This is a genomic window from Paeniglutamicibacter sulfureus (assembly GCF_039535115.1).
In the GTDB taxonomy this organism is placed as follows: Bacteria; Actinomycetota; Actinomycetes; order Actinomycetales; family Micrococcaceae; genus Paeniglutamicibacter; species Paeniglutamicibacter sulfureus.
In genome coordinates this window covers 3,079,932-3,136,252 of the sequence record NZ_BAAAWO010000001.1, presented here as the reverse complement: position 1 = coordinate 3,136,252, position 56,321 = coordinate 3,079,932, and the positions used below count along the sequence as shown (strand labels likewise).

The following is a 56,321-nucleotide window of genomic DNA, read 5'->3' as shown; positions in this document are numbered from 1 at the left end:
AGGCGCAATACCTCCAGGGCACAGCGCTGGGCTACGCCCACACTGCCGTCGAGCGTTCCGGACACACCGGGGAACGGGTACCGCTGAGTGTCGTTGGCCCCGAGGCTTCCGTCGCCGCCGAAGCCGAGGCGGTGCTGCGACTGCTCGGACAGATTGTCAGCACCCGCAGCAGTGCCGAGTGGGCGGTGCTCGATTTGCTGACCCCGGGGGCTCGCGGCCAGCAAAAACATGTCGCGACGGAGCTGGGCATCACCGCCCAAGCAGTCTCCAAGGCCGTGGTCCGATCCGCATGGGTAGAGGAATGGGCGGCGCGCCCGGCGGCCGCCAGGCTGTTGCGCTGGCTTGATTCGCCCCACGCGGCCGCCGACCTCTAGACGACGTCAGATTTTTCCAGTTCCCTAGTCACCCTGCGGTTTTGGACGTAGTATCGGCGATATTGATGTCCCATACGAGGGGAGGGATTCCGCCCCCCACGATGACATGAGGAGCAAACGATGGTTCCCGAAATCAATTGGATTGCCGTAGTTCTTGCCACACTTTCGACCATGGTGGTTGGCAGCATCTGGTACACCCCGAAGGTGTTCGGGAATTACTGGATGAAGGCTGCCAAGGTAACCCCGGGTGAGGCCAAGGGCGCCGTTATCCCGATCGTGGTGACTCTCATCGTCAGCTTCATCAGCGCCTGGGTCCTGGCCGGTGCCACGTATCTGTCCTTCGACTTCTACGGCGGTTCCTACCTCACCAACGCCCTGTTGACTGCACTGATCCTGTGGGGCGGCTTCACAGCGACGCGTTTCATCACCCATGATGCTTTCGAGGGCCGACCCGTGGGACTCACCGCGCTGAACTGCCTCCACGAGCTGGTGACGTTCATGGTGATGGGCTTGATCATCGGGCTATTCGGCGTCTGATCGGAAGCCGTAGCCCGCGGGATTAGTTACTCGTGGTCGGCGAGGGCAGCGGTTCCTGCTCGAATTCGAGCCATCCGATCGTGTAGTTTCCGCCGCGCTCGAACACGTCAAAACGCTCGCCCTCGGGGTGGCTCGGGGTACTCAAGGTCAGTTGGGACCAGTGACCCATGGTCGAATTCGACACGGGTTCCACGCTATAGCCGGCGGCAACGCCGAGCCGCTCGAACTCTGCGCCCAGCCTGTCGAATTGTTCGCCGACGGTATCGGTCCCGCCCGTGGTGGTCACACTGCACGCCTCGATTTGGTCCCCTGCAAGGGTCGAGTCCACCAGATGGTCCATGGCCTGTTCAATATCGGGTTTTCCGGTGTTGCAGATGGCATCGGGAGAAGTGCATCCTGTCACCAAAACCCCGGCACCGAACAGGGACAGGGCAAGGATTCCGGCGCGTTTCATGGGTTTAAGCATAGCCAGTGAATCGGATGCACGTGCCAGCGGCCCATCACCTGCACCAGGGAACGGCCAGGGGAATCCATGTGATTGCTCCGGAACCTAAGGCGGCTTAAGTTGAACGTCCGCCACGGCAAGGTGCCATGGCGGACGTCCTGGGTCTCAGCCGAGACCTCAGGCTGCCTTGGGCATGAGGAAATCCTGCAGGACCTTCGCCAGTCCGTCATCGTCCACGCCGGCTGCGATTTCGTCTGCCACGGCCTTGACTTCGTCTGGGGCCTGGCCCATGGCCACGCCCCGACCTGCCCACGACAGCATCTCGATGTCGTTGCGGCCATCGCCCACGGCAATGGTCCGCTCGATGTCGAACCCGCGCGCCATGCGCAGCGCTTCGAGGCCACTGGCCTTGGTGACGCCCTCGGCGGCGATGTCCAGCCACGCCGTCCAGCCCACCGAATAGGTGACTCCTGAAAGTCCGAGCGTGCCGACTGCATCGCCGAATTCCTCGGCGGTGGCGTCGGTGGAGAAGACCACCAGGCGAACGGCCGTGGCTTCAAGCATCTTGTCCAGCGTCACCGGGGTTGCGACGACGCCAAAGCTGGCATCCTCGAAGCGCTCTGTGGAAAGGAACTGCCCCTTGTCGTCTTCTAGTGCGTACTTCGCTGTGGGCAGCGCCTTGAGCAGTGCACGCAATGCGGGAGCCGGGTCGAAGGTCTTGCGTTCGATGATTTCGTAGCCGTCTTCCAGCGTGGTGTCGATGCGCACAGTGACGCCGCCGTTGCAGCAGACGGCATAACCGTTCTCGATGCCGAGCATTTGAATGACCGGAAGTGTTGCGCCGAGGGAGCGCCCCGTGGAAATGACGACCTCGTGTCCGGCCGCGACGATGGCGCGGGCCGAATCCTTGACCGCCGGGCTCATCTCCCCGACGTGGTTGACGAGGGTGCCGTCGACATCAAGGCAGATCATGTAGGTTTCGGTTGCTTCTGACCGGTCTTCGATGCCGGTTCTTGTCATAACTGTCATTTATCCAGTGAAGCATCAAAATCACTTCCTGGGGATGAGCCAGCCCACAATGTGTCGTGAACGATGCATGAATGTCTTCCGAACCGCCGGGTTCCCTGCCAGCGTTTCCGGTGGTTAACGGCCGTTGGGAGGAGGCATGTGCCTCCTCCCAACGGGATGGTTCGCGCCTTCGTTCCTTGGCTTACAGGAGAGGAAGAACTTCCATTCCGCCCAGGTACGGGCGAAGCGCCACCGGCACGTTGACCGAGCCGTCGGCGTTCTGGTGGTGCTCAAGGATGGCCACGATCCATCGGGTGGTCGCCAGGGTGCCGTTGAGCGTCGACACAGCACGGGTCTTGCCCGGCTTGCCGTCGGCGCCAATTTCGCGTTCGCGGATGTTCAGGCGGCGGGCCTGGAAGGTGGTGCAGTTGGAGGTGGAGGTCAGCTCGCGGTAGGCGTCCTGGGTCGGGACCCATGCCTCGCAGTCGAACTTCCGTGCAGCGCTCATGCCCAGGTCCCCGGCCGCGGTATCGATGACGCGATAAGGCAGCTCGACCTTGGCGAGCATTTCCTCTTCCCAGGCCAGCAGCTTGGCGTGCTCGGCCTCGGACTGCTCCGGGGAGCAGTAGACAAACATTTCCAGCTTGTTGAACTGGTGGACGCGGATGATGCCGCGGGTGTCCTTGCCCGCCGAGCCCGCCTCGCGGCGGTAGCAGGAGGACCAACCTGCATAGCGCGTCGGACCGTCCGAAAGGTCGAGGATCTCGTTGGCGTGGTACCCGGCCAGGGCGACCTCGGAGGTGCCCACCAGGTACAGGTCGTCGCGCTCGAGCTTGTAGATCTCGTCGTCGTGCTCGACGTCGAAGCCGGTGCCCTGCATGGTTTCAGGGCGCACCAACGTCGGGGTGATCATGGGGATGAAGCCGTTCTGCACGGCCTGGTCCAGGGCCATGTTCATCAGTGCGATTTCCAGGCGGGCACCAATGCCCTTGAGGAAGTAGAAACGGGAACCGGAGACCTTCGCGCCGCGTTCCATGTCGATGGCACCGAGCAGCTCGCCGAGCTCGAGGTGGTCGCGTGGCTCAAAGCCCTCGGCGGCGAAGTCGCGGGGTGTTCCCACGTGCTTGACGACGGTGAAGTCGTCCTCGCCGCCGGAGGGCACACCGTCCAGGATCAGGTTGGGGATGGAGCGCTGCAGCTTCGTGTAGGTCTCTGCGGCAGCGTCCGAGGCGGCCTGTGCCTCCTTGACGTTCCTGGCCAGGTCCTTGACCTCGGCCAGTAGCGCCTGCTTTTCCTCGCCCTTGGCCGCGCCGACCCTCTTGCTGAAGGCGTTCTGTTGGGCACGCAGCGCCTCAAAGGATGCAATCGACTCGCGGCGCGCTGTATCTGCGGCCAAAATCGCATCAATCAGGGACTCATCCGCCCCGCGGGCGCGCTGCGATGCGCGGAAGGTATCTGGATTTTCACTGAGTACTTTTACGTCGATCACGTCCTAAGCCTAGCAATCCCCGTTAGTCTGGGGAGACTATGCAACGTAATCGACTCTTTGCCCTGATCAGCGCGGGTGCCGCGGGCACGGCGGCAACAATTAGTTGGCTCTCCGTGCGCCGGCTCGTGGACCGGAATCGGCCGGCATCCCTGGCCCCCGTCGCGGGCATCGCCACGTCCGCACTCAAGGTTGCGCTGGTGGTGAATCCAAGCAAGCTGGGAATGGACGAAGCGATAGCCGCCGTGCATCATGTGTGTGCCGAGGCCGGCCTCGTGGATCCCCTGGTCTATGAGACCACGGTTGACGATCCGGGACAGGGCGCCGCCCGAGAGGCCCTGGAAGCCGGCTGTGACGTTGTCATTGCGGCAGGAGGCGACGGCACCGTCCGCGCCGTGGCCGAGGTCCTGCGTGACACCGATGCCACCCTCGGGTTGATTCCGCTGGGGACGGGGAACCTGCTGGCCCGCAACGTGGACGTGCCGCTCGAGGACATTGACACCGCGGCGTTCGGGGCCGTTCGGGGACCCGTGCGCACCATTGACACCGGATCGATCACCTTGAACCACCTCGACGGAAGCGCCAGCGAGCATGCATTCCTGGTGATCGCGGGCGTTGGCACGGATGCCGATGTCATGGACGACACGAACGAGGAACTCAAGGCCAAGGTTGGCTGGCTGGCCTATTCGGAGGCCGGTTTCCGGCACCTCCCGGGCAAGCGCAAGAAGATCTCCATCGCCCTGGACGGTGGGTCCGAGCAAACCCGCAGCGTTCGTTCCGTGCTCTTTGCCAATTGCGGGAAGCTGCAGGGCCTGGACCTGGTTCCGGAGGCAAAGATCGACGACGGCGTCTTGGACGTGGTCGTTCTCAGCCCGCGCAGCGCCGCCGGGTGGGGCTGGATTTTCCTCAAGACGGCATTCCGTGCCCGCGGTGCAATCCCGGTGATGGGCTTCTATCCGACCGCAACGCTTAACGTCCGTTGCCACGAGCCCATGAACACCCAGATCGACGGTGACGCGACGGGGCTGGTGACCGGGCTCGAAGTCAAGGTGAAACCCGCGTCGCTGAAGATGCGCTTGGGCTAGCGATCCTTCCAAGGTTTCCGGGGCGGGCAGCGCCCGCGCCGGAAATCCTCGAAACTAGGTGGCCAGACGCGTTTTGAGGCCGTGAACCCACGCGTGCGCCTTGGAAAACGCGTTGTCGGAGTTGTGCGCATCCACCGAAGAGGAGAGCCCTTCGGCCGCCGGGTATGAACCCAGGAACCGCAGGTCCGGGCAGACCCGGTGCAGGCCGGCCAGTGCGTCGGCAACGCGTTCCTGCGCCAGATGCCCGTCGACGTCCACGGAGAAGAAATACTTTCCCATGCCCTCACCCGTGGGTCGGGACTCGATGCGGCTGAGGTTTACCCCGCGCACCACGAACTGTTCCAGGATGTCCATGAGGGCGCCGGGCCGGTCCTCGGCCAGCGGCAAGATGACGGTGCTCTTATCCACTCCGGTCGGCGCCGGGATCGGCCCCGGGCGGGCGACAAGGACGAACCGGGTGACGGCTCCCTGGTAGTCTTCGATGCCTTCGCGCAGGATCTTCAGTCCGCGTTCCCGGGCCACCAGGGGCGAGCAGATCGCCGCATCGTGTCCGGTTTCATCGTCCAGCAGTGCGAGCGCACCTGCTGCCGTGGAGGAGGCGGGAACGAATTCCGCTCCGGGAATATTCGCTTCGGCCCAGCCGCGGCATTGCGCCCAGGCATGGCCGTGCGTGGAAACGGAGCGGATCTGCTCGAGGGAATCGATGTTTTGGCGCACCGCCAGCACGAAGCTGATGGTCACCAGGGCCTCGCGCATGATCTGCAGGGCCTCCCCGGTGGCTATGGCATCCAGCGTGGCGGACACCCCGCCCTCCACCGAGTTCTCGATGGGCACCATGGCCGCGTCGGCTTCCCCGCTGCGGACCTTGTCAAGTGCCGCGTTGACGTTGGCCGACGGGATGCGTTCGGCGTCCCGGGCACCGGGAACCTGCAGCAGGGCGGCCTCGGTGAAGGTTCCCGCAGGACCCAAATAGGTGTAGATCATCGGACGGTGGGCTCCTGCCCGTTTTCGCTCTCCAGAGGCAGCCCGGCTTCGAGCCAGGCACCTGAACCGCCGGCAATGTTGAAGGCGCAGTATCCCTGGGAGACCAGCCACGCCGCGGCCTGTGCCGAACGGCCGCCGGTGCGGCAAATGATGTAGGCGTCGGTGTCCGGGTCAAGTTCCTCGAGGCGCAGCGGCAGGTCGGCGAGCGGGATGTGAACGGCGCCCGTGGCGTGTCCCTCGACCCATTCGTACTCTTCGCGGACGTCAAGGATCAACGCGTCGGCGGGAACCTGATCGACCGATACCGTTTCAAAATCACTCATGACTCTCCTTTGGCTCACCAGTTGTTGTGTTGCCCAACAGCCTAGCGCCCGGGCGTGATGGGCCATGGATTCGGTGAAGCGGATGTTGCGCCGCACCGCACCCGCGTTGGCGGGCATCGAGCCGTACTACGATCGGTGGTGGGGACCGCTGCCGGAAGGCATTGGTGCTCCATCACCACAGAAGGAGTCGTTGATGTCCGAGATTGCCGAAATGACCGCGTTGGAACTTCGCGATGCGCTGCGCCGCGGGGATCTGTCTGCACGCGATGCGGTCGGGCACTATCTGGGGCGGATCGAGGAACTCAACCCCGTCCTGGGATCGTTCGTCACCGTCACCGCGGAGCAGGCAATGACCGCGGCCGCTAACTCCGATGCGCTTTATGCCGCCGGGGAGCCCGTGGGGATGCTCAACGGGATGCCGCTGGCCTACAAGGACCTGCTGGACGTGGCGGGCGTGCCGACCGGCTTCGGAACCGCCGCATTCGGCCCCGCCGTTGCCACAAAGGACTCGCCCCTGGTGGCCACGCTGTCGCGGGCTGGCGCAATTTCGCTGGGCAAGACCCAGGTGCCCGAGTTCGGGTTGAGCTGCCATTCGGAAAACGATGTGGCGCCGCCTGCCCGGAACCCGATGAACCCGGCATTGTCCGCCGGTGGTTCCAGCGGCGGAGAAGCGGCGGCCGTGGCGGCCGGGATGCTGCCCTTTGGTCCAGGCAGCGACGGCGGGGGCTCGGTCCGCATCCCGGCCTCGGCCTGCGCCCTGATTGGGCTGAAGCCCGGCATGGGCACCATCCCCAGCGACGTCCTGGACGGCACCCTCGACGCCTTCGGTGCACCTCGGCTCACCGTTTCCGGACCCTTGGCCCGCACCGCCCTGGATGCGGCACTGCTCATGGATGCCATGGTCGACCCCACGCGCGAAACTTATCTGGATGCCCTGCGAGACGGTGCCGTCGATGCCCTGCGCGGCCTGCGGATCGGGGTCAGCACCGACAGCCCCTTTGCCTCGGCGTACGAAATCAAGCTCGCTCCCGACGCCCACGCGGCGCTCAACCATGGGATCAGGGCGCTCGGCGCCCGGGGCCACCATCTTGAGGAAGCCGAGATCTTCTACGATGCGGCCTACCCCGAGACGTTTTCCACGGTGTGGACCGGCGGCCTTGCGGCGGCTCCCATCCCGGCGGGCAGTGAAGCGAAACTGGGCACCCTGGCACGGTCGTTCCGCGAACGCGCCACGCACCGCGACCTGATGACCTCCGTGGCGGCGGCCCGCCGCCTGACGGAGATTGCCTCGGATTTCCGCACGCAGTGGGGCCGCTACGACGTGGTGCTGACTCCCGCCATGGCGTCCACTCCCCCGGCAATCGGCTTCTACACCTCGCAGGACGCAGACACCGACTACATGCGCCAATGCCAGTACACCCCCTACACATCCATGGTGAACGTCTCGGGCCTTCCGGCGATCACGGTACCGACGTTCACGACGGCCAACGGCCTGTCAATGGGCGTGCAACTGATTGGCCGGGCGGGGTCGGAAAGCCAGCTCCTGGCCCTGGCGCAACAACTGTCCGAAATGTGAGATTGATCTACAAAGTGGGCATGACGCGCATCACGGGCGAAAAATTGATGACATGTCTATATCCACCTCGCTGAAGGATCCGTCCTCGACCGGCTTCTTTGGCCACCCCAAAACGCTTTCGAATTTGTTCAGCATCGAGATGTGGGAACGCTTCTCGTTCTACGGGATGCAAGCGATCCTCGCGTACTACATGTACTTCTCCGTCACCGATGGCGGACTCGGGATCCCCCAGGACCTGGCGCTGTCGCTGGTCGGCGCGTATGGCGGAGCCGTCTACCTGAGCACCATTCTTGGCGCCTGGCTCGCGGACCGCCTGCTGGGATCCGAAAAGGTCCTGCTCTGCTCCGCCTTCCTGATCATGGGCGGACACATTGCGCTGGCAGCCCTTCCCGGCGCGACCGGGTTGGCCGTCGGCCTGGTCCTTGTTGCCGTGGGCTCGGGCGGGTTGAAGGCCAACGCCACCGCACTGGTCGGTTCCCTGTACTCCAAGGAAGACACCCGTCGCGATGCAGGGTTCTCGATCTTCTACATGGGAGTGAACATCGGCGGCCTGCTTGGCCCGCTGCTCACCGGATTCCTGCAGCAGCGCTGGGGCTTCCACTTCGGTTTCGCCGCAGCGGCCATCGGCATGGCCATTGGCGTTGCCATCTACCTCAGCGGCCGCAAGAACCTGCCCGATTCGGTCAAGCTGGTCGGCAACCCGCTGCCCGCCAACGAGCGCACGAAGTACCTGATCGGCTTCCTAGCCTTCGTCGTCGTCGTGGTGGCGGCATTCGCGTTGAAGATCGTCACCGCCGAGTCCCTGGCACGCACCATTGCGTACGCCGTCATCCTGGCTTCGGTCATCTACTTCACCCTGATGCTGCGTTCCAAGCGCGTCTCCGCGGTTGAGCGCAAGCACGTTCTCGCCTTCATCCCGCTATACATCGCCTCGGCCGCCTTCTGGGCGCTGTTCCAGCAGCAGTTCACGTTCATCGCCGTGTACTCGCAGGAACGCCTGGACCGCTCGCTCTTCGGCTGGGAGATGCCCGCCTCCTGGGTCCAATCCATCAATCCTGTCTTCATCATCGTGCTGGCCGGCATCTTCGCCGCCCTGTGGACCAAGATGGGCACCCGCCAGCCGGGAACCGTGGTCAAGTTCTCCCTGGCCCTGGTTCTCGTGGGCCTGGCATTCCTGGTCTTCATCCCGATGAATTCGCTGGAGAAGACGCCGCTGCCGGCGCTCGTCGGCATCCTCCTGCTCTGCACGCTGGCCGAGTTGCTGCTGAGCCCCATCGGCCAGTCCGTCACCACCAAGCTGGCCCCGGCGGCCTTCGGCACGCAGATGATCGCGCTGTTCTTCCTCTCTGTGTCACTGGGCACCACGCTGGCAGGCATCCTGGCCGGTTTCTACACCGAGGGCAACGAGATCACTTATTTCCTTGCCCTCGGAGGAACCGCCATCGTGCTGGGCGTTGGCCTGCTGCTGGCCACCCCGGCCCTCAAGAGGCTGATGGGCGAGGTCCGCTAGACCCTCGGCATCCCGCTCCCACGAGGTGGGCGGGCCACGAACGCAGAGAGCGGCCGCAGCCGGCATTCTTGCCGGTTGCGGCCGCTGTCTTTTTGCCCGCGGATCCTGACCTAGTAGGCGTACGCCCCCAGCGTGCTGCCCAGGAAGATGAGCACGACCATCCACAGCAGGAAGATCGCGGCTCCCAGGTAGCCTGTGACCAGGCCGGCAATGGCGACACCGCGCATGTGCGGTTCGCGGCGCAGGGCAAGGTGGCCGCAGATAATCGCCGCCAGTTGGGGGAAGAAGAACAGCCCGACGCTGACCAATCCGATGATTCCGGTCACCAGCGAAACAATGGCCAACACGCCGGCCGGGCGCTGGGCCTGCACCGGGTAGCCGGGCTGCGGATAACCGGCTTGCGGTGACCCCGTTTGGGCAGGTCCCTGCCGCGTGTAGCCGGGCTGCCCGTTACCGTTCTGGCCCGCCTGGCCCACATTGCCAGGACTGCCCGGACCGCGGTTCAGCCCAATCGGCGGGCCATCAAGCGGCTGGTCCAGATAGGGATTGCGCGGCGGAGCCGCATGCGGGTTGTGCGACCAGCGCGGGTCGCTGGGATCCCCAAACGACGGCCGGTTCTCTGGTTCGTGCGCTGCGTCCTCGGGATTCCCCATGGTTCCTGTTCCTCACTTGTGCCCGCCTGCCCATGCACCTTCATGCACCGGCCCGGCACCGTCTCTGGCCCCCAGTTTAGCCACGATTGCCCGGCACAGCATGCTCACATTCGCCGCTCAGGAACCGGTGGGAGGGTTGGCACCATGCACAAGGCAGCACAGCTTCCGGATCCGGACCCCCACCCCCGGCACCATGCCGTACCCCCGTACCTGCTGATGTCGATGGCGGCCTGCGACGGTGCTTGGGATGCATCCGAGGGCATGCGCGAGTTCATCGCCCCGCCCCCGGAACCCGGGGAAGCGGAAGGGCCCGGGGCCGAAACCCGTGCACGCATCGCCACCCGGGCACGCCGGACCCTGTTGCTGGACCAGGCCCTGCTGCACGACCGGGCCACCACAGCCACCGACCTTGATCGGCTGATAGAACCATCCGGGCGGCTGATCCGCGCCATCTGCGACGCACAGGGCGCCGAAACCACCCCCGGCACCGACGCCCGCACCGAGGGCCTGGGCCCCGTGGCGGATGAGGACGCGAACCGCGCCTTCGACGGGCTGGGCGCGGTCCACGCGTTCCTGGTCGAGATGCTCAAGCTCAACTCGCTGGACGGCGCCGGACTGGGCCTGGGACTGGGCGGCACCGTGCACTACGGCTTGCACTACGCCAACGCGTTCTGGGACGGCACCCAAATGGTGATGGGCGACGGGGACGGGGAGATCTTCGAGTCGTTGACGTCCTCCCTGTCGGTGATCGCCCACGAGCTGGGGCACGGCCTGCTGCAGCACACCACCAACCTGGCCTACCGGGGCCAATCCGGTGCGCTGAACGAGTCGATTGCCGATGTCCTGGGCGCACTCGTGGAGCAGTTCACCGCCGGCCAGGACGCGGCGAGCGCCAGCTGGCTGATCGGCGAGGGGCTGTTCACCGACAAGGTCCGGGGGCTCGGCTTGCGCTCCATGGCTGCCCCGGGAACCGCCTACGACGACCCGGTCCTGGGCAGGGACCCGCAGCCGGCGACCATGTCCGGCTACGTGGAGACCGCCGAAGACCACGGCGGGGTGCACCTGAACTCGGGCATCCCCAACCACGCGTTTTATCTCTTTGCCACGGCCCTGGGCGGCAAGGCCTGGGAAACCGCCGGTTCCCTGTGGTTCAACGTGGTCGCCATGCGCGCGCTGCCTGAGGATGCGGACTTCGGCACCTTTGCCGAACAGACCCTGCTCCAGGCCCGCCGCGACCACGGGGCCGGTTCCAAGGTGGAGCTTGCGCTGGCCGATGCCTGGGACACCGTCGGCGTGGTCCCCCGGGTGAAGGATGCCGAGCAGGGATGACCGACGCACAGCGGGGCCCGACACGAAATCATGAACCCGCACCGCGGCGTCTTCGGCCACGGCAACGCAATCAATGAGAAACTGGGGGGCATGGCCCATCCTCGCGCCGGGACCCCGGCACTGCCCCAAGACCTGATCGATCTCCCAGCGGTGCGCGACGCGTACTTCGACATCCACCCGGATCCCTCCGACCCCGCCCAGCGCGTGGCCTTCGGCACCTCCGGGCACCGCGGCACCTCGCTGAACGGTTCCTTCAACGAGGACCACATCGCCGCCATCACCCAGGCCATTGTCCAATACCGGCGCGGCGCCGGGATCACCGGACCGGTCTTCGTCGGCAAGGACACCCATGCCCTCTCGGATCCTGCACAGGACACCGTGCTCGAGGTCCTGGCCGGAAACGACGTGTCGATCCTGGCCGATGCACGCACCGGCTGGACCCCCACGCCGGCCCTGAGCCACGCCATCCTGGCGCACAACGCCGACCCGGCCGCTCCGCGCGCCGACGGCATCATCATCACCCCCTCGCACAACCCTCCCGCCGACGGCGGACTGAAGTACAACCCGCCGCACGGCGGGCCGGCCGACACCGACGCCACCTCGTGGATCGCGAACCGCGCCAACGAGCTGCTGGAGGCCAAGCTGGCCGGGGTCAAGCGGATCCCGCTGGGCGCCGCGCGGCTGGGCGGCAAGATCGGCTCCTTTGACTTCATGTCCTCCTACGTCAACGACCTGCCCTCCGCGCTGGACCTGGACGCGATCCGCGATGCCGGCATCCGCATCGGCGCCGACCCGATGGGCGGGGCCGCCGTCGACTACTGGGGCGCGATCGCCGAAACCCACAAGCTGGACCTCACCGTCGTCAACCCGGGCGTGGACCCGCGCTTTGCCTTCATGTCCCTGGACACCGACGGCAAGATCCGCATGGACTGCTCCTCGGCCGATGCGATGGCCTCGCTGATCGCCGCCCGCAGCTCCTTCGACATTGCCACGGGCAACGACGCCGATGCGGACCGCCACGGCATTGTCACTCCCGATGCCGGGCTGATGAACCCCAACCACTACCTGGCCGTGGCCATCGAGTACCTCTACACCAACCGCACCGGCTGGTCCGCGGAGGCGGGCATCGGCAAGACGCTGGTCTCCTCCTCGATGATCGACCGGGTTGCCGCCTCACTGGCCCGCACCCTGGTCGAGGTCCCGGTGGGCTTCAAGTGGTTCGTGCCGGGGCTGCTGGACGGTTCCGGGGCGTTCGGCGGCGAGGAATCCGCGGGCGCATCCTTCCTGCGCCGCGACGGACGCACCTGGACCACCGACAAGGACGGAATCCTGATGGCGCTGCTGGCCAGCGAGATCACCGCCGTCACCGGCTCTTCCCCCTCGAAGCACTATGCCGCGCTGGCAGCCGAGCACGGCTCCCCGAGCTATGCGCGCATCGACGCCCCGGCCGACAGGGAGCAGCGGGCGCGGCTGGGGAACCTCGCGGCCACCGACGTGGCCGCCGAGATGCTGGCGGGAGAGGAGATCACCGCACGGCTGACCGAGGCGCCGGGCAACGGGGCGAAGATCGGCGGGCTGAAGGTCACCACGCAGAACGCCTGGTTTGCCGCGCGCCCCTCGGGCACCGAGGACAAGTACAAGATCTACGCCGAGTCGTTCCTGGGCGACGAGCACCTGGCCCGGGTGCAGGCCGAGGCGAAGGACATTGTCTCCGCGGTGCTCGGATAGGGGACCACAGGTTCCGTCGTGTTCCCGGTGCGTTGCCACCCGGAAAGCACCACGGCGTGGCACGGATGTAGGACTGCGAGCCGCCCCCGGCGGGAGGGCCCCGCGGGCCTACATGGCTGACTGCGGCATTCCGGACGTTCTGCCAAAAAGCGGCTTCCACAGGTGAATATGCGGATTGCGGAATGCTTACATGAGCCTGTCGATGAGCTTGGATTTCGCCCACGTGTACGGCGGGTAGAGCGCCTTGAGCGTGTCCACTACTGTCGTCTTGCCCATCACCGCGCGCATCTGCGATAGCCGCTCGAACCCATGCCGCCCGTGGTATGCACCCATGCCGGATGCGCCAACGCCGCCAAAGGGAAGACCCGGGACGAAGAGGTGCACATTGGGCGCATTGTGCACGATGGCCCCCGCCCGCACCTGGTCCCCGAAGGCCGACTGCAGCCGCGGGTTCTCGCTGAAGAGGTAGGCGACCAGCGGGTTTGGGCGTGCGTTGATGAAGCGCACGGCCGCATCGAAGCTTTCCACCGCGATGATCGGCAGTATCGGGCCAAAGATCTCCTCGCGCATCAGCGGCGAGTCCGGATCCACGTTGGCCATCACGGTGGGCTCGATCTTCAGGGTGTCGGCATCGTACCCGCCCCCGATGAGGATCTCGCCGTGGTCCAGGTAGGAAACCAACCTGTCGAAGTGGGCGGTGTTCACGATGCGGCCGTAGTCGCGGCTGGACAGCGGATTCTTCCCGTAGAACCCGGTGATCGCCTTGGCCAGCTGTTTTTCCAGGTCCCGGGCGGCATCGCCGACCGCCAGCACGTAGTCGGGCGCCACGCAGGTCTGCCCGGAATTCATGAACTTCCCGAAGGCAAGCCTGCGCGCCACCGTGGCGGAGGATCCGTCCATCACCAGGGCCGGGGACTTTCCGCCCAGCTCAAGTGTCACGGGTGTCAGGTGCTCTGCGGCGGCGCGGGCCACGATCTTGCCAACCCGCTCACCGCCGGTGAAAAAGATGTGGTCAAAGTGCTGTTCCAGCAAGTGTTTGCTGGTGGATGCGCCGCCTTGGACGACGGCGCAGGCCCGGTGGTCGAGGAACTTCGGGATCAGCCTGCCCAGCACCGCGGAGGTCGCCGGTGCCAGCTCCGAGGGCTTGAGCACCGTGACGTTGCCCGCCGCGATGGAGGCAACCAGCGGGGCGAGGATCAACTGCAGCGGATAATTCCAGGCGCCGATCACCAGCACCACGCCCAGGGGTTGCGGCTCGATCTTGGCTGCCGCCGGATGCAGTGCCAACGGGATCTTCACCGCCTTGGACTCCATCCACTCGGAGAGGTGAAGCTGCGCGTGGTCGATTTCCGCGCGCACCATGTCGATTTCCGTCAGCTTCGCCTCGACGGTGCCCTTGCCCAGGTCGTCGGCCAGCGCATCGGTGAAATCCTGCTCGTGGGCATCCAGCATCCGTTCGAGCGCCTTGAGCTGCGAGGCCCGGAAGCGGCGCGGGTGGGCCAGCCGGGTGGCGACCACGTCGTGCATGGAGGCGACGATCTCCACGATGTTTTCCGGGAGTTCGGGCACCACCTCGGGAAGCTCGAGCTCGTTCAGCGCCGTCGACTCGCGAGACGCAGCTGATTTGTGTGGAGTGTCGGATGTGCCCATGTCCCGAGCCTACGGCCAGCGCGGCATCTCCAACAGGCCGCCGCGCCCTGGTTGCGGGGAGGCGCCTCGCGCAGGAAGGACGCGGACTCGGCTTTCCCGCCCCGGGGCCCGGTGGGATAGGCTCACGCATAGTGACACGGGGTGTCGGCGCGCACGCGACCGGCTGAGATGAAACCCGTAGAACCTGATCTAGTTCGTACTAGCGGAGGGATGTTGCTCATGGAATCCATGGCGCCTTCAAGATTTGTAACACCCGGCGAGCTCGCCGATGCCCTGGGCGCGCTGCGCGCCTCCTCGCCCCTGGTCCAGTGCCTGACCAACACCGTGGTCACCAACTTCACCGCCAACGTGCTGCTGGCCGTCGGCGGGTCCCCGGCCATGGTGGACGTCCCCGGGGAGGCCGGCGACTTTGCCGCGGTGGCGGCATCCCTGCTGGTGAACCTGGGCACCCCGAACACCGAGCAGGCGGCCGCCATGCGCGAGGCCGTTACCGGCGCCGGCGCCGCCTCGACGCCCTGGGTGCTGGACCCCGTGGCGATCGGGTCGCTGCGCGTGCGCACCGCGCTCGCCCGCGAACTTGCCGCCGCCGGACCGAGCGTGATCCGCGGGAACGCCTCGGAGATCCTGGCGCTGGCCGGCGTCTCGGGGGGCGGGCGCGGGGTCGAGTCCACCGATTCGGTTGCCGCCGCGGCCGACGCCGCCAGGGAGCTGGCCAGGAGCAGCGGAGCTGTCGTGGCTGTCTCCGGGGAGGCTGACCTGGTCACCGACGGGGTGCGCATCGTGTACGTGCACGGCGGCAGCGCGCTGCTGACCCGCATCACCGGCGGCGGGTGCGCGCTGGGCGCGGTCTGCGCCGCCTTCCTGTCCACCGGCCCCGACCCGCTGGTGGCCACGGTGGCCGCGCACGCCTTCTACTCCGCCGCCGCCGAACGCGCCGCAGAGCACGCGGCGGGACCCGGCACCTTCGCCCCGCTCTTCCTGGACGCGCTGGCAGCCATCTCCCCCGCCGAGCTGCGCGCCGCGGCGGTGCTCTCATGAGCGGCTACGGCGTGTACCTGGTCGCGGACTCGGCCTCCACCGCCGGACGTCCGCTGGTCGACATTGTGAAGGCCGCGGTCGACGGAGGCATCACGACGGTGCAGCTGCGCTGCAAGGACATGCCGGCCGGAGAATTCGTGGACCTCGTCATGGAATGCGCCCACCACACCGCCGGGCGCGCGGCACTGCTGGTCAACGACCGCGTCGACGTGTTCCTGGCCGCCCGCACCTCCGGCGCTGACGTGCAGGGCGTTCACATCGGCCAATCCGACCTGCCGGCAAACCTGGTGCGCGAACTCATCGGCCCCGGCTCCGTGCTGGGACTCTCCGCGGCCGGCGATGGCGAGATCCGCACCGCGAACCAACTCAACGCGTTTGCCCCGGGCACCATCGATTACCTGGGGGTCGGCGCCGTGCACGCCACCCCCACCAAGAAGGACCACCCCGAGCCGCTGGGCCACGCGGGCCTGGCCCGCGCCGTTGGACTCAGCGACCTCCCGGTCATCGCCATCGGCGGCATCGACGCCGCGGATGTTGCCCCGCTGGCCCGCGCCGGGGCCGCCGGCGTGGCGGTGGTCCGCGCCATTTGCGCCGCCGATGACCCGCGCGAAGCATCCAGGAACCTACGCACCCTCTGGGAGGGCAGCAAGCCATGAGCACCCCGAACACCGTGAAGAACATCCTGTCCATCGCCGGCTCCGACCCCTCCGGCGGCGCCGGGATCCAGGCAGACCTGAAATCCATCGCCGCCGCCGGCGGCTACGGCATGGCCGCCATCAGCGCGCTGACCGCGCAGAACACCCGCGGCGTCAGTGCCGTGCACGTGCCGCCGGCCGGCTTCCTGTTGGCGCAGCTGCGCGCGGTTTCCGAGGACATCGCCATCGACGCGATCAAGATCGGGATGCTCGCCAACGCGGCGGTCATCGACGAGCTCGGCGGCTGGCTGGCCGGGATCCGGACCGCCGCGGGCTCCGATGCCCCGGCGGTGGTGCTGGACCCGGTCATGGTCGCCACCAGCGGGGATTCGCTGCTGGATGCAGAGGCAACCAACGCGCTGCGGCGCCTCTTTGCCCACGTCGACGTGATCACCCCCAACATCCCGGAACTTGCCGTGCTGGGGCGCGGCCCCGTGGCCGGGAACTGGGAGCAGGCGGTGGCCCAGGCGCGCTCCCTTGCCGCCGAGTACCAGGTCCTGGTGCTGGCCAAGGGCGGACACCTGGAAGGCGAAACCTGCCGGGACGCCCTCATCTCTCCCGACGGCGTGCTCTTCGAGGTCGCCTCGCCGCGGCTGGCCACCGCCAACACCCACGGCACCGGCTGCTCGCTCTCCTCCGCCCTGGCGACCTTCTACGCCCGCGGCGGCGACTGGGCCCAGGCGCTGCGCCAGGCCAAGGCCTGGCTGTCGGAGGCGATTGCCCGGGCGGACGAGCTGGCGGTCGGCGGCGGGCACGGCCCGGTCAACCACCTGGCAGCACTCTGGGACGGGGTGCGCCCGGCGCCGGCCCGGGACCCGCTGGCGCACTGGTGGGAAGCGATCGCCGGCATCCGCGCGGGCATCGACGAGCTGGCGTTCATCCGCCGGCTCAAGGACGGGTCGCTGGCCCCCGCCGACTTCGAGGACTACCTGGGTCAAGACGCCCTGTACCTGCGCAGCTATGCGCGGGTCATGTCGCGGGCCTCGGAACTCGCCCCGACCACCGAGGAGCAGCGCTTCTGGGCGGGAAGCGCCGCCAGCTGCCTGGAGGAGGAAATGACGCTGCACCGCGGCCGGCTCGCCGATCAGGTCCCGGAGCCCTCGAACGCCACCACCGCGTACCTCAACCACCTGCGGGCCGGCAGCGACGACTACCCGGTGCTTGCGGCCGCGCTGCTGCCCTGCTTCTGGATCTACCAGGACGTGGGCAAGCGGCTGGCGGTGGCCAACCACCCGGCACACCCCTACGCGGACTGGCTGGCCACCTATTCCTCGGTTCAGTTCGACGACGTCACGGCGCGGGCCATCGAACTGGTCCGGGGCGTTCACGCACGGGCCGACGGGTCCACGCGGGCGGCCATGTGGCGCGCCTTCGAGGCCTCGTCCGTGCACGAGCTGGACTTCTTCGCCCAGACGGCCGCCGATGCGCCCGGCGCCGGGGACGGGGTGGGTTCCATCACCGCGGGTGTCGCACTGCCCGTGGGGTGAGTAAAATGCACACGGGGGTTTTGCGCGCCGCGTGCGCGCCCCCCGGCATTTTTTCCCACCCTGCGCCCGGAAGGCACCCATGAGCAACCGATTCGGCATTGGCTGGAACCTGCACGGCGACGGCAAGTCCATCTCCCCCGGAACGGTGGTGGCCCCGAACGAGCGGCTGCACTGGCCGCAGACCATCTCCATTGGCGTGCAGCACGTCATGGCGATGTTCGGGTCCACGGTGCTGGTTCCGGCGATCACCGGGTTCCCGGCCACCACTACGCTGTTCTTCTCCGGCGTGGGGACCCTGCTGTTCCTGCTCATCACCGCGGGCCGGGTGCCCAGCTACCTGGGTTCCTCCTTCGCGTTCATCGCCCCGGTCTCCGCGGCCATGGCCGGGCACGGGATGGCAGGGGCGCTGGGCGGCATCGTGGTCTCCGGTGCGGCGCTGTTCGTCGTCGGGCTGATCGTGCAGAAATCGGGCACCGGGTGGATCCACGCGCTGATGCCGCCGGTGGTCATGGGCACCATCGTCGCGCTGATCGGCTTGAACCTGGCCTCGGCCACGCTCAAGCCGATGCAGGAATTCCCGCTGACCACCTTCGCGACGGTGCTGGCCATCGTGGTCTCCGCGGTGCTCTTCCGCGGCCTGCTGGGCCGGCTGTCCATCCTGCTGGGCCTGGTCATCGGCTACCTGGTGGCACTGGCACAGGGCCAGGTCGACTTCCAGCCCATCGCCGACGCCCCGGTCATCGGGTTGCCGGTGTTCACCGCCCCCACCTTCCACCTGGACACGCTGCTGGTGTTCCTGCCGGTGGTGTTCGTGCTGATCGCCGAGAACATCGGCCACGTGAAGACCGTGGGGCTGATGACCGGGCGCGACCTGGACGCGGTCAACGGCCGGGCGCTGCTGGCCGACGGCGCCGCGACGCTGCTGGCCGGCTTCGGCGGCGGCTCGGGCACCACCACCTACGCGGAGAACATCGGGGTGATGGCCTCCTCGCGGGTCTACTCCACCGCCGCCTACTGGATCGCGGGCATCGTGGCGATCCTGGTGGCGTTCTTCCCGAAGTTCGGCGCCGTCATCAACACCATCCCCGCCGGGGTATCCGGCGGCGCGGGCATCGTGCTCTACGGCATGATCGGCATCATCGGGGCGCGCCTGTGGGTGCAGAACAAGGTCGACTTCTCCAACCCGATCAACCTGATGACCGCAGGCACGGGGCTGATCATCGCCATCGCCGTCACCAGCGAACTGGCCTTCGGCGAGGTCAAGCTCGGCGGCATCGCCCTGGGCACCATCGCCACGCTGGTGATCTTCCACCTGATGCGCACCATCGCCCGGGCCCGGGGCACCGAGCCGACGGACGTCGAGGCCGTCGGCGGGGCCACGCACTCCAAGCTCGGCTAGGACGTTTTCGGTTGGACTCCTTCAACCGGCGCCCAATCCTGTTGATTCAAGCCTGTGCGCATGGCCGCCAGGGGCGTCCGGGCCGAGCTCGAGGACTTCACGGAGGCAGCCCTTGGCGTCGCCCGGTCCCGTCGCCCGGTCCCGTCGCCGAATCCCGTCGCCGAATCCCAAGGACCAGTGCGGCGGAAGGCTGCCTCCATCCTCGGGGCTGAAGCCGGGCGCCGTAGGTCGATGCGTCCGGTGGCCGGCTGCCCGGGCGTGGACCAGGTGGCGGCACGGCGCCATCCCCGAACCCTGGCTCCTGGGCGCATGGCACCCCGAGCCCGCGACCGGCCGCGATCCGTACCCATGGGCGCGACGATGAGGTTGAATGGACAAGGTGACTTCATCCACCGGATCCTTCGTGCCATCCCAGTCGACAGCTACGGCGCTTCCGCGCCGTCAAGTGCTTCGGTCAACCGGCATTATTGCCGCTGCCGCCACCCTCACAGGTATTTTTTCCACCGCTCTGCCGGCGCATGGCGCCAGTGGCCACTTCCAGCACGGGATTGCCTCGGGCGATCCCTATCCGGAGTCGGTGCTGCTGTGGACGCGGCTGACTCCGGAGGCAGTCGCGACGCCCGGCTCGGGACTCGGCGGCGATGCCCGGATCCGCTGGGACGTAGCCGCCGATTCCGATTTCCGACGGGTGGTGGCAGGCGGATGGGCGCAGACGGGTGCCTGGCGGGACCACACCCTCAAGGTGGTGGCCGCCGGGCTGTCGCCGGGTACGACCTATTGGTATCGGTTCAAGTTCGGCCAGGAGTATTCCCCGGTGGGCCGGACAAGCACTGCTCCGGCGGCCGGTGCGGCCGTGGACCGGTTGCGGATGGGCGTGGTCTCATGCGCCAATTACCAGGCCGGCCACTTCGCCGCCTACCGGCACCTGGCCGACCGCGGCGACCTGGACCTGGTGCTCCATCTGGGCGATTACGTCTACGAGTACGCACCCGGCGAGTACCAGGCGCGTGACATCGTTGTTCGTCCCCACGATCCGGCCGTGGAGATGACCACGTTGGAGCATTACCGTCGGCGCCACGCCCAGTACAAGACGGACCCGGAATTGCAGGCGCTGCATGCCGCCGCGCCGTTCGTGGTGACCTGGGACGACCATGAATTCGCCGACGATGCGTTCTCCGGCGGCGCCGCGAACCACACCGAGGGTGCCGAAGGAAGCTGGGCAACGCGTTCGGGGCACGCCAGGCAGGCTTACGCGGAGTGGATGCCGGTTCGCTACGAAACCGACGGGCAGCTATACCGCAGGCTGGAGTTCGGGTCGTTGGCGAGCCTATCGATGCTGGACCTGCGCTCTTACCGGAGCAAGCAGGCCGACAGCCAGGCAGGGCCCGCCATCGACGATCCCGACCGGACCATGACGGGCACGGAGCAGATTCACTGGCTGCTGGCCGGGCTCGGCAATGATACGCAGCAGTGGAAGCTGGTGGGCAACCCGGTCATGATGACCCCGGTCCGGATCCCTTCCACGCTGAACGCGCAGGAGCTGCATGCCTTGGGCGAACTGATGGGGGACGGCAATATCGACGGCGTTCCCTACAACGTGGACCAATGGGACGGCTATGTCGCCGACCGGAACCGGGTCCTGGGGCATCTGCGGGACAACGCCGTGACAGACACCGTCTTCCTGACCGGTGACATCCACTCGGGCTGGGCCTGCGATCTTCCGGCCGACCCGCTGACCTACCCGCTCACCGGCCGTTCCCTCGGCACGGAACTGGTGTGCACGTCCGTCACCAGCGACAACATGGACGACATCCTTCGGGTTCCGGAGCGCACCGCCTCCCTGTCCGTCGAATCCGCCATCAGGGCGCTGAACCCGCACATCAAGTACCTGGATTTTGATTCGCACGGATTCTCGGTACTCGAGGTGACGCCGGCCGAAGTTCGGATGGACTGGTATCGATTGGCAGACCGTACGGACGCCGCGTCGCCGGCGCAGCGGACGGCGTCCTGGACAGTGGCTGCCGGTACACAGAAAGTCCGCCGCACAGGGGAAGGAATCCTTGGATGAGCCCGGCGCGGCCCTCGCGGCAGCAGCGGAAAGGCAAGGGCCCGGGAATTCCGCGCCCAACGCCCGGCTAGTGCGCGCAAGCCCCCCAATCCGCACCAAAAAAAGACCGGGCGGGGCACCCTTTCATGGGGGTTCCCCGCCCGTTCTTTCATGCCGCCATTGGGTCGCGGCCGGATCGCGGGGCCGTTATCCGATGATGCTGATCGGCGGTTCGTTCTCCAGCTCCTCCTCGCGCGTGAGCTTCTTCATGTTGGAGGTCAGCGGGGAGCCGTCCTCGCGCTGCAGCGCAAAGACCGCGTCGATGGACGGCTCGCCCTCCAGCACCGGCCCCTGGCCGTCCAGGGCGACAGACACCTCCGGATTGCCCGGGGACACCGTGTATTGCACCCCGCGCACCCTGAACGAGGCCTCGTCCGCGCCTTCGCGCAACGACGCGGTCAGGGACCGCGCCTCGAGCCGGAAGTGCACGGAGGAGTCGTTGCGGCGCAATGAGAACTCCAGCTCGTCCCACTCCGCGGGCAGCCGCGGGTCGAAGAGCCACTCCCCGGTGTCGTCGCGCAACCCGGCAAAACCGTAGACCAGTGCCGCCCACACCCCACCGGTGGAGGCCACGTGCACCCCGTCGGCCGCATTGCCGTGCAGGTTCAGCAGATCCACGTTCAACGCGTGCTCGAAGTAGTCGTAGGCCAGGTCCTGATAGCCGACCTCCGCGGCGAGGATCGCCTGCACCGTGGCCGAGAGCGTCGAGTCCCCTGTGGTCAGCGGATCGTAGTAGTCGAAGTCGGCACGTTTCTGCTCCGGCGTGAAGTCCGAGGAACGCAGCCACAGGGCCAGCACCGTGTCCGCCTGCTTGAGCACCTGGAAGCGGTAGATCACCAGCGGGTGGAAGTGCAGCAGCAGCGGGCGGTGCTCCGGGCCGGTGCCCGGCACATCCCAGACCTCCCGGTTCAGGAACCCCGCGTCCTGCGGGTGGATCCCCACCTTCTCGGAGAACGGGATGTGCATGGCCAGCGCGGCGTCGGACCAGTCACGGACTTCCCGCCGACCGATGTCCAGCTCCTCGACGATGCGCGCATGCTCTTCGGGGAATTCCTCCTTCAGGTAGCCCATGAGGTTCACCGCGTAGTTCAGGTTGAAGCGCGCCATCACGTTGGTGAAGGTGTTGTCGTTGACCACCGCGGTGTACTCGTCCGGACCGGTCACCCCGTGGATGTGGAAGCTGCGCCCGGTCTTGGTCTCGCGCCAGAACCCCAGCGAATTCCACAGCCTGGCGGTCTCCACCACGATTTCCGCCCCGCCGCCCAACAGTAGCCCGGTGTCCCCGCTGGCGCCCACATAGCGGGCCAGGGAATACACCACGTCCGCGTTGATGTGGTACTGCGCGGTGCCTGCCGGGTAGTAGGCGCTGGCCTCCTCGCCGTTGATGGTGCGCCATGGGAAGAGGATGCCGTGTTCGTTCAGCGTCGCCGCGCGGCGCCTGGCCGCGGGGATCATCGACACCCGCGCGCGCAGCGCATTGCGCGCCCACTGCGGGTTGGTATAGGTCAGGAACGGCAGCACATAGATCTCGGTGTCCCAGAAGTAGTGGCCGGAATAGCCGTTGCCCGAGACCCCCTTGGCGGAGATCCCCAACCCGTCGGCGCGGGCGGAGGCCTGCGCCAGGGCGTAGAGGTTCCAGCGGATCGAGCGTTGCAGCAGCGGGTGGGAGCGCACCCGCACGTCGGCGTGCTTCCAGAAATCGGTGAGGAATTCGCGCTGTGCCCAGAACAGCGCGTCGGCTCCGCGCGGGACCAGGTGGTTCAGCGCGCGCACGCAACGGTTGACCATCTCCTGCGTGTCGTGCCGCCGCGAGGAGTGGAAGGAGGCGAACTTGTCGATGTGCAGGGCCTCGTCCTTCTCCAGGTAGGCCGAGACGGTGTGCTCGACGCGATCGGGCAGGACGGAGGAGCGCTCGTCGAAGTCGCGGGTGTCCCCGGCGATGCGGGTGACATGCGAGATCGCGGCGGCCACCGACATGTGCGAACCGCGCACGTAGTAGCTCAGCGCGCAGATCCCGTCCTGTTCGTAGGTGCCCCCCGGCAGCATCGATTCCTCGCCGCTGCCGGCCGACTTGCGCGGGTCGAAGGGCACCTCGCCGGCGTCCGACTCGGCGGCGGTGGGCACGGGCCTGGCGCGCGGCTGGCCAATCAGCGCCGACTGCACGAAGACGTGCGCAGGGGCGTCAAGCAACCTCACGGTGACCCGGAACAGGGCCAGGTGCCGTTCGGAGAAGGAGACCATGGACCGGGTGCGCACCATCACGCGGTGGCCCTCGGCGGTCCGCCAGAGGGTGTCGGAAATCAGCGTCCCGTCCTTGAAGTCCAGCCGCAGCTCGTCCTTGAGGATCTCGGTGCGCCCGATCTCCAGTGCCTCGTCGTTGATGTAGACGCGCACGGTCCGGGCATCGGGTGCCGGGACCATGGTCTGTCCGGCTTCCGCGAGCCCGAAGGCCGATTCGGCGTGGCGGATCTTCCAGGTCTCGTGCAGCCCGTTGATGAACATCCCGTCGGTGCATTCGCCGATGCCCAGCGAATCGCCGCGCATTCCCAGGAAACCGTTGCCCAGGGAGAAAATCGTCTGCTCCACCGAGGGGTCGATGGGGCGCGGGTGCACCCGGGTGTAGGACCAGGTGTCCAGTTCCCAGTCGTCGCGTGCCTGCTGGTTGACCAGGTCGTCAAGGTCGGTCACCACGATGTCTGCCCCGGCCGCCCGCAGTGCCGCTTCCGGCTGGTCCCGGGCCACTCCCACCACCAGCCCGAAGCCGCCCGAAACCGCCGCCTGGACCCCGGAGATCGCGTCCTCGATGACGATGCATTCGTTGACCGACCAGCCGAGGTCGCTGGCCGCGGCCAGGAAGGTGTCGGGGGCGGGTTTGCCCGGCAGGTTGCGCGCGGCGGCCTGGTGGCCACCGATCACCACGCTGAATTCACCGCGCAGCCCGGCGGCCTCCAGGACTTCCTCTGCATTGCGGGAGGAGGAGACGACGGCCACCTCGAGCCCTGCCTGCTGGATTTGCCGCAGGTAGGCCAGGGACCCCGGGTAGGGCTCGATCCCCGCTTCGTGCAGGATCGCGCGGAAGACCACATTTTTTCGGTTGCCCAGGGCGCACACGCTGTTGGTCCCGGCGGCATCGGTGTCCTGGCCCCACGGCAGTTCGATGCCGCGGTCGGCCAGCACCGCCGCGACGCCCTCGTACCGGGGCCGCCCGTCGACCAGGGCGAAGTAGTCCGCCTCGGTGTAGGGTCCCTGAACCCCGGCCTCGGCGAAGAAGCCGTCGAAGAGTTGTTGCCAAGCCTCGCGGTGGACCTCGGCGGTGGGGGTCAGCACACCGTCCAGGTCAAAGAGCACGGCCTTGAAATCCCGGCGCCGATAGGCGGCGCCGGTGGCGAGGGCTTCACGCATGGTGTTGAATTCCCTTCTCTGTCTCGTGGCGGCTTCCGGACCCCGGCGCGTGCTGGGGCGATCGGTTGCGGCGCCGCCACAACGGCTATTCCCGCGGCCGCGGATAGGGGGGGCGTATGTGCTCCCCCCGGTTCGCGCCGACGGGCCTTACACGCTCCAGCCTAGTCACCGATCAACTCGCGCGTGAAGCGCGCGGGACAATAAGACGGTTTCGCACGTGCCTGCGCGACGCCGGGCAAAGATCACCCCCCGCGGCGGAGGCGGCCGCGTTGGCCGTCGTCTGGCGGGACAAAGAGGAAACAAACCCGATGGTTCGGTATTCGTGCCCAAAACTTCAAGTCAATTCGCAATTGTTACCCAGCTTTTATGGTCCCAACCCTTGAAAACCATCTACCGGCTCTACAAGATGAGCAGTAGAAGAGCCTCGAGAACTTCACCATCCAGGGGCGCTTCACCTTCATGGGGGACTTCACGGTGATCCTGCCGGGGGGACGTCCGTCCCCGCCTGCCGGTGCTGCCGCGGAGGCAGGGGCCGGCGGATCGTACTCTTCCCCCGTCCCAAATGTACCGGGCGGCAACTGCCACCCGACCGAGCAGGAGGAATGATGAAAACATTACGACGGGGAAAGGCGTACGCCTCCGTGGCGGCTCTCGGCGTAGCCGCATTGGTTCTCACCAGTTGCGGTGGCGGCCCGGGAGCCCCGGAAACCAGTCCGGCGAGCACCAGCGGAGCCACTGCCACCGGCAAGTCGGAGGTCACCCTCTACGGCACCATCGCCGATGCGGAGGCCAAGCTGCTCGAGGAATCCTGGGCCGACTGGTCGAAGGAGAACAACATCACGATCAAGTATGAATCCTCCAAGGAGTTCGAAACGCAGATCGCCGTCCGCGCCCAGGGCGGCAACGCCCCGGACCTGGCCATCTTCCCCCAGCCGGGGCTGCTGGGCGACCTGGCCACCCGCGGATTCCTCAAGCCCGCTTCCGAAGGGGTCAAGGCGAATGTCGCCTCCGGTTGGTCCGAGGACTGGGCCAAGTACGGCACCGTCGACGGGACCTTGTATGGGGCGCCGCTCATGGCAAGCGTCAAGGGCTGGGTCTGGTATTCGCCGGCCGAGTTCAAAGAAAACGGCTGGGAAGTCCCCACCACCTGGCAGGGTTTGCTGGACTTGACCGCGCAGATCGAGCAGGACAAGGGGGAGGCTCCCTGGTGCGCCGGCTTCGGTTCAGGCGATGCCTCCGGCTGGCCGGGCACCGACTGGGTAGAAGACCTGGTGCTGCGCCAGTCCGGCAAGGACGTCTACGACCAATGGGTCGCCAACGAGGTCAAGTTCACCGATCCGCAGATCAAGTCGGCACTGGACGAGGTCGGCAAGATCCTTAAGGACCCGAAGTACGTCAACGCCGGCTACGGCGATATCACCTCCATCAATTCGACCGCCTTCGGCGACGTGGCCGACGTGATGGTCAACGGCGATTGCTCGCTGACCCACCAGGCGTCGTTCTTCAGTGGCTTCATCACCGATGCGGGCGGAAAAGTCGGACCGGATGCAGATGTGTGGGGCTTCGTCACCCCGTCCATGGACGGGGCCGGCAACTCGGTCACCGGCGGTGGCGAGATCGTCGGCGCGTTCAACGACGATCCCTCGGTCGTGAAGGTGCAGGAGTACCTCTCCAGCCCCGAATGGGCCAACTCCCGGGTGAAACTCGGCGGTGTGCTCAGTGCCAACAAGGGCCTGGATCCGGCCAATGCCTCGGATCCGCTGCTTGAGGAAGCGGTGAAGATCCTGCAGGATCCGGCAACGACGTTCCGCTTTGACGCCTCGGACCTCATGCCCGGCTCCGTGGGTGTCGGCACGTTCTTCAGGGGCATGGTCGACTGGATCAACGGCTCGGATTCCGAGACGGTGCTCAATCAAATCGAGAACGGCTGGCCCTCGAGCTAGCTGGCACGAGCGCCCGGTCAGGGACGGGTCCGACCCGACCCTGACCGGCGCCACCGCCACAAGCGTTTCCGTCCCGCTTCCCTGGCCGGGTTAGCCGCCCGGTGCGGCGGACCCGGCACCGGAACTTTTCCGAAAGGCGCAACCGGATCATGACAATGTTCCTGTTATGGCTCAGCACCCTGCCCACACTGGCGCAGATCCCCATCGTCATCGGGGTGTTCCTGGCCGTGGTGGTGCTACTGCTCTTCCTCATCGAGCTGGCGCCGCGACGCGGGCGCAAATACACCATCATCCGCGCAGTTGCCTGCGTCGTGTTCCCGCTGGCGATGGTCGCGATCCTGGATTCCTACACCTGGGCCATCATCGCCGCCGGCTTCCTGGGCCTGCTGCTGTTCTGGCTTGACCTTCGATCGCGGCACGGGGCCGGGTACGTCTTCGCACTCGTGGGGTTCCTCGCCCCAGCACTGATCCTGCTGGCTGCCGGGTTGGTCATTCCGACCATCCAGACCACCATCGCCTCGTTCATGAATTCCCGTGGCACCGAATTTGTGGGGCTGGAGAACTTCGCCTGGATCTTTACCCAGCCGTCGGGCGTCCGCACGGTGCTGAACACCGTGCTGTGGGTGTTGATCGCCCCGGTGGTCTCCACCATCGCCGGACTGGCCTACGCGGTATTCATCGACAAGTCCCGCGGCGAGAAGTTCTTTAAGGTCCTAGTGTTCATGCCGATGGCCATCTCGTTCGTCGGTGCCTCGATCATCTGGCGCTTTGTTTACACCGATCGGCCCGCCGACGCCGAACAGATCGGGCTGCTGAACCAGCTGATCGTCTGGGCGGGCGGGGAACCGGTCCGGTTCCTGCAAAACGAGCCATTCAACACCGTGGCACTGATCGTGGTGCTGATCTGGGTGCAAACCGGCTTCGCCATGGTGCTGCTGTCCGCGGCGATCAAGGGGGTGCCCGTCGAGCAACTGGAGGCTGCCGAGATCGACGGGGCCAGTGCGTGGCAGCGCTTCGCCAACGTCACGCTGCCAGGCATCCGTTCCACGCTCGTGGTCGTGCTGACCACGATCTCGATCGCCTCGCTGAAGGTCTTTGACATCGTGCGGACCATGACTGCCGGCGCAAACGACACCTCGGTGATCGCGAACGAAATGTACACCCAGTTCCGCAATTTCGAGGCCGGTCGCTCCGCGGCGTTCGCCGTCATCCTCTTCGTGATGGTGTTGCCCATCGTCATCTACAACGCCCGGCAGATCAAGATGCAAAGGGAGCTGCGCTGATGTCCACGCTTGCCAAGGCCACGCCCTTGACCCCCGAACCGGCCAACGGGACTTCCCGGCGCCTCCGAACCGCCTCCCTGGCCAAGTCCCGGCTGACGAATAAATGGGCCACGCTAGCGGCGCTGGTGATTGCCGCGCTGTGGACCATCCCTACCATCGGCCTGCTGGTCTCCTCCTTCCGGCCGGCACAGCTGGTGCGCACTACCGGTTGGTGGACGATCTTTGAAAACCCGGGTTTCACCACCCAGAACTACACCGACGTCCTGCAGGCCGGTAACTCGCAGCTGACCATGGCCGGGTCGTTCATCAACTCCATCGCGATCACCCTGCCGGCCACGGTGATCCCGCTGCTGCTGGCCACCATGGCCGCCTATGCGTTTGCCTGGATGCGCTTCCCCGGCAGGGACCTGCTCTTCATCCTGGTTTTCGCGCTGCAGATCGTGCCGATCCAGATGGCGTTGGTGCCGCTGCTGCGGCTGTTCGCGGCCGGGGAGCTCTTCGGTTACCCGGTCATCGGGGCGTTCGGCCAGGCCGGCTACGCGCAGGTGTGGATCGCGCACACGATCTTCGGGCTGCCGCTGGCGATCTTCCTGCTGCACAACTTCATTGCCGAGATCCCCAACGAGATCATCGAGGCGGCCCGGGTGGACGGAGCCAGCCACGGGCAGATCTTCTTCCGGATCGTGCTGCCGCTTTGTGCCCCGGCCATCGCCGCGTACTCGATCTTCCAGTTCCTCTGGGTCTGGAACGACCTGCTGGTCGCGTTGATCTTCGCGGACGGCCCCGTCGCACCGATCACCAAGCTGCTGGCGGAAATCACCGGGACCCGCGGGCAGGATTGGCACCTTCTCACCGCCGGGGCGTTCCTGGCAATCATCGTGCCGCTGACGGTGTTCTTCGCCCTGCAGCGCTACTTCGTCCGCGGCCTCATGGCGGGATCCGCCAAGGGCTAGGGGGCTGGTTCGACGGGCCAGCATTGGCCGGCCGCCTCGGCCTCACAGGAAAGCCGACGATTCACTGGCTAGGATAGTGGGCGTGGCTCAGTGGATTAAGAATTGGACGGATGGCGAATGGCGCACCGAGGTGCTCGCCTGGGTGGACATGGCCTGTGAGGCATATTCCCTCAAGCGCATAGGAGCACTTCAGGAAGCAACTTCGTCGCTCCGCGCCAAGTACCTGCGCGTTCCCACCGACTCCGGAATACTTTTCTTCAAGGCGGTGGCCCCCGGGCAGCTTTTTGAGCCGCCGGTCACCGCCGCTGCAGCCAACCTGGTCCCGGACCGGCTGGTCATGCCCCTGGCGATCGACCCTGAACGCGGCTGGATGCTCTCCCCCGACTACGGTGCAACGCTGGACGGGCTGGCCACCACCCCCGAGCTGTGGGTACGTGCGCTCGGTGCCCTGGGCGCGCTGCAGCGCGAGGTTGTCGATTCCGAGGAGGCACTCTTCGACGCGGGCCTGCAGATCCAGGATCCGGCGTGGCTTCCCGAGGAGTTCAACAACGCGCTCACCCTGCATGCTTCACTTCCCGCCGATCACCCGCTGGGCATTCCCGCCCGCGACGCCGACCACGCCTTCGGCGCCCTCAAGGACATCGAACTGGCCTGCGCGGAGCTGATCGCAGGGCCGATCCCCTTGAGCCTGGAGCACGGTTCCTTCGACCGCCGCCGGGTCTTTGCGCCCACCGACGACAAGAGCGCACCGCGGATCCTGAACCTGGGCGACGCACACTGGGCGCACCCCTTTGCCTCGCTGGCCCGGCCCCTTGAGCGGATGCGCATCGATTTCCGTGCCACGGCCGACGACCCGAGGATCCTTGCGGCCATCGGCGCGTACCTTTCCGCGTGGGACGACTACGGATCCCCCGACGAGCTCTACGAGCTGGTGGCCCCCGCCCTGCGGATTTCCCCGTTGCACACCCACGAGACCTGGCTGCAACTGCTGGCCGACGCCGACGAGCCGCAGCTGCGCCGCTGGGCGCCAAAGGTGCTGGAGCCACTGGCGTCCCTGGCGACAGCCACCACCTGAGTCCCCCGCCGGCACGCAGTGCACGTTCAGCCGGCGTGCCCGTTTTGCGGCCAGCAGCCGCGTTCGGCCATGACCCGGGCCAGGGTGTCGGCGCGATCGCTCATGAGCCCGTCGACACCCATTTCCAGCAGCCGGTGCATGTCCGACTCCCCGTTGACGACCCACACATGGACCTGCAGCCCGGCGGCGTGGGCCTTGGAGATGAACCTCGGCGTCACCACCCGGACGGGTCCGCGACGTTCGGGGACCTGCAGGGCCGCCAACTCCCGGAATGCCGCACGTGGCAGCCGCGGCGGGCCAAGCTTGGCCAACAGGACGGCCGCCGCGGTCCCCATCACGCCCGGGCTGGCGGCGACAGCCGGTCCGGGGAGCCCCTCGCGGGCGAGCAGGTGCTGGACTTTGCGCCGGCGCCGACCTCCGAAGGAGGCGACGAGCACCCTCGAGTGCGCGTCATGGCCGGCAATGGCATCGGCCAGTAGCGCGGCGGAGGCGGCATCTTTCACATCGACGTTGAAGTGCGCCTGCGGGAACGCCCGGAGCAGCTCGTCGAAGGTGGGAATCGGTTCGCCGGCAATCCGCAGTCCGGAAAGTTCGGCCATGGTGCAGTCGGCCAGCTTGCGCTTCTCCCCGGCAAGCCGGGCCAGATCCTCGTCGTGGAACACCACCAGCACCCCGTCCCTGGTGGCACGGACGTCGGTCTCCAGGTAGCCGAACCCCAGGTCGTGCGCCGCGGCAAAAGCCTTCAGCGTGTTTTCCGCCCCGTCGGGCGCGAAGCCGCGGTGGGAGAACGCCAGCGGTGAGCCGGCCATCGCGGAGCCGACGGTGTTCAGCAGGAAGGGTGCGGTGCCGACACGTGCGGAGTCCATCGCGTTCCCTTCATCGGTTCGGATCGAGGTGTTCGCCGCCGCCTGGCAGCGGCCGGGCCCGGGGCCCCCGTTTGCTAGCCCGGTTCCGGTACGTGGCCGTTGCGCGCAAGGATGCCCTCCAGGATGCAGGCGACCCCGTCGTCCTCCACCCCCGGCGCCCGGTAGGCGGCTGCGTCCAGCGCCGATGCGTGCCCGGAGGCCATCGCGTACCCGTGACCGGCCCAGGCCAGCATCTGCAGGTCGTTGGGCATGTCCCCGAACGCGACGACTTCCCCCGGGTCGATCCCCAGGCCCGCGGCGTATGCGGCCAGCGCCACCGACTTGTTGACATCCACGTGTGCCATTTCCAGCAGCGAGACATCGAACGCGGAGTGGGTCACCGAGACCAGGTGGTCAAGGTCCGCGGCAACGGCAGCCATGAAGTCGTCGGCATTCCGGGTGCGCGACTTGGCCAGGAACTTCACCACTCCCTCCTCGCGCAACGACTCCGAGCGCAGGTCAAGGGCGTCAAAGGTTTGAATCCGGGAGGTCTCGGCGCTGTCGGCGAAGCCGGAACCCAGGTGCAGGCCGCGGGTGGTTTCCGCGGCGAAGGTGGCGCTTGGTTCGGCGTGCAGGATGATCCGGCGGGTTTCGATGAGCAGCTCGGGCTCGATGGTTTCGGCGCTGAGCAGCCGCTCGGTCTCCAGGTCGTAGAGCACCGCTCCGTTGGAGCAGATCACGGTGCCCAGGTGGCCGAATGCCGCGCGGACCGGTTCGAGCCAGCGCACCGGCCGTCCGGTGACGAACACGATGTGCATGCCCGACTCGCGGGCGTGCTTGAAGGCCTCGATGGTGCGCGGGGAAATCGTCCCGTCCGCGCGAATAATGGTTCCGTCCAGGTCGCTGGCGACCAACCGCACATCCATGCCCGCTGCGCCCCGTTAGTGGATTTCGTTCCGGGTCGGCGGGTTGGCGCCGGGCCGCGAGACGGTGATGGCGGCGGCCCTGGCCGCGTAGTCAAGGACCTCGGTGAGCGTGGCGGTGTCCAGCTGGTGCAGGGCCTCGCGCCGCGCGCTGCCCAGCAGCCCGCGGACCTCAAGGGCGGAAATCATTGCCGAGATGAACGAATCCCCGGCGCCCACGGTGTCGGCGACATCGACAACCGGTGCCTTGGCGCTTGCGGTGCCGGCCTCGACCAGGCCCCACGGGCCTGCCGAACCGTAGGTGGCCACGATCATTGCCGGTCCGGAGGCCAGCCAGGCCGCCGCTGTCTCCTCCACGCTGCGGTGCGGGTAGAGCCATTCCAGGTCGGAGTCCGAGGCCCGCACCACGTCGGCAAGCGCCACGAAGCGCTCGACGTTCGCGACGGCCTGGCCGTGGTCGGTGATCAGCGAAGGCCGAATGTTGGGGTCGTAGGTGATGGTGGCGTGCGGTCGGGCCGCCTCGATGAGGCGCAGCACCTTGCCCGCGCCCGGTTCCACGAGCGTGGCCAGCGAACCGGTGTGAACCAACTGGGCGTCGGCCAGCGCCGGGGTGCCCGCGGGCAGCTCCGGCAGGTCCCAGTGCACGTCGAAGGTGTAGCTGGCGGCGCCCACGGGGTCCAGGATGCCGCGCGCGGTGGAGGTCGGGTGGTCGTCGGGTCCGCAGATGTGCCGCACGTTGTTCGATTCCAGCGCGTGCAGGATCTTCGCGCCGAATTCGTCGTCCCCCCAGCGTCCAATGAATGTCACGGGGTGTCCCAGCTTGGCCAGGCCCACCGCGACGTTTAGCGGGCTGCCGCCGACGAAGGTCCGTGGCGCGCTGATGCCGCCGGAAAGCACATCGACCAGGGCCTCGCCTATGACCGTCAGCACATCGGGCTCCTCATCGTTTTTCCGGGGGTGACGACTTCAATATACCGGTCGGTAGCCGGTAGAGAGGCAGTTTGTGAGGCTCCTCGCCCCGCGCAGCGCCGCCGCCGACTTCCAGCAGGGCCTCCACGGTGGCCTCCCAGGCGGGGTCGCCCGGGGAGATCAGCCCGTAGTGGTCCCCGTCGTACTCCCGGTAGTCGACGCGCGCCCCGGCTGCCACGGCCCGGGAGGCGAAGGAGCGGGCCAGTTCCACCGGCACGTCGGCGTCCGCCCGGCCGTGCAGCATCACCAGCGGCACCGCGGGCAGGTCGCGGGCGGCGGGATCGGCAGCCAACCAGGCCGCCGCGCCGGATTCCGGGGAACAGCCCATCAGCTCGCCCGCCGCGTCGTTGCCCAGGGACAGCCGATGGGCCAGGCCCAGGTCAAGCACCCCTGCCTGCGACACCACCCCGTCCAGGGACCTGCTGCCCTCCGGCAGCGCGCCGGGAGCACCGGCGGGCAGCAGGGAGCGGCCCGCGGCCCAGAGCGCCAGGTGCCCGCCGGCCGAATGCCCGATGCCGATCCGGGGGCCGTCCTCGATGCCCGCCTGGGCCAGCGCTGCACCCAGCGCGTCGATGCCGGTGGCGACGTCCATGAAGGTCTCCGGATAGCCGCCGTCTCCCCCGGCCATGCGGCGGTATTCAAGGTTCCATGCCACGATGCCGCGGGCGGCCAGGTCTGCCGCCAGCGGGCGGCCCAGTTCGGCGCCATAGGCCTGTCGCCAGAAGCCTCCGTGCACGATCACGGCAACCACGTCGTGCAGCCGGGTCTCCGGCAACCACAATTCGGCGTACTGGCTGGCGTGCCGCCCGTAGACGTGCAGCACCGGTTGTGCCGCGGGAGGCACTAGCGGCCCGGGAACTCGGGGGCCGACTTCGCCACGAAGGCGGCGCGTCCCACCACCGAGTCCTCGGTCTCGAAGGCCTTGACGAAGGAGCGGGCCTCGGCCTCGAGCCCGTCGACCACGTTCAGCCCGGCAATCTCGTTGAGCGCGTTCTTCACGTTGGCCACCGCGGTCGGGGCCTTGCCGGCGATCTCCGCGATGGTTTCCTCGGCGGCGGCAAGCAGCGCCGCGTTGTCCTCAAGCACCCGGTTCACCAGCCCGATGCGCAGGGCCTCGGCGGCCTTGATGCGCCGGCCCGTGTAGATCAGTTCACGGGCCATGCCGATGCCCACGCGCTGCTGCAGGCGCACGGATCCGCCGAAGCCCGGAACCAATCCGAGGTTGACCTCCGGCTGGCCGAAGCTGGCGTTCGCCGAGGCGTAGAGGAAATCGCAGGCCATGGCCAGCTCGCAGCCACCGCCCAGGGCGAAGCCGTTGACGGCGGCGATCACGGGTACCGGCAGCGCCTCCAGGCGCAACGTGACCTCGTGCATGCGCCGCCCGTAGGCCAAGGCGGCCTGAGGGTCCATGGCGTTCATCTCCACGATGTTGGCGCCGGCCACGAAGGACTTGTCCCCGGCGCCGGTAACGATGATGCCGCGCACGGGCCACCGTGCATCGGTGCCGATGTCGGCCAGTACCCCGGTCAGCGCATGCAGGTCCTCGACCACGGCGGCGGCCAGTGCATTCATCGAGGCCGGCTGGTTGATGGTCACGAGCAGGGCATTGCCGCGCTGCTCGACGAGCAATGTCTCGTAGGTCCCGAAATCCATGTGCACTCCCTTGTGATTGGCGTCTCGAAACCAGCGTCTCATGTTTGCCTCGGCACCGCCCCGTTGGCGCGCAGGTGAAACCGTGTTTAAGCCAGCACGACGGGCGGTTGCGGGACCGGGCGCCGGATCAGCGTTTGCGCCCCCGGGAGGCAGGCTTCGACCCGCGCTTGGCACCCGGGCGACCCGCGCGTGCGCCTGACTTCTTCTGGGCGTTCTTGGTGCTTTTCGCGTTTTTGGCGGCCTCGGAGTCGGCGGCCTGCCGCTTCTTGCGCGCCTCTGCAGCTTGCTCTTGCTGCTTCTGCGCCACCGATGCCTGCCGTGAGGAATTTTCCCCGCGGCCGCGCACCACCCCGATAAATTCCTCGATCACCGGGTCCGTGGGGTCGTCGCCCTCCGGGGCCAGCCAGGCGATGCCGATGGCGGTTTGCGGGACGCCGGACAGTTCCCGGTGCACGACGTCCTTGCGGCTGTGCAGTCGCGCCACGCCCAGGGGCAGCACCAGCAGGCCCGCCCCGGAGGAGCACACCTCCATGGCCATGGCCGTCCCGCCAACGGATTCCGGGTAGTCGGCAAGGTCCAAGAAGTTCTCGTTTTGGATCTCGGCGAGGGGAACCACATCTTCATGCAGCTCGATGTCGTGGTCCTTTGGAGCACAGACGACCTGTTGCTCCTCATAGAGCGGTATCACGTGGACCGCGGGGGTCTTGGGCGAGGAGCCTGCGGCAAAGCGGACGAAGACGATGTCCGATTCGCCGTTCTTCAGGCGCGCCAAGATCTCCCCGCCGTCGTAGCGCAGGGCAAGCAAGGGGTTTTGTGGATAGCGTTCGTTCCACCGGCTCAGCCATTTGCCGGGCGTGACACCCGGTACATAGGCGATTTTTAGTCCTGTCACCACCCCAGCGTACCGGTACGCTTGTTCACATGAGCGAGAAAACCCCACAGAACATGAAGCCGGCGACTGCCGCAAAGAAATTGGGCATCTACCTGCCCGCAGCTCCGGCCGAGTTCCAGGAGGGTCCGGTGTCCCGGGCCGAGCTCGACGAATTGCTGGCGAACCCGCCTGAGTGGCTTGAGGAATTGCGGGCCAACGGCCCGCATCCGCGCCCGGTCGTGGCGCACAAGTTGAATGTCTCGATTTCCGGCCTGGCCCGGGCGGAAATCACCGAGGCGCTGACCACCAAGGAAATCGAGGCGTTGCTGGCTGATCGTCCGGAGTGGCTGCAGGAAGAGCGTGCCTCACTCGCCGCGGTGCGCGCCGAGGAAAAGCGCGTCCGTGATGCTGCGGCCGCCAAGGGCGACCGCAGCTAACCACGATTCACTATCGTGCGGTGACTACTTGACCGTCTTGACGATGTAGACATCGCATGGGGCTGCGTGTGCCACTGAGGTGGCCACGGAGCCAAGAACGCGCCCCAGGCCCTTCATGCCGACATTGCCGACAACGATCAACGTGGCGTTCAGGCGCTCGGCCTCGGCAACCAATACTTCCTGCGGCTTGCCGTGCGCCGCGGCTGCGGTGATCTTGGCGGTCGGCTCGGTGATGCGCAGGCCTGCAGCGCACTGCTCGGCGACCTTTCCGGCCTGCTCCGCGTCGTCAAGGATCCAGGTGTCGGTGCCGATCTTCACGACCTCGGTGTTGTCCGAAGTGTGGGCGGTCACGACGACGAGTTCCGCATCCATGCTGGTGGCGATGCGCGCCGCGCGTTCTGCTGCACGCTGTGCGGTTTCGCTGCCGTCAACACCGACGATGATGGTTTCTGCCATGTTCTGACGCTCCTTTAGGTGTGGCCACCTGCGGCGGCCGGGGTTTTTTGGGAAAAATTGGTTAGGAAATATTCTGCCGGAGGAAGTCCACCGACCGGTCCCATGCCAGGCGCGCGGCCTCGGGCCGGTAGTTGCCCGAAGGGTTTGCATCGTTGTGGAAGGCATGCGGGGCATCGTAGTAGTGGAACACGACCTCGGCACCGGATTCCTCGCGGATCTGGGCTTCCTGGGCATGCGCCTTCGCCACCGGGTAGGACGAGTCCTCATTGGCGTAGTGCCCCTGGACCTGGGCCCGCACCCCTGCATAGCTCTGTGGAACACCCTGTCCGACGCCATAGAAGGGGACGGCGGCGGAGATTTTCTTCCCCTGCTGGGCGGCAAGGGCCAGCACAAAACCGCCGCCCATGCAGAATCCGATGGTTCCCGCGGTCGAACTGGTGACGGCTTCGAGGCCAAGCAGGTAGTCGACGGCGCCCGCCAGCAGCTTCGCACCGAGTTCCTCGGGCAGGTTCGACATCATTTCCGCGGCCTCTGCCCCGTCGTGGGCGACCGATCCGCCGAAGAGATCCGGCGCAAGGGCAACGAAACCCTCGGCAGCCAGGCGGTCGGCCACGTCCCGGATGTGGTCAGTCAATCCCCACCATTCCTGGATGACGATAACGCCCGGGCCCTGGCCGGCTTCTGGCAACGCGAGATATCCGTGTGCACGCTGTCCCTCGGAGGGAAACGAAACGTTTTGGTGCGGTGTCTGGGACGCCATACTTCCGACTGCTCCTGTCCTACATGCTTCATTGCCGGCGGAAACGCCCGATCTTCTCCCAGTCTATGCACCGATATGGGGCTCCTCGCCAAGAATCGCCGGTAGTTTCCTCACATCGACGCCGGATCGACGAACGGCAAAACCGTGGAATCCAGATGAATTTCCCCTTTCTCGTGATGAATTTTCGCAGCGGGTGGTGATGTCGCCGCTTCTTGCGGAATACCGTGTACGTTGCATAGCCGTGCGTTTTCACGTGTGGAGCCAGATATGTCCCATCCCATGTCATCGCGTTTGACCGCCGAGTTTCTCGGCACCGGCGTACTCGTATTCGGCGGCTGCGGCGCTGCCATATTCTCAGCCAAGGTCGTCGCCTCGAACACCATCAACATGGGAATTGGATTCCTCGGGGTGGCGTTGGCCTTCGGCCTGACCATTCTGGCCATGGTCTATGCGGTCGGCCACATCTCCGGTGGTCATTTCAACCCGGCAGTGACATTGGGTGCCGCATTGGCGGGTCGGGTCGAGTGGAAAGCAGTCCCCGCATACATGGTCACCCAGGTTGTCGGTGCGTCCGTCGCCGGCTTGGTCCTCTTTGCCATCGCCAGCGGTAAACATGGATTTGATCCAGTCTCCTCCGGCTTCGCCACCAACGGCTAGGCCGACCGCTTGCCCGACGGTTACAGCATGCTTGCGGCGTTGCTGGCGGAAATCATCCTGACCGCCGTGTTCCTCTATGTCATCCTCGGGTCCACCGGTGAGCGGGCGCCCCGGGGTCTTGCCGGCATTTCCATCGGTCTCACCCTGACGCTGATCCATCTGGTTTCCATTCCGATCACCAACACCTCCGTGAACCCGGCGCGTTCCCCGGGTGTGGCATGGTTTGCGGGACCGGACGCACTGGGGCAGGTATGGCGGTTCATCGCCGCACCGCTGATAGATGCAGCCATTGCCGGAATGACCTATCCCCTGCTGTTTGCTTCGCCGCTGATTGATGCGGCCCTGCAATCCGGGGAGGGCAAGCCGAATCCGACCCTCACGGAAGAAGCCACCAAGGCCGAGGCCATAGCGGGAAACGGCGCCAAGTAGTTCCCGCGTCCGCCGCCTGGTGCGGACAAATGGTTGCGGACCCGAGGAGCAGGGCCACCCCAAATCACAAAGGACCGGGATATTGGACCCCTCGTGCGGTATCCGCGTCCGCGCGGCGGACGGGAGCCGCCACAGCGCTAGACATGGTCGGCTAATTGGCCGACAACGGTGCCCATACAGCTTGCCTACTGGGCACCAACCAGAAACAAAACACCCCCCGGTCATCAGACCGGGGGGTGTTTCCATATGTGCGCGAAGGGGGACTTGAACCCCCACGCCCTTGCGAGCACTGGCACCTGAAGCCAGCGCGTCTACCAATTCCGCCATTCGCGCATATTCACTGCGTTTCAGTCATTGACTTCAACAGCGAGATCAATCATATACACAGGTTGCCCTGAACGACTAATCGAGGGCGCTTTTGTGATCAGTGCCACGCCCGGGCAACCAATGGCACCGGTCGTTCGTTGGGGAACAGGGGGCCGCTTTCAACACATTTCGCCCCAGATGATTTTCAAGCCAAGTAGTATCGAACAAGGCGCAAGGCATCCAGGCCCTGCGACGCAATGCCAATAACCGTGCCACGACACGAGTTAGAACCAGGAAGGGAGCGAAGCGATGGGCCTCATCGACAATGTTGAGCGCGGACTTGAAAAGCTTGTCACCAGCGTCTTCCGCGGCTCCGGCAGTTCCGAGGTCAAGCCCGTGGAAATCGCTTCACGTATGCGCAACCAGATGGATGCGAAGTCGCTGACCATTTCACAGGCGCGCACCCTGGTGCCGAACCTCTTCACCATTCGCCTCTCTGACGACGATTTTGCCAGGGCACGGGAATGGGGGGCGCCGTTGGCCAGGGAACTCTGCACGACAGCCCTGGATCACGCCAAGAGCCAGGGATACACACTGCAGGGCGCCGTCGAGGTCAACTTTCGCAAAGACAGCGAGCTCAAGCCTGGAGACTTCGAGATCGACTCGGTCTTTTCCGAAGACTCCGCCGCCGAGGTGCGCAACTCCCCCGCCGCTCCGCCGGCACCCGCCTCTCCACCGCGTGGGGTACCCAAGACGCAGCCGGTGCTTGACATTGCCGGCCAACGATACGCCTTGAACCATCCCAACATCGTCTTGGGCCGTTCCGCGGAGACCGACATCCCCATTGAGGATCCCGGAGTTTCCCGCCGGCACCTGAAGATCGAGCAGCGCGGCGCCGCGACGTGGGCCGTTGACTTGGGCTCCACCAACGGCAGCTTCGTCAACGGACAGAAGATCGTTGGTGAAACCGAGCTCCACGACGGCTCCAACATCGCCATGGGACAAACACGCATCATCTTCAGACTCCTCCCCCAATCTCAAGGAGACCGTGCGTGAACGACCTAGTGTTCACCGTGCTGCGGCTCGGATTTCTCATATTGCTCTGGCTGCTGGTCTTGAGCATCGTCGGCGCGCTTCGCCGCGACCTTGCCATTGGCGGAAGGGCAGGCGTCGGCAGCCCGTCGTCCCGGCAGATCCGCAAGGACCCCTCGTTGGCACCGCCACCGGAGGTCCCCGCCAAGCAGCAGGCCAAGACCTTGTCCATCCTCGAGGGACCCCTTACGGGCCTTCAGCACCAGCTCACGGCCAGCCCGATCCTGCTGGGTCGCGCCCAAGAAGCAACCATCGTGCTGGAAGACGACTATGCCTCCGGCCGCCACGCACGCCTGTTCCCCCAGGGGACCCGGTGGTTCATCGAAGATTTGGGTTCGACCAACGGAACGTTCCTGGGCGAGGCCCAGCTCACCCGCGCCCAGCCGGTTGAACTTGGCCAGAAGATCCGGATCGGCAAGACGGTCATGGAGTTGAGGCCCTAGACATGGCGTTGATGCTGAAATTTGCGGCGCGAAGCGATGTTGGCAAGGTGCGGTCCAAGAATGACGACTCCGCCTATGTGGGACGCTATCTGGCCGTGGTTGCCGACGGCATGGGCGGACACGTGGGCGGCGATGTCGCCAGTGCATCCACCGTCCTGGACCTCGTCCACCTGGATGTCCCCGACACCCCCGATGCCGAAACGGTGCTGCCCGATGAAATCCAGGCTGCAAATCTGGTCCTGAACGAACTCGTGAACGCCAACCCCAAGCTGTCGGGAATGGGCACCACGGTCACTGCCATGCTACTGACCGGCGACGTACTGCAATTCGCGCACATCGGCGACTCGCGGGCATACCGCCTGAAGAACGGCGTCTTCGAGCAGATCAGCCACGACCATACGTTCGTCCAGCGCCTGGTCGACGAGGGCCGCCTGCGACCCGAGGAAGCCGAACTGCACCCCCACAAGAACGTGCTGCTTCGGGTCCTGGGCGATTCGGACGCCAGTCCGGAACTCGATGTCAGCCAGTACCCGGTCGAGGCCGGGGAGCGCTGGATGCTGTGCTCGGACGGCCTGAACGCCGTCGTGCCCGATTCCATCACCGAACGCATCATGCGCGGCACCGCTTCCCTCGACGAAACCGTCGAGGATCTCGTTGAAACCACGCTTGCCCACGGGTCGCCAGACAACGTGACCATCGTGGTCTTCGAGGTCGTCGAGGACAGCGGCGCCGAAGAGCCAGTGCCCGCCACGGACATTGCCCCGGCCGACGATCCGGCCCCGGACACCGGGCAGCTGAACATCGCTGCCGAGGGCGACCTGGAAGCCAGTGCGGCACTGATCCGCCACGAAATGGCCAAGCGCCCCCACCTCTTGGTTGGCGCGGCCGAGCTCGCCACACAAACCGGCAAGATTCCCGTCGTCACTCAGCGCTCTGGCGAAAAACGTGCAGCGGCGATCCTCACACACAAGACTCCGGCCGGCCAGGCGTCCGCCGAACAAGAGGATTTCGCGGCGCTGGACCGCAGACCCCGGCGCTGGCTTGTGCCCACGTTCCTGGCACTCATGGCCTTGATCCTGGCCGCGGTATGCGTCTGGGGGTACCTGTGGACGCAGACCCAGTATTTCGTGGGCAACCAGGATGGGCGCGTGGCAATCTTCAAGGGCGTTTCACAGGACCTGGGTCCACTGAAACTCTCGCATGTTGACACTGTCACCGAGATTCCCCTTGATTCCCTTCCCGAGTACACGCAACAGCGCATTGATTCGGCACTCCCGGCACGGGACCTGGCACATGCCCAGACAATTGTCGGGGAGCTGCTGGTGACGGCCAAGCAACGCTGCCCGGTGGTCGTTCCGGAAAACCCGGGTGAGGCCGGCACCCTTCCGATCCTGCCCCCTTACTGTCAGGAGATCAGACCGTGAGCGAGCTGGAAACCGCGCCCGTCCCCCGGCGCAACATGGAATTGCTGCTGCTGCTGCTGGCCCTCGGTGTAGCCATGGGTGCCTACTATATGGTGGGCATCAACAGTGATGCCGGGCTTAGCCAGGAATTCATCTCACAGGGCCTGGTCCTCGCCGGGCTTGCCATGGTTTTCCACGTGTTCCTGCGCATCTGGGCAAAATATGCCGATCCGGTAATACTTCCTGTGACTGTTGCCCTCAATGGCATTGGCCTGGCCATGATCCACCGGATCGACCTGGCCCGCAACGATGACCAGGCATTCCGCCAGATCCTCTGGACCGGGGTGGCGATGGCCGTGGCCTGTGTGACCTTATGGGCCATCCGCGACCACCGGGTGCTGCGTCGCTTCACCTACATCGCCCTGGCGGTCTCAGTCCTGTTGTTGCTGCTGCCCTTGATCCCGGGGGTCGGCGTGGTGCTTAACGGCGCCCGGATCTGGGTGCATTTCTTCGGCCTGTCCTTCCAGCCCGGCGAACTGGCCAAGATCACGCTGGCCATATTCTTCGCCGGTTATTTGTCCTCGAACCGGGAACTGATCCTTCTGGCGGGCCGAAAAATCGGTCCACTGCAGCTGCCCCGGTCTCGGGACCTCGGCCCCATGGTCGTGGCGTGGCTGGTAAGCATCGGGGTGTTGGTCGTCCAGCGCGACCTCGGCTCCTCCATACTCTTCTTCGGTCTTTTCATGGTGATGATCTACGTCGCCACCGCCCGCGTGAGCTGGATCGTCATCGGAACAATGATGTTGGTCGGCGGCGGAACATTTGCCTACCTGACCATGAGTCACGTGACCCGGCGCATCGATGGCTGGCTCAACGCCTTCGATCCCGACATCTACCACGCCAGCGGCGGCAGCCGGCAGATCGTCGAGGGCCTCTTTGGGCTCGCGAACGGGGGACTGATGGGCACCGGCCTGGGCAACGGCACCCCGTATATGGTTCCCCTGGCCAACAGCGACATGATCGTCGCCTCGCTGGGCGAAGAACTTGGGCTCATCGGCCTGACCGCCATCGTCCTGCTCTACCTGATCCTGGTGAGCCGCGGCATGCGTGCTGCCCTCGGATCGCGAGACACCTTCGGCAAGCTGCTGGCCACGGGGCTTTCCTTCACCATTGGGTTGCAGTGCTTCGTGGTCATTGGCGGAGTCACGCGCCTGATCCCGCTCACGGGGCTCACCACGCCGTTCATGGCCGCCGGCGGCTCGTCCCTGCTCTCGAACTGGATCATTGTCGCTTTGCTGTTGTTGATTTCGCATAATTCCCGCCGCCCCATGCTTTCCGGGGTCTCGGCCACGGCAGAGGTGGCCACCAAGGCGCCGCGTCGTTCCCCGGGCCTGCTCTGGCCGCGAAAGGAGTCCCAGCGATGAACCAAGCCATCCGCAACACCTGGATCGCCGTCATGCTGCTGTTCGTGCTGTGCCTCGGCGCGCTGAGCTACGTCCAGTTCCTGGCATCGGAGGACCTCAACGACAATGCGCTGAACAAGCGCCAGCTCTTCAGTGAATTCGACCTTCCGCGCGGCGCCATCCTGGTTGACGGCAAGCCCATTGCCGAGTCCGAACCCTCCGAAGGGCAGTTCAAATACCAGCGCGTCTACACCGATCCGGAACTTTATTCCCACCTGACCGGCTTCTATTCGCTGGCCAATGGTTCAACGCAACTCGAATCGGTGATGAACGAGGAATTGACCGGCCAAAGCCAGGACCAGTTCTTTGACCGCATGATCAACCTCTTCTCGGGCAAGGCAACCGAGGGCGCCTCGGTCGAGCTCACCATCGACGGAGAGCTGCAGGAGTTCGTCTACGACCTGATCCCCGACGGAACCCTCGGAACCATCATTGTGTCGGAGCCCAAGACCGGGAACATTCTGGCCATGGCGTCCAAGCCCAGTTATGACACCAACAAGCTGGCGGTGCACAGCTCCGGCCAGGCCGCCGCGAACATGAAGGAACTTCTGACGGTTCCGGGCCTGAGCCCGTACCGCAACCCGGCCATTGGGAACCTCACGGCCCCGGGATCCACCTTCAAGATCTTCGACATGGTCGCGGCCCTTGAATCGGGGGAGTACAAGGCAGACACGGTCCTGAAAAACCCCTCGAGCGTGACCCTCCCAGGAACAAGAACGCCCTTGAACAACTTCTTCGGCGGCAATTGCGCGGCGATTCCGGAGGCGACTTTCGCCGACATCGTGGCGCAAAGTTGCAACACCCCGTTCGTCGGCATCAGCGAGAAACTGGGCAGGGAGCCATTTGAGGATGTCACCGAGCGCTTTGGTTTCGGCCAACAGCTGGAGATCCCCATGCGCGTGGTACCCAGCGTTTTCCCTGCCGAGTTGAACCCGGCGCAACTTGGCCAGTCGGTCATCGGCGAATTCGATGTGAAGGCCACGGCACTGCAAATGAACATGGCTGCCATGGGCATTGCAAACGACGGGGTGATCATGCAGCCGAACCTGGTCAAGCAGGTCATCGCCCCGGACCTGCGGGTGCTGGCGGAAAACGAGCCCAAGGAATTCAGCACCGCGACCAGCAAGGAGATCGCCGACCAGGTGACCGACATGATGCGCGGCCCCGTCAAGAAGGGCACCGCTGTCCGGGCGCAGGTACCGGGTCTGGATATTGCCGCGAAGACCGGCACCTCGGTGCTCAAGGACAACAAGGTGAACTCCTGGATCACCGGGTTCGCCCCGGCGGACGACCCCCAGGTCGCCGTGACGATTGTGTTTGAAAAGATTGATTTCAAGACTGGTTCCTCGTTGACCAGTCCCAACCTGAAGAAGATTCTAGAGGCGGTGTTCAACCAGTGAGGCCAATTTCCGGTATCACCCTGGGCGGTCGATACAAGTTGACCGACCGTATTGCCATTGGTGGCATGGGTGAGGTGTGGAGGGCCAGGGATCAGGTCCTTGGCCGCCTGGTGGCGATCAAGATCCTGAAGGAGGAATACACCGGCGATCCCGGCTTCCTCCAGCGTTTCCGGGTCGAGGCCCGTCACACCGCCCTGCTGAACCACAATGGCATAGCCAGCGTTTTTGACTACGGCGAGGAAGAGGGATCCGCCTACCTGGTCATGGAACTGGTGCCCGGACAGCCGCTGTCCACCATCATCGAGCGCGAACGGGTGCTCTCGCCCGACCGCACCCTGTCGATCATTTCGCAGACAGCCAAGGCACTTGCCGCTGCACACGTGCAAGGCCTGGTGCACCGCGACGTCAAGCCCGGAAACCTGTTGATGCTTCCCGACGGCCGCGTGAAGATCACCGACTTCGGCATTGCCCGCATCGCCGACCAGGTTCCGCTCACGGCAACCGGGCAGGTCATGGGAACGGCCCAGTATCTTGCCCCGGAACAGGCCACGGGCCAGCAGGCCACCGGCAGCTCGGACATCTACGCGCTGGGAGTGATCGGCTACGAGCTTTTGGCCGGGCGTCGCCCGTTCACCGGCGAGTCCCAGATCGCGATCGCCTTGGCCCAGGTCAATGACACGCCGCCGCCGTTGCCGGAGAACATCCCTGTGCCGGTCCGTTCGCTGGTGATGTCGATGCTTGCCAAGGACCCGGCAGACCGGCCGGCCGATGCAGATTCGCTGGCCGTGGCCGCAGACGCCATCCGCGCCGGCAACCCGGAGACGGCAACACTTGCCGTGCCCGGAATGCTGCTCTTTTCGGGATCGGATGCCGCCACCCAGGCCATCAACCACGCCCCGGTGACCCGCGGGAACGAAACCGTTGCTCTGCCCCCTGTCGACCCGACAGTGGCGGCCCCCGCCCCCATCACCAACGCCCTGCCGCAGGTCCCTGTAGAGGGATCTGGAAGCCGTGATGCCGATTCCTTCATCGGCGCCTCGCAGCAATGGGAAGAGGAATCCGCCGGCAACTACGATCAGGACCTTGCTGACCGTCGGACCCCGGAAAAGAAGAACCGCAACCCCTGGACCATTCCGTTGATTGCGTTGATCGTCCTGGTTCTCCTTGCTGTCCTCGGTGCCTGGTTGCTGCCCCTGCTGACCGGCTCCAACGATCCGGAAACCAGCCAGAGTCCCAGCACCAGCATCACTGCCGAATCAAGCACAACCAGCAGCGAGGCGACCTCGGAGACACCTTCCGAGACCCCGTCGCCTACGCCTACCCCCACGCCGACGCGTTCGACTCCACCCCCGGTCACCACCGTGGCCGTGCCCAACCTCTTCAGCATGGATGGCGAACAGGCGGCGGCGGCCTTGCGTGAATTGGGCTTGACGCCGAACGAAGGCGAAGCCCAGGAAAGCAACTTGGTGGCCGGCACCGTGATCGACCAGAGCCCACGCGTTGGAGTGAAGGTCGAGCCTGGCACAACCATCACCTACATCCTGTCGCTTGGCCCCGCGGAGCCCACGCCCACCCCGACGCCTACTCCGTCAGAAACCCCCAGCGAAACTCAGACAAGTCCTTCGGCGGACGTCGAGACCAGTGAAACCTCCACCTCGTCGCCGGCCGCAGAGGCCAGCCGCACCGCCTCTTCCCCGGGCCTGCCCGGGGCAACCAACTAGATGATGGTGTTATAACAGTGACCGAGGAACGAATTCTCAACGGCCGCTATGTCGTAAGGGAGCTCATTGGACGCGGCGGCATGGCCGACGTTCACCTGGGTGTTGACCAGATCTTGGGGCGCAAGGTCGCCATCAAGCTGCTCCGGGCCGAAATGGCGCGCGATCCCATGGTCCAGGCGCGCTTTCGGCGCGAAGCCAAGGCCGTGGCAGGCCTGAATCACCCCAACATCGTTTCCGTCTTCGACACTGGAGAGGAAAAGCAGGAATTTTCCGGTTCAACCGTTGAACTGCCCTTCATCGTGATGGAGTACGTCCGCGGACGCACCCTGCGGGACCTCATCAAGTCCGGGGAAATGACCACCGAGCTGGCCATCAAGTACGTCCTGGGCGTGCTCGAGGCTTTGTCGCACTCCCATTCCATGGGAATCGTGCACCGTGACATCAAGCCGGCAAACATCATGGTCACAGAACGGGACGACTTGAAGGTCATGGACTTCGGCATTGCCCGGGCCTTGGCAGATTCTTCCAGCACCATGACCCAGACACAGACCGTGGTGGGGACCGCCCAGTACCTGTCACCCGAGCAGGCCCGCGGGGAGGCCGTCGACGCCCGCACCGATTTGTATTCCACCGGTTGCCTGCTCTATGAAATGTTCACCGGACGGCCACCCTTCACGGGGGATTCGCCGGTCGCGGTTGCCTATCAGCACGTGGGCGAGTATGCCCCGGCCCCCAGCACGCTGGTGCAGGACCTGGACCCCATCTTTGACGCCGTGGTGCTCAAGGCCCTGGCCAAGGACCGTGAGGACCGTTACGCGGACGCCACGGGGTTTGCCGCGGCACTGAACAACGCCCGCCAAGGAATTGCGTTGGCCCCGGAGGAACTCACCGCACCCATGCCGCAGTCGCAGGCGAACGGGGGAAACCTGGCTTCCGTTGCGCCCTTTGCCGCACCAGCAGCGGCCTTCCCCCCGTCAAGCCCCGACAGCGCCGCGGCAATCTCGGTCAACCAGACCGGATACCTGGAACCGGTCGGTCGAGACGACCACTGGGAAACTCCGCCGATCTGGGAACAGAACCTGCAGCGCGAGCTCAATGAGCATCGTGCCAGGTCCAAGCGCAACTGGACCGTGGCGATTTCGCTGGTCCTGGTCCTGGCCCTGGCGGTTTCCGGACTGTTCTTCTTCAACTGGATGCGCGCGGAGGCCGAACGCAACGCACCTGTCGCAATCCCCGCGCTGGGGGAAATGACACAAGAGAAGGCGGAAGCAACCCTCACGCAGCTGCAGCTGGTGCCGAAGGTCGAACCGGTCTTCGACGACAAGATCGATTCCGGCCTGGTCGTGGAGTCCGATCCGGCCGCTTCCAGGGAAGTCCGCAAGGGCACCACGGTGCGGCTGATGGTCTCGAAGGGGCCGGAGGCCCGCGTCCTGCCCGAGAGCCTGGCGGGACAATCCGAGGCAGGTGCCCGCCAGGTATTACAGGACCTGGGATACGAGATCGGCATGGTTTCCCGTGTCAACCATCCCTCGATACCCTCCGACTGGCTGGTGAACACGGAGCCGAAGCTGGGCAAGAAGGTCAAGGTCGGCACCAAAATCGATTTGGTCACGTCCACGGGCATGGTCAACGTTCCACAGCTCATTAATCTCACGGTTCCCGAGGCCACCAAGCTGCTTGAGGATCCCGACATCGGGCTGGGAATCACGACCACCGAGGAAGCCACCGCGGCGGCTGAACCGGGCACGATCATCGACCAGCTCCCCACCAGCGGATCGCCCACTCCGCAGGGTGGCACCGTGAGCGTCGTGGTTGCCGTGAAACCCGAGGAACCAACCCCGAGCGACCCCGCCACGAAATCTCCCAGCACCCCGGGGGAATCCACCGGCTCCACGCCGACCCCCACGCCAACGGAAACCTCCAGCAAGGGCAAAGGCAACGGAAACGGCAAGGGGCAGGGCCAGGACCAGGGACTTCCGCTCCCGGTACTCCCGGTGCCAAGCCCCTAGCCCGCCGGAGATCACCGCAAGGTGGATGAATCGACAAAGGGTGCCGTGTTGCCGAAGATTTCTCTTCGGCAACACGGCACCCTTTTTGTTGAGGTGTCTTAAACGCCGGCTTCGCGGATCAGCGGACTCAGCGTTGATGCGTGCTGCGCGGCGCCGGTCAGGCCGAGAGATTCCAGCCAGTTCCCCAGCATTTGGTAGCCTCCCTCGGTGAGGACAGACTCTGGATGGAACTGCACACCCCAGAGGGGTGCGTTTCGGTGCGCCAGGCCCATGACGATGCCGTTTTCCGTCTCAGCGGTGATCGACAGGATATCGGGAATGCTGGCGCGCACTGCCGCCAGCGAATGGTAACGGGTGGCAGTGAACGGGCTGGGTATGTGGGCAAAGATCGGGTGCCCGGTGTGGACAACGGGAGATGTCTTGCCGTGCATGAGCTCCTGCGCGTGCGTGACCACACCGCCATAGGCCTCTGCCAGGGCCTGGTGTCCCAGGCAGACCCCGAGCATGGGCTTCATCTGCGCACCGCACCACTGGATCACCTCGATGCAGACGCCGGCTTCGGCAGGGGTGCCGGGGCCGGGGGAGACCAGGACTCCGTCTCGGGCCTCGGCCAACTCGATGACCTCCGCCACGGAGAGGTCGTCGTTCCGGATCACCGTGGTTTCCGCGCCAAGCTCTTGCAGGTAACCCACCAGGGTGTATACGAAACTGTCGTAGTTGTCGATCACCAGGATCTTGGGGGTGGTCACAGCAGCATCAGGCCAATCGTTGATTCGGTCCACGGACTGTACTGGCTCAGCCACGGGAAGACATATGTCATGAGCAATAATACGACGCCCACGATCAGCGCCGCCGCCAGGATGACGCGGAACCACAGCGGTCCGGGAAGTTTGGAGAAGATCCATGCATACATGTGTGGTGTTCCTAGTTTTCCATCGTCTTTTTCACCAGGTTGGCGATTTCCGGCGGGGGTCCTGCATCTGCCGGACGCCAGGACTCCAGTTCCGCATAGGCGATGATGCGCATCCGGGTGGTGAATGGCGGATGGCAACTGGTCAGCGTCAGCGTGGAGGCCGTCGGATCGACACCCGGCTGGTTAGGAACAGGCAGGAGCACCTCGCTCTGCGAGGGGTGAACGATCTCGGTGTCGCGCCACTCGTAGGTGTAGAACCCCTTGCGCGTCTGGAGATAGATCTTGTCTCCGTCCTGGAACTTGTCGATGTTCCAGAACACCTGGCCATGGGTCTGGCGGTGGGCGGCAACGGCAAAGTTTCCGGGCTCGCCCGGGGCCTGCGTCTGGGGATAGTGGCCGATGCCGACGGTGTTGAGCACATCCATTCCGACACCGTTGGTCACCGGCTGGGCGAAGTCCTTGCCGAATCTCGGGATGTAGAAGATCCCGAAGGTTTCCCCATCGGGGATCTCGGTGATCGGCGCGGGACCGAAATCTTTATCCGCAATTGCCGGCGCACTCAACGCGTCGGTCCCCCCGTCCGTCAGATCCTGGACGAATTCCGAGGTCAGCTGGGATTGCGTGCGACCGGCATCGATGTTGGTCCACCATAGTTCCCAACCGACGAAGAGCAACATAACGATTCCGAGCGTGATGAGGACTTCGCCAAATATCCCCATGAGTCGCTGGCCGGCCGTGGCTTTGGCCCGCGTCCGCAATGCGGATCGTGTCATGCGAACTTCCCTCACTGTCACTTGGAGCATCGGGAAACCCTGTGACGTCCAGTTTGAGCGGATAGTATTGGATGTAAGCGTGGCGGTGAGGAGAAAACCTCGCCGACACACAGTGACCAGCCTACCGTTCGGACACGTACTCGTTGGATCGTGTCGGCGCCCTGAAGACTCTAGGAGCAGCAATGCCTGAATCCAAGACACGTCGGAAAAACCGCAAGCCACATGACGGCGACCATTCCCAGACCTATGACAAGCCGTTGCCCAAGTGGTACAAACCGGTCATGTTCGGCCTGATGATCCTCGGGCTGGTCTGGATCATGGTCTACTACATTTCCCAGACCGTGCTTCCGATCCCCGACATCGGCGGCTGGAACATCGTGATCGGATTTGGCGTGGCCATGATTGGTTTCTTCATGACCACGGGGTGGCGCTAGCTCACGGCCTTCAGGCCGACGATGCAGCCAACCAACCCGATCATCAGCAGAACCTTGACCACGCTGAAGGTCTCACCGCCGAAGACCATGCCGTAGGCCACCGCAAGGCTGGCCCCGATTCCCACCCAGAATGCGTAGGCGGTTCCCGTGGGGATCTCCTTCATTGCCCAAGCCAGGCCGGCCATGCTGAGAAGGAGACCCACAGCGAAAACCACGGTGGGGACGAGCCTGGTGATTCCCTCCGAGGCTCCCAGGGCAACTGCCCAGACCGCCTCGAACAGACCTGAGATGATTAGTACTATCCACGATATGTCGTAAGCACCGATTCCTTTCGGTGGCCGTCTTGTCGCTGTCCGGGTACGGCTCCCTCGTACGGGGGCGCTGGTGCGCTCTGGACGGCCTAGCAATGTGCGTGGGCCCGAAAACGCACCGTTCAAACCAACTTCCAGAAAGGCATGCCAGTCCCCATGCTTCGCCCCGATCTCACCCCAGGTTCTACCTCCGTTGCCGCCGCGCCAAAATTATCACCCAAGCGCCTGTACGGATTACTGGCTGTCGCCGAAATGGTGACCTGGGCGTTGCTGATCATCTCCATGGTCATCAAGTATGGATTTGGGCCGGAAATCTACGTCCGCATTTTTGGAATGGTCCACGGCGTGGTTTTCATCGCCTACGGCCTGGTGACGCTCTTTGTCTGGGCCAATGAGCGCTGGAGTGTGGCCCGTGGCGTGCTGGGCTTGGTCTCGGCGGTCGTTCCCTTTGCCACTCTGCCATTCGAACGGGCAATGCTGCGCCGGGGGCTGCTCAGTGACACTTGGCGGCTGGCACCTGGCGGGGAAGCACCACAGGGGCCCATCGAGAAACTGCAGGCAACGGCACTACGCAGCCCCTGGCTGGCGGCAGCTGTTGGCCTAGTCGCGGTCGCTGCCATCACAGCAGCACTTCTGGTCATCGGTCCTCCCGGCGGGACAAGCTAGAGCCGTTCAGGATCCGAGGTGGACCACGGATCGCGTTCCTGCCGGAAAACTCAAAATTCCTGGCGCAGGCCGGCGGCCCCCGCAGCATCCAGCACCAGACCGGTGAGCAGATCCAGTGCCACGGAGGGAACCTTCCACCGCTGCCAGTAAAGAGCGACATCGCTTGTCCACGCCTCGTTGATGCATACCAGCGATCCGTCACGAGGATCCTGGACCTCAGGGATCATGCCCCAACCCAACGACGCGACCACGGCTGCCACGTACATCCTCGAGTCCGGCACGAAGTGCTCCGCAGGCGCTTCAGCGATCCGCTTGCCCACGACCTTTCTGAGCAGCGCCCGTTGCAAGTCATCGGTCCGATCAAAACTCACCATTGGCGCAAACGCGAGCTCGGCCCCTTGATCGACACCCGGGAGCCAGCGCTCCATGAAATCTGCACTGGCCATGGCTTGATAGCGCATGGTTCCCAGATACACCGAAGAGCATCCCTGCACGGGGTTGCTTTTCGTCGTCACCGCTCCCATGACCTGTCCCGATCGAAGCAAGGCGGTGGAATGGGACTCGTCATGGCGCAGGATCTCGCAGTCCATGACGTCCTGGACAGCCAGCCCTCCAAGAACCGGTGCGAACCAACCGGCCAGCGAATCGGCATTCACGGCAATGCTGAGTTCCGTTCGACGGCGTACACGGTCGGGCGTTGCGTCCAATCCGAGTGAGCGATGCGCCTCCGTGGACAGCATTTGGATCTCCCTAGCCAAACGAAGCAGCACGTCCCCACTGCCTGTGGTGCGAATCGGTCGCGAACGAATGAACAGCACGCTGCCTGCCCGTTTTTCCAGGGCTTTGAGACGCTGGCTGACGGCCGACGGGGTGATGTTCAGGTGTCCTGCCGCTCGCTCCAGGGTTCCGGCGTCGATCACGGCCTTGAACGTTTGTAGTTGCTCCGTGGAAAAGTCCATAGTTAGAAATCCTAATGGACCCTAAGAATCTTTAGCTCGACACGTCTTTGCTGGTTCGCCTAATCTCGGTTGGTGATCTTCATTCCCTTTATATCCGGTCTGGCCACTGGCCTCTCCTTGATAGTTGCCATTGGTGCCCAAAATGCGTTCATCCTGCGACAGGGGATCCGAAAGGAACATGTCGGCCTTGCCGTGTTGATTTGCCTCGTCTCGGATGCCGTCCTGATTTTTGCCGGGATCGCCGGACTGGGCGCCCTGCTGTCGATCGCCCCGTGGTTTATTGACGTGGCCCGGATCGGTGGAGCCACTTTCTTGCTCGTTTATTCCTTCTTCGCTGCCCGGCGGGCCCTCAGCCCGCGGGGGATGGACACAAGCGCATCGACGCCGCCAACCCCGCGGCGCACTGCCGTCCTGACGGCGCTGGCCTTGACTTGGCTCAACCCGCATGTCTACCTCGATACGGTCATTCTCCTCGGCTCGATAGCCGCAGCCCAAGGCGACCCTGGGCGCTGGGTCTTTGGCACGGGCGCGACGCTAGCCAGCATTCTCTGGTTCGTCGGCTTGGGTTTTGGGGCACGCTACTTGCGCGGGTTCTTTGCCAGTCCCCGATCCTGGCGCATCCTAGATGCCGTCATCGCGACGCTCATGGCAGTACTGGCCATTTCGCTGCTGTTCCCGCTCATTGGCTGAGAACGGGTTGGAGCCCCGCCGCGCATCGTAGTTATTCAACGGGCCCGGACGATCTTTCGATACATCGTTCCCTGCCGAACCAGCTCAAACCCCAAGAGTCGGTACAGCCCCGCCGCACCGGTTGGGCTTTGCGCGTCCACCGACAGGTCCACCTTTGTATAACCGGCGTCGAATGCCGCCTGAACAGCCTTAGAGAGCGCCCAAGCCGCATACCCTCGTCCGCGTGAGGAACGTGCCGTACCCACGCGAGATATGTACAGTTCTCCCGGCACCCATTCGGCCGCCAAGACGTAGCAGAGAGCGGTGGTCGGAACCGAGCCGCCGTCCGCTTGCAGCAGCACCTGGGAGTACGCTCCCCGGAAGGAACGGGATTCGGTCATGGCCGCCCATTCGTTGACGCTCTTCGGGGTCGAGCCCCAATGATCGGCGAAGGCCTCATTGTCCAGGAGCCGAACCGGCTCGGACAAGCTGGGAGAGTATGCGACCAGCCGCGCGTCGCCATAGGCCGCCACAGGGCGTCCCCGGGGCCTGAAATTGTCAGGCAACACGGACATGTCCTGGAAATAGCGTGCAGGCTCGTACCCCCTGCTCCTGGCCATGGCGCCAGCACCATGGCCTGCGGCATTCCCCCACACATCGATGGTGAAGTCGATCTTGGGGAGTCGTTCCGCCATCTTCTCCGCTGCCCTTGATTCAAGGGTGTCCATGATTCCGGACCCGTGGCCGCGACGGCGGTACTCGGGCGCAATGCCTCCGTCGATGGAAACCCGCCCACGGCCGTCGCGCAGCTGCTCACCGAGGCGGAGCTGACCGAACCCGATCATGGCATCGCCGTCCCAGAGTCCAATCGTGTCTTGTAGGGGGTCCACGCCAGGTTCGTCCAGTTCCTCTGCCAGATCCTCGACTTCGTAGAATTCCCCGGTTTCATCGAACGCTGCCAAGCGGTTGGTCAAGGCTGCCCACGCAGCGACATGCTCGGGGTGGATCCAATCCTGGCGCATGGGGACTCTCCGGTATGGGGGAAGCACCCGGTGGGTGCGGAAGCCTGATGAGCACCATTTTTGCAGTTTTCCCCCACTAATCACAGGGCGAAGTGGGCGGGGGAGTAGACGCGAAACTTAGTAACATGCTGTGCACGAAAGTTATCCACAGGTGGGGACAAAGCTGTGGGTTCAACCTTTTGGAGCGCCAGTTTCGCGGTTTGGGCGGTCTTGCGGGGTGTGAATTACATGTGCGTAAGTTATTAACACTGTGGATAAGCCGTGTGGACAACGGACGGCAAACCCTCCTCGAAGTGCCCGGATTTCCGCGCAATCTCACGGATTCGGTTAAACTTTCGACGAGTACGCTCTGCTGGACCTCCGAATCGGATCCCCAACACTTCACAGGTTGTGCACTAAGTTATCCACAGGTGTGGATGAAATTGTGAATACTTGCCAAAAACTATCCACAAACGAGACGGACCGGCGTCAGCGCGGGCGCTGGAGCCGGTCCGTCTCTTATGAATTACATGGTTGTGAGTTATTAACAGTGTGGATAACCCATGTGGACAACTTTCATGGCCAGCGGTCCTATTTGGCTGTCAGAGTCGAATGTTTGCGGCACCGTAAAAAGTCAGCGCACATAGCAACAGAATCAACAATGCAGTGCCGGCCCACTGCATCAGGGCCTGCTGCTTTCCCTTGGGCGCGTGGGCCATGACGGCTGCCGTTGCAGCACCTACCACCAGCCCGCCCACGTGGGCCTCCCATGCGATACCAGGGATGATGAAGCCGATGGCCAAGTTGATCGCAATCAAGATGACGATCTGCATGGTTTGGACTCCGCGTGCGCGGAGGAGCACAAACATCGCGGCGAAGAGCCCGAACACCGCACCGGAGGCACCCAGAACGGGAACCCGTGGATCGGTGATCAAGAGCACGGCGACGGAGCCGCCAAGACCGGAGGCCAGGTACAGGGCCAGGAAGCGCAGCCGCCCCAGCATCGGTTCCAGCACACGTCCGCAGATGTACAGCGCGTACATATTGAAGGCAATGTGCCCAATGAAAGTCGTGGAGTGGGCAAAGATCGAGGTGAGCATGCGCCACGGCTCGGGTTCCAGATACGGGCTGGTGTACAGCCCTGCGTACACAACGTAGTCACTGAAGTCGCGCAGTATCATTTGCAGGCCGAAGACAACCACGTTAATGGCGATCAACACATAAGTCACCAAGGGGCGGCCGTCCGTCGCCTTGCCGCCAAAGACCGTACGGGTGCTTGGCAACTGCTTGTTGGCCTCGCGCACGCAGTCCACGCACTGGGTTCCTACCGCCGCCGTGACTTGGCATTCGGGGCAGGCCGGACGCAAGCAGCGTTGGCAGGTGACATACGAAATCCGGTCGGGGTGCCTGGGGCAGACGGGTGCCTGCGCGGCCTGGTTCGGGTTGGACAGTCCATATGACATGGAATCGATGCTCCTGGGTAAGTACATTCGTTGCCCCGTTGCCACGGGACGGATTACAGGCGCGGCGGTCCACGCGCCGGGACCGGGTATGCGCACGTTGCAAGACGTGCGTGCCGGGCAAAAGCAAAAGGCCCCATCCATCCGTCCCGCCGCCGTCCCTCACCTTGCAGGGCGAGGTGAGGGACGATGCGGCGGGGCGGCCGATGGAGCCTTCGACGGTTAAAGGCGCATGAACCGCGCCCGGATCACGTGCCTAGAGCGCGGTGACGTCGATGCTGCTGATGGAGACGTCTTCGAGCGGCTTGTCGCGGCCGTCGGTCGGAACGACGTTTAGCTGGTCAACGAGCTTGCGCGAAGCTTCGTCGGTGACATCGCCGAAGATGGTGTGCTTGCCCTGCAGCCAGGTGGTCGGGATCGAGGTGATGAAGAACTGGGAACCGTTGGTGCCCTGGCCCATCTGGATACCTGCGTTGGCCATGGCCAGCTTGTAGGGCTCGCGGAAATCGAGCTCGGGATTGATCTCGTCGTCGAAGCGGTAGCCCGGTCCGCCGGTGCCCTGGCCCAGCGGGTCGCCGCCCTGGATCATGAAGTCGGAGATGATGCGGTGGAAGATCGTGCCGTTGTACAGCGGGGTGTTGACCTTCTCCTCGCCATTGCGCGGGTCGGTCCAGGTCTGTTCGCCGGTGGCCAGGCCCACGAAGTTTTTCACGGTCTTGGGGGCGTGGTTGCCAAAGAGGTTTACGACGATGTCGCCCAAGTTGGTGTGGATGGTGGCTGTATGCGTTGGGATTGCAGTCATACAGTCATTCTTCCATGAGCGCTCTAACCGCTGTTGCGAATGGCTACGCGTTCAGTGAACACGACCACACGATTGTTTATATGCCGGTCAGGTAATGGCTGTAAGCCAAGCGTAGGTCGTAGGCTAGGACGAAGCTTACGAAACGATCGAAGGGGTTCACTGTGAAGTCAGAACGTATTGCTCGAGACTTTGGTGAAAGTGTTGCCACTGGTGCCGAGCAGGCATTGGATTGGGCAGCTCCAAAGGTGGACACGGCCGTGAAGTGGGCCGTTCCTCGTATAGAAAAGGGCATCGAGACGGCATCCCCGAAGATCCAGGAGAGCCTGAACTGGGCCGCCCACGAACTTTCGGAGACCGTCGCGCGGGTCAGTCCCATGATCCAGGAGTCCCTGGAGCGCGTGGGTCCACGACTCTCCGCGGCCATTG

52 protein-coding genes, 1 tRNA gene, 1 pseudogene and 2 riboswitches (2 of these 56 cut by a window edge) are annotated in these 56,321 nt (G+C 65.3%); of the genes and pseudogenes, 29 read left to right on the top strand and 25 right to left on the bottom strand.

Going from position 1 to position 56,321, the window contains the following annotated elements; translation table 11 throughout:
• Both ABD687_RS14330 and ABD687_RS14325 read left to right on the top strand, forming a co-directional pair.
• On the top strand, positions 1 to 374 hold the 3' portion of the coding sequence (locus tag ABD687_RS14330) for a hypothetical protein (protein WP_264270991.1). 241 nt of this gene lie to the left of the window's left edge; only the last 374 of its 615 coding nucleotides appear in the window; the start codon falls outside the window, past its left edge; its stop codon occupies positions 372 to 374.
• 120 nt (positions 375 to 494) lie between these two features.
• Positions 495 to 911 (top strand): DUF1761 domain-containing protein, encoded by a 417-nt coding sequence (locus ABD687_RS14325; protein WP_264270992.1) that lies wholly within the window; start codon positions 495 to 497, stop codon positions 909 to 911.
• A gap of 22 nt (positions 912 to 933) precedes the next feature.
• Here the strand turns inward: ABD687_RS14325 and ABD687_RS14320 are convergent, their stop codons facing one another.
• The 3 genes from ABD687_RS14320 to serS all read right to left on the bottom strand — a co-directional run bounded on the left by ABD687_RS14320 (position 934) and on the right by serS (position 3,853).
• The gene (locus tag ABD687_RS14320) at positions 934 to 1,365 is read right to left on the bottom strand and encodes a hypothetical protein (RefSeq protein ID WP_310290144.1); all 432 of its coding nucleotides are present in this window, start codon (positions 1,363 to 1,365) and stop codon (positions 934 to 936) included.
• Between the two features lie 168 nt (positions 1,366 to 1,533).
• Positions 1,534 to 2,385 (bottom strand): HAD family hydrolase, encoded by an 852-nt coding sequence (locus ABD687_RS14315; RefSeq protein WP_264270994.1) that lies wholly within the window; start codon positions 2,383 to 2,385, stop codon positions 1,534 to 1,536.
• A gap of 181 nt (positions 2,386 to 2,566) precedes the next feature.
• Positions 2,567 to 3,853 (bottom strand): serine--tRNA ligase, encoded by a 1,287-nt coding sequence (gene serS, locus ABD687_RS14310; protein ID WP_264270995.1) that lies wholly within the window; start codon positions 3,851 to 3,853, stop codon positions 2,567 to 2,569.
• Positions 3,854 to 3,891: 38 nt separating this feature from the next.
• Here serS and ABD687_RS14305 point away from each other — a divergent pair, with 38 nt between their 5' ends.
• Complete coding sequence (locus tag ABD687_RS14305; RefSeq protein WP_264270996.1) at positions 3,892 to 4,935, top strand: diacylglycerol/lipid kinase family protein; 1,044 nt, start codon at positions 3,892 to 3,894, stop codon at positions 4,933 to 4,935.
• A 54-nt stretch (positions 4,936 to 4,989) separates the two neighbouring features.
• Here ABD687_RS14305 and pheA read toward each other — a convergent pair whose 3' ends face one another.
• Both pheA and ABD687_RS14295 read right to left on the bottom strand, forming a co-directional pair.
• The gene (gene pheA, locus ABD687_RS14300; protein ID WP_264270997.1) at positions 4,990 to 5,919 is read right to left on the bottom strand and encodes a prephenate dehydratase; all 930 of its coding nucleotides are present in this window, start codon (positions 5,917 to 5,919) and stop codon (positions 4,990 to 4,992) included.
• The gene (locus ABD687_RS14295; RefSeq protein ID WP_302263286.1) at positions 5,916 to 6,242 is read right to left on the bottom strand and encodes a rhodanese-like domain-containing protein; all 327 of its coding nucleotides are present in this window, start codon (positions 6,240 to 6,242) and stop codon (positions 5,916 to 5,918) included. The genes pheA and ABD687_RS14295 overlap by 4 nt, the downstream gene beginning before the upstream one ends.
• A 193-nt stretch (positions 6,243 to 6,435) precedes the next feature.
• Between ABD687_RS14295 and ABD687_RS14290 the strand changes: the two genes are divergently transcribed.
• A complete protein-coding gene (locus ABD687_RS14290; protein WP_302263287.1) occupies positions 6,436 to 7,818 on the top strand; it encodes an amidase in 1,383 nt (460 codons plus the stop codon).
• A 52-nt stretch (positions 7,819 to 7,870) separates the two neighbouring features.
• Positions 7,871 to 9,328 (top strand): peptide MFS transporter, encoded by a 1,458-nt coding sequence (locus ABD687_RS14285; RefSeq protein ID WP_302263288.1) that lies wholly within the window; start codon positions 7,871 to 7,873, stop codon positions 9,326 to 9,328.
• A gap of 110 nt (positions 9,329 to 9,438) precedes the next feature.
• Here the strand turns inward: ABD687_RS14285 and ABD687_RS14280 are convergent, their stop codons facing one another.
• A complete protein-coding gene (locus tag ABD687_RS14280; RefSeq protein ID WP_310290152.1) occupies positions 9,439 to 9,981 on the bottom strand; it encodes a DUF4190 domain-containing protein in 543 nt (180 codons plus the stop codon).
• Positions 9,982 to 10,125: 144 nt separating this feature from the next.
• Here ABD687_RS14280 and ABD687_RS14275 point away from each other — a divergent pair, with 144 nt between their 5' ends.
• Entirely contained in the window at positions 10,126 to 11,310 is a 1,185-nt protein-coding gene (locus ABD687_RS14275; RefSeq protein ID WP_310290154.1) for a M4 family metallopeptidase, read from the top strand.
• Positions 11,311 to 11,400: 90 nt separating this feature from the next.
• Positions 11,401 to 13,038, top strand: a complete 1,638-nt coding sequence (pgm, locus tag ABD687_RS14270; RefSeq protein WP_302263375.1) for a phosphoglucomutase (alpha-D-glucose-1,6-bisphosphate-dependent) — start codon at positions 11,401 to 11,403, stop codon at positions 13,036 to 13,038.
• Between the two features lie 186 nt (positions 13,039 to 13,224).
• Here the strand turns inward: pgm and ABD687_RS14265 are convergent, their stop codons facing one another.
• The gene (locus ABD687_RS14265; protein WP_310290157.1) at positions 13,225 to 14,688 is read right to left on the bottom strand and encodes an aldehyde dehydrogenase family protein; all 1,464 of its coding nucleotides are present in this window, start codon (positions 14,686 to 14,688) and stop codon (positions 13,225 to 13,227) included.
• Between the two features lie 127 nt (positions 14,689 to 14,815).
• A riboswitch (TPP riboswitch) is annotated at positions 14,816 to 14,916 on the top strand.
• Between ABD687_RS14265 and thiM the strand changes: the two genes are divergently transcribed.
• The 5 genes from thiM (at position 14,908) to ABD687_RS14240 (ending at position 21,375) form a co-directional block, all read left to right on the top strand.
• Positions 14,908 to 15,726, top strand: coding sequence for a hydroxyethylthiazole kinase (gene thiM, locus ABD687_RS14260; protein WP_310290159.1), 819 nt, complete (start codon positions 14,908 to 14,910; stop codon positions 15,724 to 15,726). (Overlaps the previous riboswitch by 9 nt.)
• Positions 15,723 to 16,382, top strand: coding sequence for a thiamine phosphate synthase (gene thiE, locus ABD687_RS14255; protein WP_310290161.1), 660 nt, complete (start codon positions 15,723 to 15,725; stop codon positions 16,380 to 16,382). Before thiM ends, thiE begins: the two co-directional genes overlap by 4 nt.
• Positions 16,379 to 17,908 (top strand): bifunctional hydroxymethylpyrimidine kinase/phosphomethylpyrimidine kinase, encoded by a 1,530-nt coding sequence (gene thiD, locus ABD687_RS14250; protein WP_310290163.1) that lies wholly within the window; start codon positions 16,379 to 16,381, stop codon positions 17,906 to 17,908. The genes thiE and thiD overlap by 4 nt, the downstream gene beginning before the upstream one ends.
• 79 nt (positions 17,909 to 17,987) lie before the next feature.
• The gene (locus ABD687_RS14245; RefSeq protein ID WP_302263295.1) at positions 17,988 to 19,307 is read left to right on the top strand and encodes a uracil-xanthine permease family protein; all 1,320 of its coding nucleotides are present in this window, start codon (positions 17,988 to 17,990) and stop codon (positions 19,305 to 19,307) included.
• Between the two features lie 370 nt (positions 19,308 to 19,677).
• Positions 19,678 to 21,375 carry an alkaline phosphatase D family protein gene (locus ABD687_RS14240; RefSeq protein ID WP_310290167.1) on the top strand — a complete coding sequence of 566 codons (1,698 nt, stop codon included), beginning with the start codon at positions 19,678 to 19,680 and terminating at the stop codon, positions 21,373 to 21,375.
• A 186-nt stretch (positions 21,376 to 21,561) separates the two neighbouring features.
• On the opposite strand, the gene ABD687_RS14235 is transcribed toward ABD687_RS14240, so the two are convergent.
• Positions 21,562 to 24,816: an HAD-IA family hydrolase gene (locus ABD687_RS14235; protein ID WP_302263297.1), complete on the bottom strand. Its 3,255-nt coding sequence runs from the start codon at positions 24,814 to 24,816 to the stop codon at positions 21,562 to 21,564.
• A 605-nt stretch (positions 24,817 to 25,421) separates the two neighbouring features.
• Between ABD687_RS14235 and ABD687_RS14230 the strand changes: the two genes are divergently transcribed.
• The 4 genes from ABD687_RS14230 (at position 25,422) to ABD687_RS14215 (ending at position 30,070) form a co-directional block, all read left to right on the top strand.
• Positions 25,422 to 26,759: an ABC transporter substrate-binding protein gene (locus ABD687_RS14230; protein WP_302263298.1), complete on the top strand. Its 1,338-nt coding sequence runs from the start codon at positions 25,422 to 25,424 to the stop codon at positions 26,757 to 26,759.
• A 149-nt stretch (positions 26,760 to 26,908) separates the two neighbouring features.
• Positions 26,909 to 28,042, top strand: a complete 1,134-nt coding sequence (locus ABD687_RS14225) for a carbohydrate ABC transporter permease (RefSeq protein WP_264271012.1) — start codon at positions 26,909 to 26,911, stop codon at positions 28,040 to 28,042.
• Complete coding sequence (locus tag ABD687_RS14220) at positions 28,042 to 28,995, top strand: carbohydrate ABC transporter permease (RefSeq protein WP_264271013.1); 954 nt, start codon at positions 28,042 to 28,044, stop codon at positions 28,993 to 28,995. The genes ABD687_RS14225 and ABD687_RS14220 overlap by 1 nt, the downstream gene beginning before the upstream one ends.
• Positions 28,996 to 29,077: 82 nt before the next feature.
• Positions 29,078 to 30,070, top strand: a complete 993-nt coding sequence (locus ABD687_RS14215; RefSeq protein WP_302263299.1) for a hypothetical protein — start codon at positions 29,078 to 29,080, stop codon at positions 30,068 to 30,070.
• A 26-nt stretch (positions 30,071 to 30,096) separates the two neighbouring features.
• Here the strand turns inward: ABD687_RS14215 and ABD687_RS14210 are convergent, their stop codons facing one another.
• The 6 genes from ABD687_RS14210 to ABD687_RS14185 form a co-directional block, all read right to left on the bottom strand.
• Entirely contained in the window at positions 30,097 to 30,936 is an 840-nt protein-coding gene (locus ABD687_RS14210; protein WP_302263300.1) for a glycerophosphodiester phosphodiesterase family protein, read from the bottom strand.
• Positions 30,937 to 31,010: 74 nt separating this feature from the next.
• The gene (locus tag ABD687_RS14205) at positions 31,011 to 31,835 is read right to left on the bottom strand and encodes an HAD family hydrolase (protein ID WP_302263376.1); all 825 of its coding nucleotides are present in this window, start codon (positions 31,833 to 31,835) and stop codon (positions 31,011 to 31,013) included.
• Positions 31,836 to 31,856: 21 nt separating this feature from the next.
• Positions 31,857 to 32,768 carry a carbohydrate kinase family protein gene (locus ABD687_RS14200; RefSeq protein ID WP_310290172.1) on the bottom strand — a complete coding sequence of 304 codons (912 nt, stop codon included), beginning with the start codon at positions 32,766 to 32,768 and terminating at the stop codon, positions 31,857 to 31,859.
• A 10-nt stretch (positions 32,769 to 32,778) separates the two neighbouring features.
• Positions 32,779 to 33,630, bottom strand: coding sequence for an alpha/beta hydrolase (locus ABD687_RS14195; RefSeq protein WP_310290173.1), 852 nt, complete (start codon positions 33,628 to 33,630; stop codon positions 32,779 to 32,781).
• Positions 33,631 to 33,650: 20 nt separating this feature from the next.
• Positions 33,651 to 34,460 carry an enoyl-CoA hydratase/isomerase family protein gene (locus ABD687_RS14190; RefSeq protein WP_302263302.1) on the bottom strand — a complete coding sequence of 270 codons (810 nt, stop codon included), beginning with the start codon at positions 34,458 to 34,460 and terminating at the stop codon, positions 33,651 to 33,653.
• A 127-nt stretch (positions 34,461 to 34,587) separates the two neighbouring features.
• Positions 34,588 to 35,352, bottom strand: coding sequence for a substrate-binding domain-containing protein (locus ABD687_RS14185; RefSeq protein ID WP_310290177.1), 765 nt, complete (start codon positions 35,350 to 35,352; stop codon positions 34,588 to 34,590).
• Between the two features lie 29 nt (positions 35,353 to 35,381).
• Between ABD687_RS14185 and ABD687_RS14180 the strand changes: the two genes are divergently transcribed.
• On the top strand, positions 35,382 to 35,768 hold the full coding sequence (locus tag ABD687_RS14180) for a DUF5997 family protein (RefSeq protein ID WP_302263304.1): 387 nt from the start codon (positions 35,382 to 35,384) through the stop codon (positions 35,766 to 35,768).
• 24 nt (positions 35,769 to 35,792) lie between these two features.
• Here the strand turns inward: ABD687_RS14180 and ABD687_RS14175 are convergent, their stop codons facing one another.
• Positions 35,793 to 36,224 carry a universal stress protein gene (locus ABD687_RS14175; protein WP_264271022.1) on the bottom strand — a complete coding sequence of 144 codons (432 nt, stop codon included), beginning with the start codon at positions 36,222 to 36,224 and terminating at the stop codon, positions 35,793 to 35,795.
• A 61-nt stretch (positions 36,225 to 36,285) separates the two neighbouring features.
• Positions 36,286 to 36,984, bottom strand: coding sequence for a dienelactone hydrolase family protein (locus ABD687_RS14170; protein ID WP_310290180.1), 699 nt, complete (start codon positions 36,982 to 36,984; stop codon positions 36,286 to 36,288).
• Between the two features lie 267 nt (positions 36,985 to 37,251).
• Between ABD687_RS14170 and aqpZ the strand changes: the two are divergent.
• Positions 37,252 to 38,070 (top strand): annotated as a pseudogene (gene aqpZ, locus ABD687_RS14165) (aquaporin Z).
• Positions 38,071 to 38,319: 249 nt separating this feature from the next.
• On the opposite strand, the gene ABD687_RS14160 reads toward aqpZ, so the two are convergent.
• A tRNA-Leu gene (locus tag ABD687_RS14160) sits at positions 38,320 to 38,403 on the bottom strand.
• Positions 38,404 to 38,685: 282 nt separating this feature from the next.
• On the opposite strand from ABD687_RS14160, the gene ABD687_RS14155 reads away from it, so the two are divergent.
• Genes ABD687_RS14155 through pknB form a run of 7 tightly spaced genes read left to right on the top strand, consistent with a single transcriptional unit; the run spans position 38,686 to position 47,907 of the window.
• Positions 38,686 to 39,432 carry an FHA domain-containing protein gene (locus ABD687_RS14155; protein ID WP_302263305.1) on the top strand — a complete coding sequence of 249 codons (747 nt, stop codon included), beginning with the start codon at positions 38,686 to 38,688 and terminating at the stop codon, positions 39,430 to 39,432.
• The gene (locus tag ABD687_RS14150) at positions 39,429 to 39,911 is read left to right on the top strand and encodes an FHA domain-containing protein FhaB/FipA (RefSeq protein ID WP_264271026.1); all 483 of its coding nucleotides are present in this window, start codon (positions 39,429 to 39,431) and stop codon (positions 39,909 to 39,911) included. The genes ABD687_RS14155 and ABD687_RS14150 overlap by 4 nt, the downstream gene beginning before the upstream one ends.
• 2 nt (positions 39,912 to 39,913) lie before the next feature.
• Positions 39,914 to 41,335: a PP2C family protein-serine/threonine phosphatase gene (locus tag ABD687_RS14145; RefSeq protein WP_264271027.1), complete on the top strand. Its 1,422-nt coding sequence runs from the start codon at positions 39,914 to 39,916 to the stop codon at positions 41,333 to 41,335.
• Entirely contained in the window at positions 41,332 to 42,738 is a 1,407-nt protein-coding gene (locus ABD687_RS14140; RefSeq protein ID WP_264271028.1) for an FtsW/RodA/SpoVE family cell cycle protein, read from the top strand. The genes ABD687_RS14145 and ABD687_RS14140 overlap by 4 nt, the downstream gene beginning before the upstream one ends.
• Positions 42,735 to 44,177, top strand: a complete 1,443-nt coding sequence (locus ABD687_RS14135; RefSeq protein ID WP_302263306.1) for a peptidoglycan D,D-transpeptidase FtsI family protein — start codon at positions 42,735 to 42,737, stop codon at positions 44,175 to 44,177. The genes ABD687_RS14140 and ABD687_RS14135 overlap by 4 nt, the downstream gene beginning before the upstream one ends.
• A complete protein-coding gene (locus tag ABD687_RS14130; protein ID WP_302263307.1) occupies positions 44,174 to 45,898 on the top strand; it encodes a protein kinase domain-containing protein in 1,725 nt (574 codons plus the stop codon). The genes ABD687_RS14135 and ABD687_RS14130 overlap by 4 nt, the downstream gene beginning before the upstream one ends.
• A 17-nt stretch (positions 45,899 to 45,915) precedes the next feature.
• A complete protein-coding gene (pknB, locus tag ABD687_RS14125; protein ID WP_310290185.1) occupies positions 45,916 to 47,907 on the top strand; it encodes a Stk1 family PASTA domain-containing Ser/Thr kinase in 1,992 nt (663 codons plus the stop codon).
• Between the two features lie 98 nt (positions 47,908 to 48,005).
• Here pknB and ABD687_RS14120 read toward each other — a convergent pair whose 3' ends face one another.
• From ABD687_RS14120 to ABD687_RS14110, 3 genes are read right to left on the bottom strand one after another with little or no spacing between them, the layout of a single operon-like run.
• Complete coding sequence (locus tag ABD687_RS14120; protein WP_302263309.1) at positions 48,006 to 48,656, bottom strand: anthranilate synthase component II; 651 nt, start codon at positions 48,654 to 48,656, stop codon at positions 48,006 to 48,008.
• Positions 48,653 to 48,820, bottom strand: a complete 168-nt coding sequence (locus ABD687_RS14115; protein ID WP_310290187.1) for a hypothetical protein — start codon at positions 48,818 to 48,820, stop codon at positions 48,653 to 48,655. The genes ABD687_RS14120 and ABD687_RS14115 overlap by 4 nt, the downstream gene beginning before the upstream one ends.
• 11 nt (positions 48,821 to 48,831) lie before the next feature.
• Positions 48,832 to 49,593, bottom strand: a complete 762-nt coding sequence (locus ABD687_RS14110; RefSeq protein ID WP_264271034.1) for a class E sortase — start codon at positions 49,591 to 49,593, stop codon at positions 48,832 to 48,834.
• Between the two features lie 182 nt (positions 49,594 to 49,775).
• Here ABD687_RS14110 and ABD687_RS14105 point away from each other — a divergent pair, with 182 nt between their 5' ends.
• Positions 49,776 to 50,027 (top strand): cell division protein CrgA, encoded by a 252-nt coding sequence (locus tag ABD687_RS14105; protein ID WP_264271035.1) that lies wholly within the window; start codon positions 49,776 to 49,778, stop codon positions 50,025 to 50,027.
• Here ABD687_RS14105 and ABD687_RS14100 read toward each other — a convergent pair.
• Positions 50,024 to 50,338 carry a DMT family transporter gene (locus ABD687_RS14100; RefSeq protein WP_302263377.1) on the bottom strand — a complete coding sequence of 105 codons (315 nt, stop codon included), beginning with the start codon at positions 50,336 to 50,338 and terminating at the stop codon, positions 50,024 to 50,026. The two genes, ABD687_RS14105 and ABD687_RS14100, sit on opposite strands and share 4 nt — an antisense overlap.
• 22 nt (positions 50,339 to 50,360) lie before the next feature.
• Positions 50,361 to 50,422, bottom strand: a riboswitch (guanidine-III (ykkC-III) riboswitch).
• A 72-nt stretch (positions 50,423 to 50,494) separates the two neighbouring features.
• Between ABD687_RS14100 and ABD687_RS14095 the strand changes: the two genes are divergently transcribed.
• Entirely contained in the window at positions 50,495 to 51,004 is a 510-nt protein-coding gene (locus ABD687_RS14095) for a DUF3817 domain-containing protein (protein WP_302263312.1), read from the top strand.
• Positions 51,005 to 51,054: 50 nt separating this feature from the next.
• Here the strand turns inward: ABD687_RS14095 and ABD687_RS14090 are convergent, their stop codons facing one another.
• A complete protein-coding gene (locus ABD687_RS14090; protein WP_302263313.1) occupies positions 51,055 to 51,963 on the bottom strand; it encodes an ArgP/LysG family DNA-binding transcriptional regulator in 909 nt (302 codons plus the stop codon).
• A gap of 75 nt (positions 51,964 to 52,038) precedes the next feature.
• Here ABD687_RS14090 and ABD687_RS14085 point away from each other — a divergent pair, with 75 nt between their 5' ends.
• Entirely contained in the window at positions 52,039 to 52,653 is a 615-nt protein-coding gene (locus ABD687_RS14085; RefSeq protein ID WP_264271057.1) for a LysE/ArgO family amino acid transporter, read from the top strand.
• Positions 52,654 to 52,688: 35 nt separating this feature from the next.
• Here ABD687_RS14085 and ABD687_RS14080 read toward each other — a convergent pair whose 3' ends face one another.
• The 3 genes from ABD687_RS14080 to ABD687_RS14070 form a co-directional block, all read right to left on the bottom strand.
• Complete coding sequence (locus ABD687_RS14080) at positions 52,689 to 53,654, bottom strand: GNAT family N-acetyltransferase (RefSeq protein ID WP_310290192.1); 966 nt, start codon at positions 53,652 to 53,654, stop codon at positions 52,689 to 52,691.
• A gap of 581 nt (positions 53,655 to 54,235) precedes the next feature.
• A complete protein-coding gene (locus ABD687_RS14075; RefSeq protein WP_302263315.1) occupies positions 54,236 to 55,096 on the bottom strand; it encodes a rhomboid family intramembrane serine protease in 861 nt (286 codons plus the stop codon).
• A 253-nt stretch (positions 55,097 to 55,349) separates the two neighbouring features.
• Positions 55,350 to 55,895 carry a peptidylprolyl isomerase gene (locus tag ABD687_RS14070; protein ID WP_302263316.1) on the bottom strand — a complete coding sequence of 182 codons (546 nt, stop codon included), beginning with the start codon at positions 55,893 to 55,895 and terminating at the stop codon, positions 55,350 to 55,352.
• 257 nt (positions 55,896 to 56,152) lie between these two features.
• On the opposite strand from ABD687_RS14070, the gene ABD687_RS14065 reads away from it, so the two are divergent.
• Positions 56,153 to 56,321, top strand: partial view of a hypothetical protein gene (locus ABD687_RS14065; RefSeq protein WP_310290197.1) — the beginning only. Its footprint extends 737 nt past the window's final position; 169 of the gene's 906 nt are visible here — the first part of the coding sequence; its start codon is at positions 56,153 to 56,155; the stop codon falls past the right edge of the window.

Bases quoted from the DNA above. Each gene is read 5' to 3' on its own strand.
- ABD687_RS14275 (WP_310290154.1), top strand. From the start codon at position 10,126: ATGCACAAGGCAGCACAGCTTCCGGATCCGGACCCCCACCCCCGGCAC.
- ABD687_RS14315 (WP_264270994.1), bottom strand. From the start codon at position 2,385: ATGACAGTTATGACAAGAACCGGCATCGAAGACCGGTCAGAAGCAACC.
- ABD687_RS14070 (WP_302263316.1), bottom strand. From the start codon at position 55,895: ATGACTGCAATCCCAACGCATACAGCCACCATCCACACCAACTTGGGC.
- pgm (WP_302263375.1), top strand. From the start codon at position 11,401: ATGGCCCATCCTCGCGCCGGGACCCCGGCACTGCCCCAAGACCTGATC.
- ABD687_RS14105 (WP_264271035.1), top strand. From the start codon at position 49,776: ATGCCTGAATCCAAGACACGTCGGAAAAACCGCAAGCCACATGACGGC.
- ABD687_RS14240 (WP_310290167.1), top strand. From the start codon at position 19,678: ATGGACAAGGTGACTTCATCCACCGGATCCTTCGTGCCATCCCAGTCG.
- ABD687_RS14220 (WP_264271013.1), top strand. From the start codon at position 28,042: ATGTCCACGCTTGCCAAGGCCACGCCCTTGACCCCCGAACCGGCCAAC.
- ABD687_RS14110 (WP_264271034.1), bottom strand. From the start codon at position 49,593: ATGACACGATCCGCATTGCGGACGCGGGCCAAAGCCACGGCCGGCCAG.
- ABD687_RS14175 (WP_264271022.1), bottom strand. From the start codon at position 36,224: ATGGCAGAAACCATCATCGTCGGTGTTGACGGCAGCGAAACCGCACAG.
- ABD687_RS14225 (WP_264271012.1), top strand. From the start codon at position 26,909: ATGACAATGTTCCTGTTATGGCTCAGCACCCTGCCCACACTGGCGCAG.
- ABD687_RS14295 (WP_302263286.1), bottom strand. From the start codon at position 6,242: ATGAGTGATTTTGAAACGGTATCGGTCGATCAGGTTCCCGCCGACGCG.
- ABD687_RS14135 (WP_302263306.1), top strand. From the start codon at position 42,735: ATGAACCAAGCCATCCGCAACACCTGGATCGCCGTCATGCTGCTGTTC.
- thiM (WP_310290159.1), top strand. From the start codon at position 14,908: ATGGAATCCATGGCGCCTTCAAGATTTGTAACACCCGGCGAGCTCGCC.
- ABD687_RS14280 (WP_310290152.1), bottom strand. From the start codon at position 9,981: ATGGGGAATCCCGAGGACGCAGCGCACGAACCAGAGAACCGGCCGTCG.
- ABD687_RS14320 (WP_310290144.1), bottom strand. From the start codon at position 1,365: ATGAAACGCGCCGGAATCCTTGCCCTGTCCCTGTTCGGTGCCGGGGTT.
- ABD687_RS14245 (WP_302263295.1), top strand. From the start codon at position 17,988: ATGAGCAACCGATTCGGCATTGGCTGGAACCTGCACGGCGACGGCAAG.
- ABD687_RS14235 (WP_302263297.1), bottom strand. From the start codon at position 24,816: ATGCGTGAAGCCCTCGCCACCGGCGCCGCCTATCGGCGCCGGGATTTC.
- ABD687_RS14230 (WP_302263298.1), top strand. From the start codon at position 25,422: ATGAAAACATTACGACGGGGAAAGGCGTACGCCTCCGTGGCGGCTCTC.
- ABD687_RS14090 (WP_302263313.1), bottom strand. From the start codon at position 51,963: ATGGACTTTTCCACGGAGCAACTACAAACGTTCAAGGCCGTGATCGAC.
- ABD687_RS14080 (WP_310290192.1), bottom strand. From the start codon at position 53,654: ATGCGCCAGGATTGGATCCACCCCGAGCATGTCGCTGCGTGGGCAGCC.
- ABD687_RS14265 (WP_310290157.1), bottom strand. From the start codon at position 14,688: ATGGGCACATCCGACACTCCACACAAATCAGCTGCGTCTCGCGAGTCG.
- ABD687_RS14095 (WP_302263312.1), top strand. From the start codon at position 50,495: ATGCTTCGCCCCGATCTCACCCCAGGTTCTACCTCCGTTGCCGCCGCG.
- ABD687_RS14210 (WP_302263300.1), bottom strand. From the start codon at position 30,936: ATGGACTCCGCACGTGTCGGCACCGCACCCTTCCTGCTGAACACCGTC.
- ABD687_RS14145 (WP_264271027.1), top strand. From the start codon at position 39,914: ATGGCGTTGATGCTGAAATTTGCGGCGCGAAGCGATGTTGGCAAGGTG.
- ABD687_RS14325 (WP_264270992.1), top strand. From the start codon at position 495: ATGGTTCCCGAAATCAATTGGATTGCCGTAGTTCTTGCCACACTTTCG.
- ABD687_RS14305 (WP_264270996.1), top strand. From the start codon at position 3,892: ATGCAACGTAATCGACTCTTTGCCCTGATCAGCGCGGGTGCCGCGGGC.
- thiE (WP_310290161.1), top strand. From the start codon at position 15,723: ATGAGCGGCTACGGCGTGTACCTGGTCGCGGACTCGGCCTCCACCGCC.
- ABD687_RS14285 (WP_302263288.1), top strand. From the start codon at position 7,871: ATGTCTATATCCACCTCGCTGAAGGATCCGTCCTCGACCGGCTTCTTT.
- ABD687_RS14290 (WP_302263287.1), top strand. From the start codon at position 6,436: ATGTCCGAGATTGCCGAAATGACCGCGTTGGAACTTCGCGATGCGCTG.
- ABD687_RS14075 (WP_302263315.1), bottom strand. From the start codon at position 55,096: ATGTCATATGGACTGTCCAACCCGAACCAGGCCGCGCAGGCACCCGTC.
- ABD687_RS14155 (WP_302263305.1), top strand. From the start codon at position 38,686: ATGGGCCTCATCGACAATGTTGAGCGCGGACTTGAAAAGCTTGTCACC.
- pheA (WP_264270997.1), bottom strand. From the start codon at position 5,919: ATGATCTACACCTATTTGGGTCCTGCGGGAACCTTCACCGAGGCCGCC.
- ABD687_RS14190 (WP_302263302.1), bottom strand. From the start codon at position 34,460: ATGGATTTCGGGACCTACGAGACATTGCTCGTCGAGCAGCGCGGCAAT.
- ABD687_RS14180 (WP_302263304.1), top strand. From the start codon at position 35,382: ATGAGCGAGAAAACCCCACAGAACATGAAGCCGGCGACTGCCGCAAAG.
- ABD687_RS14170 (WP_310290180.1), bottom strand. From the start codon at position 36,984: ATGGCGTCCCAGACACCGCACCAAAACGTTTCGTTTCCCTCCGAGGGA.
- ABD687_RS14115 (WP_310290187.1), bottom strand. From the start codon at position 48,820: ATGTATGCATGGATCTTCTCCAAACTTCCCGGACCGCTGTGGTTCCGC.
- thiD (WP_310290163.1), top strand. From the start codon at position 16,379: ATGAGCACCCCGAACACCGTGAAGAACATCCTGTCCATCGCCGGCTCC.